We start from the raw sequence: 55,961 nt of genomic DNA on the forward strand, positions 1-55,961 counted from the left end.
TAGTACAGCTCCTCGACGGTCGCCTTCTCGACGGCGCGCCCGGCGTACATGACCATGACGCGCTCACAGAGTTCGGCGACGACGCCCAGGTCGTGGGTGATGAGCTGGATGGCGACGCCGAACTCCTCGGAGAGCTCCTCGAGCAGTTCGAGGATCTGCGCTTCGATGGTGACGTCGAGCGCGGTCGTCGGCTCGTCGGCGATGATGAGCTCCGGGTCACACGACAGCGCGATGGCGATGACCGCGCGCTGTTGCATCCCGCCCGAGAACTGGTGGGGGTAGTCGGAGTAGCGCTCGGCCGGGTCGGGGATGCCGACCTGTTCGAGCATCTCGATCGCCCGCTCGCGGACCGCCTCGTCGTCGAGGTCCATGTGCTCCCGGATCGCCTCGGCGATCTGCTCGCCGACGGTGTACACCGGGTTCAACGCGGTGTGGGGGTCCTGGAAGATCATCGCAATCTCCCCGCCCCGCAGTTCCCGCATCGCCTCGGACGGCGCGGCCAGCACGTCGACGTGGCCGGCCTCGACGTGGAGCGTCCCGTCGTGGAACTCGGTCGCCACGTCGCCGGGGCGCTCCCTGACGGCCGCGCCGGGGTCGGTGCCGACGCTGCCGGCGTCGTCGCGGACCTCCTCGACGTGGATGTAGCCGTCCCGGCTCTCGGTGGCGACGCCCTCGGGGAACTCCCGGGCGAGCTTCGCGGTCGCCACCTCCGAGTTGAACCGGATGCTGCCGCCCTCGATGCGGCCCGGGCTGTCGATGAGCCGCATGAGCGAGAGGCTGGTCACGGACTTGCCGGCCCCGGACTCGCCGACGACGCCGAACCGCTCGCCGCGGCCGATGGTGTAGGTGACCTCGTCGACCGCCTTCACCTGACCCTCCTCGGTGTAGAAACTCGTCTGGAGCCCGTCGACCTCGAGCAGCGGGGTGCCGGAGGCCGCCATCAGCGGACCCCCTGTTCCGCACTGCCACCGGTGTCCTGTGGGTCGAGCGCGTCCCGGACGCCGTCGCCGACGAGGTTGATCGAGAGCACGAAGAGGAAGATCGCGAGCCCCGGCGCGACGGTGATCCACCACTGCCCCTGGATGAGGCTCTGGCGGCCCGAGGAGAGCATGCTCCCCCACTCCGAGGTGCCCGGCGGCAGTCCCAGCCCGAGGAAGCCGAGCGCGGCCGCCGAGAGCACGATGGTCCCGACGCCGAGCGTCGCCTGCACGATGACCGGCGCGAGCGCGTTCGGCACGACGTGCCGGAAGATGATCGAGCGGTCGCGCGCGCCGAGCGCCCTGGCGGCGGTGACGTACTCGTTCTCCTTGATCGAGAGGATCTCACCGCGGATCAGCCTGGCGTAGCCGATCCAGACGACCAGCACCAGCGCGAGGATCAGCTTCCAGAACCCCTGGCCCAGCACCGCGATGAGCGCGATTGCGAGCACGAGGAACGGGAACGCGTACAGGACGTCGACGACGCGCATGATGATCTCGTCGATCCAGCCGCCGTAGTAGCCCGCGATCGAGCCGAGCGGGACGCCGACCGACAGCGCGATGCCGATGGTGATGAAGCCGATCGAGAGGCTGAACCGGCCGCCGTACAGCACCCGCGAGAAGATGTCCTTCCCGGACCAGTCGGTCCCGAACGGGTGGGTCGCCGACGGTGCCTGGTCCAGCGCGTTGAAGTTCGACGCGCTCGGGTCGAACGGCGCCAGCGAGAACGGCTGGACGGTGATGCCCTCGATGACGATCGGTCGGGCGAAGATCGTCGAGAGCGCCATCAGCGCGATGACCCCCAGCCCGAACAGCGCGGTCCGATTCCGCTTGAAGCGCTTCCACGCGCGGGCGCGTCGTGAGCGGGCGGTCGTGCTCTCTTCCGGTTCCCAGTCGAACAGCTCGCCGCGGTCGGCGAGTTCGGTCGCGTCGAACCCGGTCACCCGGATCCGGCCGCGGTCGGTCGTCGGTGATCTGGATGGTTCGTGAGACATGTCAGTAGCGAATCCGTGGGTCGAGCCACGAGTAGGCGATGTCCGCGAGCAGGTTCGCGAACACGATCGTCGTTGCGATGAGCAGTACGGTGGCCTGGAGGATGGGGAAGTCCCGCTGGTTGATCGCGCCGATGAGCAGCCGCCCGAGGCCGGGCCAGGAGAACACCGTCTCGACGACGACCGCGCCGTCGACGAGGAAGGCGATCTGCAGGGCCGCGACGGTCACGACCGAGATGAGCGAGTTCCGCAACACGTGTTTCAGGACCACCGTTCGCTCGGACAGCCCTTTCGCGCGGGCGGTGCGGACGTAGTCCTTGTTCAGCTCCTCCACCATCGACGAGCGCATCAGCCGCATGATGAGCGCCGCGGAGGCGGTGCCCAGCGTGATCGCCGGCAGGATCATGAACTTGAACATCGCGAGCGAGAGCACCGGCTTGTCGGGCGGGATCACCCGGAAGAGGCCGAGCTGTACGCTGAACACCAGAAGCAGCATCAGGCCGAGCCAGAAGTTCGGCGTTGCGATCCCGAGCAGCGCGCCGACCCGGCTCACCTCGTCGGCCGTCTCGCCCTTCTTGACGGCCGAGACGATGCCGGCGGGGATGCCGATCCCGATGGCGATCGTGAACCCTGCCAGACCGAGCACGAACGTGTCGGGCAGCCGCGCGATGATCGCCCCGCTCACGCTCCGGTCGGAGATGACCGACTCCCCGAAGTCCAGGAGGACGGCGTCCTTGAGCCAGAGCCAGTACTGGACGTAGATCGGTTCGTCGAGGTTGTACTGTGCCTCGAGCTGTGCGCGCAGCTCCGGGGTCGCCTCCTGAAACTGCAGGATGTAGTCGACCGGCGTCCCCGGCAGCAGCTTCGTGAGCGAGAACGTCAGTACCGACACCCCGAACAGGACGGGGATGGTGACCAGCAACCGCTTGACGAGATAGCGTTGAAGTGACATTGGAGAGACGGACGGGAGGCGGGCGTTACTTGTCGACGTAGGTGAACGCTCCCGTCGGCGAGTAGACGCCGTTGAACTCCCCGCTGTCGATCGGATACGTCTGCCAGCCCTTCACCACGTCGGACCGGAACGCGTCCATCGACTTCCCGTACCGGATGTACGTCATCGGCGCTTCCTCACACACCAGCTCCATCAGGTCCTGGTAGATGGTGGCGCGCTCGTCGAGGTCGTACGTCTGGAGCCCCTGCTCGATGAGCGAGTTCGCCTCCTCCGACTCGTAGTGGGCGAGGTTACAGCAGGCCGGCGTGAACTGGTCGGTGTGGAACAGGTTGTGGACGTACGCGTCCGCGTCCCAGCCCGCGGACCAGCCGAGCGCCATCAGGTGGTTCTGGTCGGCCGAGTCCTCCGCGAGCACGATGCCGGTGAACGTGTTCCACTCGTACTGCTCGAGCGACACCTCGAAGAAGTCCGTGCTGTTCAGGCTCTCCTGGATCAGCTGACACCAGCGAACCCGCTGGGGGTTCTGGTTGGTGATCATCGTCGTCTGGAACGGCGTCTCGACGCCGGCCTCGTTGAGCCCCTCCTCGAGGAGCGTGGCAGCCTGTTCGGTGTCGTAGCCCAGGTACTCCTCGCCCATCCGCTGGTTGAACTCGGTCGAGGTGAACTGGGCGGCCAGCGGCGAGATCGGCGAGTACGCCGGGCTCCCGATGCCGTTGTACACGGATTCGACGATCGCCTCGCGCGGCACCAGTCGGGAGACGCCCCGGCGGACCTTCGCGTTGTCCCACGGGGAGACGTTCGTCGGGAACGCCAGAAAGTCGAACCCGCCCTGGGTCCGCTCGGTGACGGTGAAGTCCTCGTTGTCCTGCAGGTCCGAGTAGCTCTCGGCGGGCACGTTGTTGATCAGGTCCACGTCGCCGGCCTGCAGCGCGGCCAGCTGTGCCGACTGCTCGGTGATGACGCGGAACGTGACCGTCTCGATCGGCGGCTGCTCGGGCATCGAGTCGCTCCCGGTGAACCAGTAGTCGTCGTTCCGCGAGATGCGGAACAGCTCGTCGGGCTGGTGCTCCTCGAACACGTACGGGCCCGTCCCGATCGGGTCCTCGGTCAGGTCGAGATCGCCGTTCGCGACCGCCTCCGGCGTGATCGGCACGCCCGCCATCGCGAACTTGAGGGGGGCGTACTGGGCGGACAGCTCGACGTCCAGCGTGTAGTCGTCCTGGATCGTGGAACTGCTGTACCAGTTGTACACGTCGGCCTCGCGGGAGGTGCCCTCGTAGCGCTCGAACGTCGCCTTCACGTCGGCGGCGGTGAGCTCGGAGCCGTCGTGGAACGTGATGCCCTCACGGAGCGTGATCTGCCACATGAGATCGCCCTCGAGCTGCTCGACGGATTCGGCGAGCACCGGCTGTGGTGCCCCGCTGAAGTCCACCGCGACGAGCGGCTCGTAGACGAGCCCGAACGCCTTGCTCGAGGTGGTGTCGTTGGCGGCCGTCGGGTCGAAGTTCTTGACGTCGGCCCCGAACGTCGCGATGAGCTCCCCGCCCATCTGCACCGCGTCGGGGTCGGCCGGCGTGGGCGTCTCGTCCTCGGGAGTCGGCGTGGACTCGCCCGGCGTGTCCGTGCCGTCCCCGCCGCCGGCACAGCCGGCGAGCCCCGCTACGCCGCCCACGCCCAGCGACTGGACGAGCCGACGCCTGTTGATGTCGAAACGCTCTCGGGTGTCATCCTGAGGCATACCAACAAGCCACACCTCATATCGTAAAAGCCTTTTGAATCCATCAATCCGTCGAAATTCGGAGGATAAGAGCCCATAGGGGCCGAAATTCGGGGATTATCTATTTGGTGAAATGGCCGTTTTAGTTATTAAGCGTTGCCGCCATCGAGCAGCGCTCGCGTCCGTTCGTTGAGTTCGGTGAGGGCAGTTTTCGCCGGGTCCGGGAGGTCCGACTGCGGCTCGGCGAGGCCGGGCTGGCCGTCGGGGTCGGGCGACCCGACGACGACGCTGCCGACCTGGCCGGTCGCCTCGCTGAGCCCGAAGTAGTCGTAGACGCCCGCCAGTTCGAACGTGTACTCGAACGTCCCGCTCCGCTGCATGGCGTCGCTCGACCACGACTCGGCCGCCTCCGGGATGCGAAGCGGCGCGTCGTTGTCCGGGTGGTACGCCAGCGTCTGCTGGCGACACTGCGAGGTGACGCCGAAGGAGACGGTCGTGCCGGGCTCGACCCGGATCAGCGCGGGGACGAACTGGTACTCCCCGGAGGCGTCACAGCCCATCCCGACGGAGTCCGTCCGCGGCACGGCGGGTTCGGTGGTCGCCGGCGGGGCGTCGGTACCGTCCCCGGCTGGCGAGGTCGTCCCGTCGGCGTCGACCGACGACGTTCCCGCACAGCCCGCGATCGCCGTCGCTCCCGCGAGGCCGGCGGCTCCGATCGCCCGGAGGGCTCCGCGTCGCGTCCGTTGGCCGGTCATACCCGGCGTTGGGAGGGGACGCCCATAAACGCAAGCACCGCGGCGTCCCGCCGCCGGCCGACTCAGTAGCCCTGCGCGTTCCCGTCCTTCCGGGGCTCGGTCGCCGCCGAGAGCGTCCCGTCCTCGTTGCGAACGATCTGTGCGCCGCCGAACAGCCCCGCCGGCAGCGTCGCCACGTCGTGGCCCTTCCGGGCGAGTTTCGCGGCGACGTGGGAGTCGAAGTGCGGCTCCAGCGCGAGCGTGTCGTCCTCGCGGTAGCGCCAGCGCGGCCGGTCGAGCGCCGCCTGGAGCGGCAGGTCGTAGTCGACGAGGTTGGAGACGACCTGGAGGTGGCCCTGGGGCTGCATGTAGCCGCCCATGACGCCGAACGCGGCCCAGTCGTCCGTCGCGTCGTCGTCGGGCGCGAAGTCCGCCAGCGCCGGGATCAGTGTGTGGAACGGACGCTTTCCGGGTTCCAGCGAGTTCGGGTGGTCGGGGTCGAGCGAGAAGGAGGCGCCGCGGTTCTGGAGCGCGATGCCCGTGTCGCCCGCGACCAGCCCGGAGCCGAAGCCGGCGAAGCGGGAGTTGATGTAGGAGACGACGTTCCCTTCGTCGTCGGCGACACACAGCAGCACGGTGTCGGCGTCCTCCGCGTTCGCGTCGGGGACGCCGAAGCTCACGTCCCGGTTGGCACGTTCGCCGACCTCGCTCGCGCGCCTTTTCGCCCACTCCTTCGAGGCGAGGGGCGGGTGGTCCTCGAACTCGGGGTCGGTGATGTAGCGGTGGCCGTCGCGGAACGCGAGCTTCAGCGCCTCCGAGAAGTAGTGGACCCGCTCGGGCGAGTCGACGTCGTGCTCGCCCGCGCCGAGTGCCTCGGCGACGTTGAGCGCCTCCAGCGCGATGAGCCCCTGGTTGTTCGGCGGGAGTTCGAACACCTCGACGCCGTTGTACGTCGTCGACACGGGGTCGAGAAACTCCGGCTCGAAGTCTGCGAGGTCCTCGGTCGTCATGAACCCGCCGCCGGCCTGCACTTCCTCGGCGATCGCCTCGGCGACGTCGCCCTCGTACACGACGTCCGCGCCCTCGGCCGCGATCCGCTCCATCGTCGCCCCGAGCTTCGGGAGCGTGACGGTCCGGCCGGTCGCGGGGGCCTCGCCGTCGAACAGGAACGCTTCGCGTGCGTGGGACGATTCGAATAGCTCCTCGCCGTGCTGCCACTGGGCGGCGACGACCTCCGAGACCGGGTAGCCCTCCGTGGCGTACCGGATCGCCGGCCGAAGCAGTTCCGCCAGCGACTTCTCGCCGAACGTCTCGACGGTCGTCTCCCAGCCGCGGGCGGTTCCGGGCACCGTCACCGCGTGCGCGCCCGTCGCGGGCATCTCGGCGTCCGCGGGGTCGACGTCCTCCCCCTCGGCGACCGCCTCGCGGACGTTCTCGATGGTGGCGTCGGCCGGCGCCGGGCCGCACGAGCGCATCGCGCCCACCTCGCCGTCGGCCGTGCGGTAGAGGGCGAACACGTCGCCCCCGAGGCCGGTCGAGGTGGGTTCGACGACGTTCAGCGCGGCCGCGGTTGCGACGGCGGCGTCGAAAGCGTTGCCGCCGTCTTCGAGCACGGAGATGCCCGCCTGCGACGCGAGCGGCTGGCTGGTGGCGACGACGCCCCGCTGGCCGTAGACCGTCGAGCGGCGCGAGGCGAAGCGGTCGAGGTCGGGTTCGCTCATGGTCGGAGATGGGGCGCGCGGTAAAAGTCACCACCGGCTCCGGCCGAATGGCCCCGTTCCCGGCGCGTGTCGACCGAGTCGTGCCGGAGTCTCAACATCGAGAATTTGTCCGGAAACATGAAACGGCCAACCGGGCCACCGTTCGGTAGTCGCAGTTCCGCCGGTCGAAACGCGGGCCGGCGGGCGCGCGGACTCACATGACGAGCAACACACGACCCGCACGACCGAGGAAGAGCCGATGAACGTCGACCCGCGCCGGAGCTACACCGCGAAGGTAGTCGTCGGCGTCGCGGCCGTGCTCCTGGTCGGTGGGCTGGTCGGCGCGGCCGTCTACGTGGACGTGACCGGGCAGGTTCGCACCGAACAGCGCGACGGGCTCGACGGGCAGGCGAGCATGCAGGGGAGCGTCCTCGACACGGTCCTGCACGACGCGAAGCGGTCGGCCGAGGCGACCGCCAGCGAGGTCGGCCGCGTCTCGACCGCGACGACCGACCAGGAGGCCCGCCAGTGGGAGCTTCAGGCGGTGCTCCGCGACCGTTCGCTCGGCTCCGATCGCGTCATCGCCGTCCACTACGCCAAGTACGGCGGCGAGATCGAGGCGAGTTCCGACAGCGACCTCGCCGGGGCGACGCTCGACGAGATCGGGCTGGCACCGCCCCCGAACGCGACCGAGATCGTCGACTACGTCGAGCGCGACGGCCACCGCTCGTGGGTGCTGTACACCCGCGTGAACACCGGCGGAACCGTGGTGACCGAGCTGAACGTTACGGCCATCTCGACCCAGTTAGAGACGATGGTGCCCGGCTCCCGCACGCGACTCGTCACCGGCAACGGCACCGTCACCCTGGACACTGAATCGCCCGACGCGGTCGGGACCCAGCACGTCGCGGGGAGCGGCGTCCAGTCGCCGGCCGTCGTCGCGGCGCTGAACGACACGAACGGAACGCGGACCGTCGCGGGCGGGGAGTCGGGCTCGGGCGACGACGCCGTCGTCGCCTACCGGGCGATGGGCGAATCCGACTGGGCGGTCGTCTCCAGCGCGCCGCCCTCCACGCTGTTCGGGCTCGCCGACGCGGTCGGCGTCCGCATCATCGGGCTGCTCGTCGTCGTCGGGCTGCTGCTGTTCGGGTTCGGGTTCGTCGTCGAGCGTCCGACCGTCCTCGCGCTCCGGGACCTGACCGACACCGCGCGCGATCTGGAGGCGGGCGAACTCGACCGGGAGATAGAGAGCGACCGCGAGGACGAGCTCGGGGAGCTCTACGCCGGCTTCGACGCGATGCGCGTCGGGCTCCGGGAGCGCATCGACGAGGCGGAGGCGGCGGAGGCCGAGGCGCTCGGCGCCAAGCAGGAGGCCGAACACCTCAGCTCACACCTGGAGGAGAAGACCGCCCACTACGGCTCGGTCATCGAGCGCGTCGGCGACGGAGACCTCACCGCGCGCGTGGACCCCGAGAGCGACGCGGCGGCGATCAGGCGGCTCGGCAGGGAGCTGAACGACGTGCTCGACGAGCTCGCCGGGACCGTCGCGGAGGTGCAGTCGTTCGCCGACGCCGTCCGGGACGCCAGCGGCGACCTCGCGCAAAGCGCCACGGAGGTCGGGCAGGTGAGCGGACAGGTCGCCACGTCGATGACTGACGTCAGCGCGGAGACGGAGGAGCAGCGCGAGCGGCTGAGCGAGGCGGCCGACGAGATGAACACCGTCTCGGCGACCGTCGAGGAGGTCGCCTCCACCGCCGGCGGGGTCGCCTCCACCGCCGAGGAGACCGCCGAGGAGGCCCGCGAGGGGAGAGTCGCCGCCGAGGAGGCCGTCGACGCCGTCGCGGACGTGGAAGACCGGACCGAGTCCGCGGTCGGCGAGGTGGAGACGCTCGTCGAGCGGATGGAGGAGATCAGCGAGGTCATCGAGCGCGTCTCGACCATCGCGGACAGGACGAACCTGATCGCGCTCAACGCGAACATCGAGGCGGCCCGCGCCGAGGCCGGCAGCGAGGGCTTCGCGGTCGTCGCCGATGAGGTGAAGTCGCTCGCCACGGAAGCCCAGACGCACGCCGAGGAGGTCGAGACGCAGCTCACCGCGATCCGCGAACAGACCGAGACGACCGCCCGCGACATGCGGGACGCCCGGGCACGACTCGGGGACGGCTCGGAGACGGTCGACACCGCCACGGACTCGCTCCGCTCGGTCGCCGACCTGGTTGAGGAGGCGAACGACGGGATGCAGGAGATCAACGGCGCGACCGACGACCAGGCCGCGAGCGCCGAGGAGGTCGCGGCGATGATGGACGACGTGCGCGAGACCGCCCGCGAGACGGCGAGCGAGGCCGACGGCGTGGCCGCCGCGGCCGAAGAGCAGACCACCTCCATCGAGGAGGTCGTCGGCGTCGCGGACGACCTGGCCGAGCGCGCGCTCGAACTCGACGAGGCACTCTCGCAGTTCGAGACCGACCGCGAGGACGCGACGGTCGCGTCAGGGGCGACGTTCGATGCTGGTTCGGACGGCGCCCGCCCGACTCCCGACGACGGCGAAGGGATGGAGTGGGTCGGCGACGGCCCGGCCGACGACGCGGACGGGACCCCGATCCGCGGCGACGCGGCCGCCACCGACGGCGGGAGCGAGTAGGGAGCCGGCCGGCCCCGACGCGGCCTGATACCCTCGAACGAGTCCGTATCCGTCACTGATCGCACGGAGACGAACCGCCGGCGGCGACGCAGGCCCGGAACGGCCACGGGTGGGACTGAAAGGGGCCGCGGCTGTCGTGGTCGTGCTGTTGCTGTCGGCGGTGGCCCGGAGGAGTTACCATACCAGCAGATCGCCGGCCGCGACTCGAGCGGCTCGAGCGGCGCAACCGACCTAGTCCAGGTCGTCGTACGGCCAGCGCCCGCCCATCTTCAGTTCCTGCACGTAGCCGTCGTCGATGGCCTCGGCCATCTCCGAGCGGGTCCGGTGTGGCGTCTCCGCGTCGTCGCTGGCGAGGCGGGCGACCGCCTCGGCGACGAGGACGGCCACGTCCGGGAGGTCACGCGGGTCGAGTTTGTCGAGCGTGTCGGCGTGGGTGTGGCCCCAGCCGCGGCCCGACGACTCCGAGACGGTCGAGGTCATCACCGCCGGGACGCCCTCCTGGACGAACGCCCACTGGTCGCCGTGCGGGGAGACCGTGTCGTCGGTCACCAGCGGCGCGTTCAGGTCGTCGGTCACGTCGGCGAACACCGACTCCACCGAGTCGAAGCCGTTCGAGCCGACCCTGAGCGACCGGCTGGAGCCCGCGCCGTCGAGGTTCACGACGCACTTCACCGAGTCGAGGTCGAGCGTCTCCGCGGCGTGGTAGGCGCCCCAGAGGCCGATCTCCTCCGAGCCGAACGTGATGCAGCGGACCCGCGTGTCGAGGTCGACGTCGGCCAGCAGGCGGCCGACCTCGGCGACGAGCGCCGAGCCCGCGCCGTTGTCGTTCGCGCCGTCGCTGATGTCGTGGGCGTCGACGTGGGCCGTGAGGAGGACCGCCTCCTCGGTGTCGGGACCAACGTCGGCGACGACGTTCCGCGAGGACGTCGGTTCGTTCCGGCAGTCGACGGACACCGTGACCTCACAGCCCTCCTCGGCGTAGCGGGCGAGTCGTGCCCCGACTTCGCGGGAGACGCCCAGCGCGGGGATCGGGCCGGGTCGCTGGTGGTAGCCGACCTCCCCCGTCGGCGGCACCGACCCCTCGACGTGGTTGCGGAACAGGAACGCGACCGCGCCGTGGTCGGCCGCGTTGACGTACTTCTCCATGCGGTGGATCCAGCGGTCGGCCTCCTCGGGCGTGTTCGAGGAGGCCAGCGCGACCGCGCCGTCGAGGTCGTCCGCGCGCGCCTCGAACTCCTCGTAGGTGCCGTCGCCCACGTCGACCACCGTGCCGGTCGCCTCGCCGGCCGGACAGCCCGGGAGCGCGAGCACGTCCTGCTGGCCCGCGTGGACGCGCTCGCTCGGCTCGTGAATCTCGAGCACGGAGTCGCCGCGCCACCACCCGGGGATCTCGAACTCCTCGACGTGTGGGTCGCACAGCCCCGCGTCCGCGAACGCGTCGCGGACGACCATCGCGCCGTTTCGTTCGCCCTCCTGTCCGGCCATCCGGTTGCCGACGTCCACGAGGTCGGTGAGCGTGTCCCACGCGAACCCGCTCGTCCGTGCGTCGCCGACGACGGCGTCGGGAAGGTGCATGTCGGAACGTTCCCGCACAGTCACAAGAGCGTCCGGGTCGCGGTTGTTCCCACGAGCCGGACGGGACCGCCGGATCACCGCGCCCTCGATGGGTCACGCCGGCGTACGGTCACCCTGCGAGCGGCGTGGACCGTGCGACACCGGCCCACACAGTCGTCAGCTTCATGGTCCATGCTACCGATTCACGCAATAGATGCCGGAGCCCAGTACGCTTACCGACACGGACAGGCGCGTCCTCGCCTACCTCCGGGAGTCGGGCGCGGACTACCCGGCGCTCGTCGCCGGCAACACGGGTGCACACATTCCCCTCGTCGAGCGCCGCATCGCGGTGCTGGAGGACCTGGGCCTGCTGGAGGCCGTCACGGACGAGTCGGTCTACCGCATCACGCCCGCGGGCGAGGCCGCCCTCGACGGCCCGGACGCCGAACGGCGCAACGGCCACTCGACCGCCGACGTGGAGTGAGCGGCGTCCCGGCCGGTCACTCCCCGGGCTCCCAGTCACCGCGGCCGGACTCGATCTCGTGGGCTTCACGGAGGAGCGCGGGCTGGTTGTGCGCGAGGTCGGTGGTCGTGACGACCCCGACCGCGTCGAGGCCCTCGGTCACGACGAGCTTCTTCACGCCGTCGTCCCGCATCAGTTCGACCGCCCGCCGCGTCGTCGCGGTCGGGGGGACCGTCACCAGCCCCTCGGTCGCGGCCGCCGCGGCCGGAACCGCGGCGAGCGAGCGCTCGGCCCGATACGCGCCGCGGAGCGCGTCCGTCTCGGTGAGGATTCCCGCCGGATCGCCGTCCCGCGTGAGCAGGACGCTGCCGACGCGCTCGCGGAGCATCCGTTCGACCGCCTCGCGGAGCGTCGCGTCCGCGGCGACGGTCACCGGCTCGGGGGACATCACCTCGCGCACGAGCATAGTTACGAGTCGGCGGCGTCGGCACTTGTAGCGTGGGGGTCACTCGACCCGGGTCGATCGGCGACGGGACCCGTGACCGCGCTCCACGCGGCAGGGGTTGCGGGTCGGCGGCGCCCGCCGGCAGCCGCCGCCCTCAGCCGTGGGGGCTCTCGGGCCCGGCTTCCCGCCGTTCGATCCGCTGCGGGCCGCTCGGGGGTGGGCGGAGGTCGCGCCCGACCACGAGAACCCCCACCACCTCGTCGGTCCGGTCGAGCAGCCGCCGCTCGCGGAACTCGTATGGCACGGTCGTCCCGTCGTCGGCGACGAGTTCGGTTTCGACGGTCGACTCGCCCGTCCGGATGGCGGTCCGGATGCTCTCCTCGAGCGCCTCCCAGTCGGCTTCCGAGACCACCTGATAGATGCGCATCCTCCGGAGTTCCGTTCGGTCGTGGCCGGACGCCGTCTCGGCGGCCTCGTTCACGCGGTTGACGCTACCGTCGGGGTCGAGAACGAACATCGCGTCCCCGAAGGCGTCGAGCGCCCGTTCCAGCATCGCCGCGTCCGAGCGGGCGAGCCCGGCGTGTTCGAACTCCTCCGTGAGGTCGTCGATGCGGCAGATGAACGCGCCACCCTCACAGATCGAGAGCGAGTGATCGACGACGATGCGCTTCCCGTCCTTCCTGACGCACTCGATCTCCCCCGACCAGTCGCCGGTCGTCGAGACCGCCGGGATGACCTTCTCGCGGACGACGGCGACGCCGTCAGGCGGGTACAGCAGCTCCCAGTGCTCGTCGATCAGCTCCTCGCTCGAGTAGCCGACCGTCCGCGCGTACGCCTCGTTGACGTACGTGAAGTGGCCGTCCTCGTCGAGGATGCCGATCCCCTCGCGGGCGGACTCCAGCGCCTCGAACCCCTGCACGACCTGCCGTTCGGCCCGGTATCGCGCGACCGCGTTGCCGATGCGGTTCGCCAGCACCGCGTACTGTTCCGCGCCCCCGCCCTTCTGGAGGTAGTCGGTGACGCCGGCCGAGATCGCCCTGCTGGCGATCTCCTCGCTCCCCTTGCCCGTGAAGAGGACGAACGGGAGGTTCGAGTGCTCCGCCCGGACCGCCTCCAGGAACGCCAGGCCGTCCGTCCCCGACATGTCGAAGTCGCTCACGACGCACTCGAAGCGATCGGCCTCGAGCAGGTCGAGCCCATCCGCCGCGCCCGTCGAGGTGACGACGTCCAGCCGGTCGTCCTCCCGTTCGAGGTACGTCGCGACGAGATCGCCGAACTGTACGTTGTCGTCGACGTGCAGCACCCGGATGTCGGCTCTGGTACTCATTGGTGGGGGGAAACTGCTGCTGTTACATGTTCACACACCCACAAAAAGCCTCGTGCGTTCGGCCGAAACCGCCCGACTGCGGAGGAAATCCCGGTCGATCGGCCACCTCGGGACCGTGCGCGGATCGCCGGTGAAAACGCGGGGCGCCGCTCGTGAGTGCGGACTACCCGTCCGTGCTCACCACTCGTACGCCTCGCGCGGGTCGACGCTGTCGGCCTCCCGGTCGAACACGTGTCTTCCCTCGACGACGACGTGCTGGCTGCTCGTCTCGAACCGGTGGAAGGGCCCGTCCCAGACGACGAGGTCCGCGTCGGTGCCCTCCGCGAGCGACCCGACGCGCTCCTCGATGCCGAGGATCTCGGCGGGGTTCGTCGTCACCACGTCGAGCGCGACGTCCTCGGGCAGGCCCGCGCGGACCGCGAGGCCGACGCAGACGTCGAGGTGCTGCTGGGGCAACACGGGCGCGTCGGTCTGGATGGCGACGGTGACGCCCGCCTCGTGGAGGATGGCGGGCGTCTCGAACGTGATGTTCCGGAGTTCGTACTTCGAGGCCGAGGAGAGCGACGGGCCGACGATGGCGGGAACGTCGCGCGCCACGAACTCCTCGGCGATGACGTGGCCCTCGGTCGCGTGCTCGATGGAGAGGTCCTCGATGCCGAACTCCTCGGCGATGCGGAACACGGTCATGATGTCGTCCGCGCGGTGGGCGTGGACGCGGAGCGGCAGGTCGCCCGTCAGCACGCGGGAGAGGTTCTCCATGCCGAGGTCGCGCTCGAACGGCTCGCCCTCCTCGGACGCCCCTTCCTTCCGGTCGAGGTAGTCCTCGGCGTTCATGAACGATTCCCGGAGCGTCGCCGCGACGCCCGGCCGGGTCGAGGGCTGGCGGCCCTCGCGCTCGCCGTGGAAGCGCTTGGGGTTCTCGCCCATCGCGGCCTTCATGCCGTCCTCGCGCACGAACATTCCGTCGGCGGTGCGGCCGTGGGTCTTCATCGAGCAGATGATGCCCCCGATGACGTTGCCGGAGCCCATCCGCGAGGAGACGGTCGTGACGCCGTTCTGGAACGCGTGTTTGAGTTCCTCGTCGCGCGGGTGGAAGCCGTCGAGCGCGTTGACGTGCGGGGTCGTCGCGCTCGTCCCCTCGTTGAAGTCGCCGTCCTCGGGTTCGCCCCACTCGGCCATCCCGGCGTGGCTGTGCGCGTCGACGAGCCCCGGCGTCACCTCCATCCCCTCGGCGTCGATGACCTCGGCGTCGTCGGGCGCCTCGACGTCGCCGACGGCGACGACCTCGCCGTCCTCGACGAGCACGTTCCCCTCGATCGTCCCCCGTTCGGTCTGCGTGTGGACGGTGCCGCCCCGCACCACGAGCACGTCACTCATGCGCGAGCGTTCGGGTGACGGTTCCAAACCCTTTCGGTTCGAAACGGTGGGTTCGTGGAGGGGACGGCTTCCCGATGAATCGCACCGTGAATCAGCCGGCCGGCGCGTGACGGCGAGCCCCAGGGGCGAGCAGACGCGCGCGAGGGACGAGCACCGGAGCGTTCGCGACCGGAGGGAGCGCACGCGAGGAGCACAGGAGGTTGGGAAGGGTGAGGTGTGGTTGGGTGGGACTGAAAGGGGCCGCGGCTGTCGGCGACGGCGGACCCGTCAAGCACCGTGGTTCGAGAGAGCGGAGCTCTCTCGTCATCACGAAAATCTTCGATTTTCGAACGACAGCGAGCTTGCGAGCGAGGAGCGCAGCGGCCGCACCGAGCCGAGAGGAGCGGGGGCTTTCGCGGTCGTCGTGCTGATCGCTTCGGAAGCGGCAGCAGGTGATTCACATCGCACCGATGGGCGCGGCGTTTAAGCGGCCGCTCGAACCAACAGTACGACACAAGCCGTGCCGTCGAACCGAACCCGGGAGGAAACGATCGAACTCGGCGTCGAGCTACTCGAACACCTCGAGGACGAGGAACTGCCGCTCGCCGAGGCGATGGACCGCATCGAGGCGGTGACGACGAACCCCGCGCTCACCCGGGACATCCTCGACACGGCCGAGGACCGCGGGGTCATCGACCGCGAGGGCGCGTCGGTCCGTACCCGGCGCGGCGGCTCGTTCGTCCGGTTCGAGTCGGAGGTCGTGACCCGCGAGGGCGACTTTTCGTGTCGACGGTGTGGAACCGCCATCACCACCGGACACTTCGTGCGGTTCGAGGCCGGCGAACTCGGGCCGTTCGGCTCCTCGTGTGTGCGGAAGGTGCTCGGTCGGGAGTAGGTCGGACGCCGTCGAGAGAAAACGGGGGAGCCGGCGTCGGGTCGAACTCAGCGGCCGCGACGGAGTTCCTGGATCAACTGCTCGATGAGCTCCGCCTGGTGGTCGAGCCGTTCGCCCTGCGACTCGACTTCCGCCCGGAGCGCCGCGAGCTCCTCGGCGGCGTCGTCCGTCGGCTCCGCAACCTCGAAGCCGCTCCCCTCGAACGCGTCCTCCTCGGGGGGTTCGGTCGCCGCGGCCGCCGCGCCGCCCGCGTTCGCACCCGCGGTCGTCCCGGTGCTCGCACCGCCGTTTCCGCTCAGTTCCTCGACCGTGCTGCCGGTGCCGGCGTCGTCGCCGGCGGGCGACTCCTCGAGGGGGTCATCCCGGGTCGCGTTCTGCGGGTCGTCGACCTCCGCGGGTTCGGCCGAGAGGGGGTCCGGCCCGTCGCCGAAGTCCACCTCCGCTTGCCCCTCCTCGTCCTCGCCCTCCGCGTCCGCCGAGAGCGCCCGGAACGCCTCCAGCCCGTCGACGTCGTAGTAGGCCGTGAGCGTGTCCGTGAGCAGCGCTCGGACCGCGCGTGCCTCCTCTGCCGGGGCCTTGAAGCGTTCCTGTCGGCCGTTCACCGAGAGGACGACCGAGGTGGCGACGCTCCCCTCCTCGAAGGTCAGGTCGGTCACGTCGTCGTACGGGAACTCCTCGAACTCGTCGTCCCAGACGGCCCCGCCGATGTGTTTGACGACGCGGGCGCTCGTGACGACGAGCGTCAGGTCCGAAAAGCGGAACGTCCGTTCGACCGTCTCGCCGGCGTCCGTGATGCCGGCCGCCGAGAGCACGCCGGCGATGACCGGGTGCAACACGCCGTCGAGTTTCTTGCGCGGGATGGCGAACGTCTGCTCGCCGTCGAGCCCGTAATCGAGCGTCAGCTTCGCCTTGCGCCGCGACTCGGACACCTCGATGCGCTCGGCGTCGTGGGGGTACTCCTCGACCGACTCGTCGGAGAGCAGCCCCTCGCCGCGGTAGATGAGCGTTCGCGTCGGGGTGATGAACAGTTCGTCGTCCCCCCCGAGGTGGACCTGGGCGACGGGGTCCTCCTCGCCCATCTCCCGCTGGACCAGTTCCGGAAGACTCATGGCTCGGATTGACAAGTGCCACGGCTTAAAACCGGCGGGTCGGCGGGCGCGGGGCGGACACGCCGCCGTCCCGCGGTCGGGGGAGATGGGAAGGTTCAAGAGTCTCACGGCGCGACGTTCTCGTGAGCCGGGGTGGCTTAGTTGGACATAGCGCCGCACTCATAGGGTTTCGAGATTCGGTGCGGATCGCCTTGGAAGCCTCCGCCCCCACGAGGCCCGCCGAGCCTCGTACCTGGGACATGCGGAGATCGCGGGTTCGGAGCCCGCCCCCGGCACTTTTTCGACGCGGAGCCCGAACGCGAGCAGCGATGCGAACTGGACCCGTGGACGGTCGGCCCCCGGCAACCCCCGACCGGGCAGTTTTCCCGGGCCGTTCGACTTATGGACCGACGCCGGGACGGCCACCCACGAGATGACCGCGGAACTCGACACGCTGGTGGGCTACTGCCGGCAACGGGCGGAGGGGAACCTGCGGACCGTCGCGGCCTACGACCCACGAGCGTCGGAGTTCGACGTCGCCTACCTCCGGGACGATCTCAGGGCGGCGTACACCCAGTCCCAGTACGAGCGCCTCATCGAACGGGTGTACAGCACGCACGAGGACGTCGCCGCCGTCGGCGAGACCGGCGCCATCGGGAACGGCCACGCGAGCGTCCACTACTTCGAGGAGGCGTTCGTCCTCCAGCTCATCGTCGAGGCCGAGTACGGCGTCCTCGTCACGTTCGACAGCGTCGTCGGCGCCGGACTCGCTTCGTTCGTCGACGAGTGTCTGCGAGCGCTCGGCGAGGAAGCAGAGTTCGTGGACTGACGTCGCCGTGCCGTCCTGCCGCGCTCGGCCGCCCCATCTCCTGTCCTACCGGTCCTCGTCGGCGTCGATCCGCTCCCCGTCGTCGGTCCGCCCGTCGGCCGCGTTCTCCTCGCGTTGCTCGCTGAGCTCCTCCCAGATCTCCGTACAGCCGGCACCGGCGGGCACCGATCCGAGGTGTGCGCCCGCCTCCTCGTCGTCCACGTCCTCCTCAGTCTCGCCGCTCATTCGTCCCCCCCTTCGGCCCCCGCCCGAACAGTTCGGGCGCGGCGTCGGCCGACGCGTGTTCCCGCGGTTCCTCTTCGATCATCGATGCCCCCTACTCGCCAGGGGGCCATAAGCGGGCCTCCACGGTCAATCGCTTCCGACGCTCCCCGGTACCGGAACGGGTTGCCACTATCGCGGTCGCGTGGATTCGCCGAATCGCCGCCCTGTACTGTGGTTCGCCCTGATCTACGCGTCACCGGCGGCGACGAGGGTTGCGTCCGCCGACGGGGCTTCACGCTCGCGCCGCGTTCGTCCCGACGTGACCGTCTCGTTGCGGACGCTGGACGACGGCGCGTGGGTCTCGGTGGCCGACGAGCGCCGCGTCGGCGCGAGCGAACTGTGGTACGTGGCCGGGATCTGTGCGTGTCCGGTCGCCGACTTCGTCGTCGAGGGCATCACCGACGTGGCCGTCGACGGCCGGACCGTCGCCGCCGAGACGTACGGCACCTGCATCCGGTGTGGCGAGGGCGTCTCGACCGACCCGGTTCCGGTCGGCCGCCTCGTGGCGGGGGCGTTCGAACCGCTGGCGGCCGGCGCGGTGCGGGTGCCGGGTGGCGCGGACGGGGGGCGGCAAGTATCTCCGGCTTCCGGAACCAGCGGGGAGGATTGACGGCGAGGCTCGCTTTAGGGAGGTGGCGAGCGGAGCGGGGAACAAGAATGCCCACGGACGTCGAACGCTGGAAGTCGGAGACGTACGGCAACGAGATCAGGGAGCACCTGTTCGAGTTCGCACGGGAGGGGTGGGAGTCGATCCCCGAGGACGAACACGACGCCTGGTTCGAGCGCTTCAAGTGGTGGGGACTGTACCACCAGCGGAACGGCCAGGAGAGCTACTTCATGATGCGGATCGGCACGCCCAACGGCGTGCTGGAGCCGGGACAACTGCGCGTGGTCGGCGAGATCGCGGACGAGTACGCCCGCGGCCCCGGCGAGAACCCCGAGTTCGGCGCGGCCTACTGCGACTGGACGACCCGCCAGTCGATCCAGCTCCACTGGATCCGGCTCGAGGACGTTCCCGCCATCTTCGAGAAACTGGAGGCGAACGGCCTGTCGACCCAGCAGGCGTGTGGCGACTCCTGGCGGAACATCGTGGGCTGTCCGGTCGCCGGCAAGGACCGCCACGAGTTCGTCGACGCGCTGCCGGTCGCGCTGAACCTCCACGACACGTTCAAGGGTGACGACGAGCACTCGAACCTCCCGCGCAAGTGGAAGGTGTCGGTGACCGGCTGCCGCGAGGGCTGCGGCCAGGGCGACATCAACGACCTCGCGCTGGAGCCGGCCGAGAAGGACGGCCGGAAGGGGTTCAACGTCCGCGTCGGCGGCGGCCTCGCGCGGAACGAGCCGCGGCTCGCCCGCGACATCGACGTGTTCGTCGAGCCCGACGACGCCAACGAGGTGGCGGGCGCAATCTCCGCGCTGTTCCGCGAGCACGGCAACCGCGAGGACCGCTACTCCGCGCGCATCAAGTTCCTCGTCGACGAGTGGGGCACCGAGAAGCTCCGTGAGGTCCTCCAGGAGGAGTTCGTCGACTTCGAACTCGAATCGGCCGGCGAGGACCTCCGCGAGGAGTACACGTACAACTCGGGACGCGCGACCGGCGGTCACCACGACCACGTCGGCGTCCACGAGCAGAACGACGGCAACTACTACGTCGGCCTGAACGTGCTCGTCGGCCGGATGGGCGTCGCGGACACGCTCGAACTCGCGGACCTGGCCGACGAGTACGGCTCCGGCGAGGTTCGGCTCACCCAGCGACAGAACGTCCTCCTCACCGACGTGCCCGAGGGGAGCCTCGACGACCTCCTCGCCGAGCCGCTGCTGGAGGACTACTCGCCGGACCCGCACCCGTTCATGCGCGGCTCCATCGCCTGCACCGGCACCGAGTTCTGCTCGCTTTCAATCGTGGAGACGAAGAACCGCCAGGTGCGCTACGCCCGCTGGCTGAAGGAGAACGTCGACCTCCCCGACGGCGTCGAGGACTTCCACATCCATCTCTCGGGCTGTACGGCCTCGTGCGCCCAGCCCCAGATCGCGGACGTCAGCCTCCGGGGGATGAAGACCCGCAAGGACGGCGAGCCGGTCGAGGCGCTCGACATCGGCCTCGGCGGCGGCCTCGGCGAGGACCCGCGCTTTGCCGACTGGGTCGGCCAGCGCGTCCCCGCCGACGAGGTGCCGGGCGCCATCGGGAACCTGCTCGGGAGCTTCGAGGAGCGCCGCGAGGGCGCGGAGTCGTTCCGCGACTTCGTCGAGCGCAGCGACGAGGAGACGCTGGAGGAGCTGATCGACCCCGAGGAGACCTCCTACGAGGATCCGTACATGCACAACACGAAGCTGACGTGGTACCCGTACGCCGACGCGGACGACATGGACGACAGTCCGGCACCGGCCCGCGCGGACGGAACGCCCATCACCGCGGACGACTAGGCTCCGTCCATGCCCGACCGACTCATCCGGGTGAACGCCTACACCACGTTCGACATGCTCGACGGGGCGGCGCGGGGACACGGGTTCGACGAGTCCGCTCTCGCGGTGCTCAACGTCACGGCCCCCCGCGAGGACCCCGACCACGTCACGCTCGAACTCGAACTCGACAACGGCGACCTGGAGGAGCTTCCGGCCCACGCGGACAGCGTGACGCTCTCTGCCACCCAGGCCCGCGAACTCGCGGCCGAACTCGAATCGTACGCCGACCGCGTCGACGAGTCAGCCGACTGACTTGCGGGTTCTCGGGGCTGAGAACCCGGGGCGAACCCTTTTGTTCACGTCCGAAAAGTTCGGGACATGTGGGTCAGGGAGCGGGACGTCGTGGACTACGGGCTCATCAGCGCCGTCACGCTGCTCGTCTACCTCCGGGTGCCGTTCCGTCCGGCGATCCGCGAGACGCTGCGGTGGTGGGTCGACTGGACCGCGGCGTTCCTCGCGGAGTCGCCCGAGGCCGCCGTCGCCGGGTTCATCGTGTTCGTCGCGCTGTTCGGCGGCGCGTTCGCGATGGGGGTCGTGCGGCACGCGTCCCGCGACGGAGCCTGAGCCGTTCGGCACGAGCCTCTTTTGACGGGGTCCTGACCTGAACCTCTTTTGTGGGGCATGTCCTCGCGCGTCGGCTTCGCCGACGCGCCGCGGCCAGACCCCCCGCAAAACCCGTTCGTGCTGTGAAATTCCTTTGGAACCCCACTGCTGACGGGAGATCCTCGATTTCCCGTACTGCCAAAACGCCGCGGGCAGTAGTCGACGCGGCTTCGCCGCGCCTCCCTCGCTCGCGGTACTGCTGGTGGTTCCGACTGCAGTTCGAACCGGTATCGGCCGGCGGAAAGCCGGTTCCGACCGGAGAGGGTGGCCGACCGAACCGGACCGTGAGGCCGGAACCGTCCCCAGTTTTACGCGCTCGCCGCCACGGACGGAGTATGACCGAGTCCATCAGGGCCGCGCTCCGCGAGGGTCGCCCGGCGGGAAGCTGGCTTTCCATCCCCTCGCCACAGGTCGCAGAGCAGGTGGCCGAGTCGGGCGTCGACTTCGTCGTCATCGACACCGAGCACGCGCCCGCCTCGCTGGAGACCGTCGAGGCGATGGTCCGCGCGGTCGACGCCGCCGACGCGGAGGCGGCGGCGCTGGTCCGCGTCGCCTGGAACGATCACGTCCGCGTGAAGCGCGTGCTCGACACCGGCGCGGCGGGCGTGCTCGCCCCGCAAATCTCGACTCCCGGGGAGGCCGAGGCGCTCGTCGAGGCGACGCGCTACCCGCCGGAGGGTCGCCGCGGCGTGGCCGGGGCGCGCGCGTCCAACTACGGGCGCTCGCTGTCGGCGTACGTCGACTCGGCGAACGACGAGGTGGCGACGGTCGGACAGGTCGAGTCGGCTGCGGCGGTCGAGAACGCGGCGGCCATCGCGTCCGTCGACGGAATCGACTCGCTGCTCGTGGGCCCCGCGGACCTCTCGGCGTCGCTGGGCGTCTTCGGCGAGTACGAGTCCGAGGCGTTCCTCGACGCCGTCGACACGGTGCTCGCCGGGAGTTCGGTGTCGGTCGGGACCCTCGCGACCGCGCCCGACCAGGTCGACTACTGGGCGGAGTTGGGGTTCGACTACCAGATCGTCGGCACCGACGCCGGCTATCTCGCCCGCGGCGCGGCGGCGTCGCTGGAGCGCTACCGCTAGCGGGCGTCGGGGTTCCGAGAGACGGGTAGAGTATGGACCGTGGGTCGGCCCGGTTCGACGGGGTGGCTGCCGGCTGCGGCCGGGGTCAGACCGGGCGGCCGCCTTCGCTGGTGCCGACGAGGTACGTGCCGTAGGTGAGGAGCGCGGCGGCGGGAACGAGCGCGACGTTCGGGACGGGAGCCGTGCCCGGCGTCGCGGCCGGAAGCAACAGGAGCGTGCCGACGACCATCAGGGCAGTGCCGATCGGGATCCGCTGGTTCATACCCCCAATCGGAGGTCCTGGCTAATGAGGATTTCCTTCCACCCCAATGCTGTCGTGCGATTTTGTACCATGGTATCACCCAGCACGCACGCAACCGTCCCTGTGCGGACCCGCCCCTCAGGGGCGACGGATTCGCCCCTCACCGGCGACGAGTTCGCCTCAGCGACTCCGTTCGCCGGCGCGGACCGCGCCCTCCAGCCAGTTCTCGGTCGGCGGGAGGGGGCAGGCGAAGGCGTCCGAGAACGCACAGAAGGGCGTGTACGCCAGGTTGAAATCCAGCACGACGTCGTCGGCGTCCGAGAGCGTTCCCTCCGGATGGAGGTCCATGTATCGCCCGCCGTCGTACGTCTCCTGGCCGGTCGTCTTGTCGCGGAACGGCACGAAGAGCGTCTCCTCGCCGTCCCGTCCGTAGCCGACCAGGGTCGCCTCGGCGGTCCCGCCGTCGTCGCGCGGGAGCGCGAACGAGAACGTCACCGCCCGCTCGAACCGTGCCGCCTCGCCGTTCCGCACCGTCAGTTCGACGGGGTCCGGGTCGTCGTGAACGGTGACGGTCGCCGACAGGCGGTAGGCCGGGTCCGGGTCGAAGTAGTCCAGGCCGTCGAACGACTCGCGCTCCTCGGCCGGGAGCGGCGACTGCCGGTGCTCGGCGAAGAACTCGTCCTTCTCGGCGCGGTTGGCACGCACCTGCGCGGCCCAGTCGTCGTCGGTCACGCTTCGCGTTTGGCGGTGCCGGGGTTTCAGTGCCGCGACTCGCCCCGACCACCGGATGGAAAAGGATCGGAGAACTGTGCGGGGTCGGTTACCGGCGGGCCAGGAGCCCGGCACCGACGACGGCGACGAGCGCCAGGACGGCCGTGAAGCCGGGCGTCGTCGTCTCGGTTCCGTCATCGCCGGCGCTTCCGTTGCCGTTCGCCTCGTCCGCGGTGGCCGCGGACCCGGTCGACGTGTTCGGCGCGCTCGAACCGGTCGACTCGGGCGTGGCGGTCGGCTCCTCGGTCGCGTTGCGCGAGAAGTCGCCCGACGAGAGGTACGCGCTGTCGCTGACGGTGGCGTTCGTCTCCGTCAGGTAGGCCGTCTCGTTGCCGACGGCGTACGACTCGTCACCGTCGTCCATGTACGCCTGGGCCACCGAGACCTGTCCGCGGGTGAACTCGGCTTCGAGTTCGACCGTGACGTTCTCATGGGTGCCGGCGCTCAGGTACTCGCTGCTTCCCACGTAGTTGCCCGACTGGTTGTACACGGCCACGAAGCCGCCGTCGGGGAGGGTCGTCTCGGCGATGGTGACGGTGGCGTCGATCGACTGGTCGTCGTATTCGACGCTCGCCGTCCGGTTTGCCGTCTCGGTCGTCTCCTGGGCGGCCACGGGGCCCGCCAGGGCGGCGACGCCGACGACGGCGGAGAGCAATACGAGGGCGGAGATGAGGGTTCGTCTCTTCATGATAGGTATTTCACGACGCCGACAGGCGCCGTGATGCATCGGGCATTCAAGATTGATGCAAAAGAGTCCATCGACCCCGAATGTGGGAAGTCCGCATACAACGTGGGGATGGTTGGTGTGGGACCTGAAGCCAACCGACACCCATTCGGTTTCAACGACTGTCGTTCATCGGGACGGACCGAAGAAGTATTCGTTCGTTGAACTTTCCGTGAGTCGGTCGGGCGAGCGGTGAACGGACGTCCGGTGCCGGGAGCGTGAGGGCGGTAGTGTCGGACCGGCGCGCCGGAACTGCTGGTCGGTCAGTGGTCAGTCAGGGCCGCCAGAAGCGGTCGCCGGGCGGTGGGCGAGGTGAGCTTCGACCGGTCACTCAGCCCGGCGGACGGTGAGGCAGGTCACCGGACTCGAACGGCCCGCTTGCACGACGAGGGGGGCTCTTCCCGTTGATTTCGGCGGTGGCGACCGTCGGGTTTGCCGCGTCCCCCTGACGGACGAAAGGCGGCAGATTTACGGCACTTGTCGAGAAAAGGGGAACCGTTCACGAGTGGGTGCCCCACGCGTGAACTACCTCTGACAGCCCTCCCCCAACGCGGACACTCCCCCCCTCGTCCGCTTTCGTGTCACCGCACCGAACCTGTTTTACCGACGAGCCGCGAGGCTCCACTGTGAGCCTCGTCGCGGAGTTCCGCCTCACGCATCCGGACTTCCCGCTCTCGCGAACGCTCGAGGACGTTCCGGGCTTCGCCCTGCGCGCCGAGCAGCTGCTGGCGGACGACCCCACCGCCCCGACGGTGTTCTTCTGGGCCGAGGGCGAGGCGTTCGACAGCTTCGAAGCGGCGATGGACGGCGACCCGACGGTCGCCCGCTGGGAGCGCGTCGAGACGCTGTGTGACCGGCGGTTCTATCGGCTCGACGTCGACCCGGACGCCTCGGTGGTGCTGTACCCGACCGACATCGAGTACGGCGTCTCGCGGATCGACTTCTCGGCGTCGACGGACGGGCTGGACGTCCGGACGCGTTTCCCGGACCGGGAGACGATGCGGTGTTACTTCGACTCGTGTCGCGGGAAGGGGATGGACGTCTCGCTACACAAACTGTACGAGGGAATCGACGTCGGCGAGGGGCCGAACGACGTCTCTGACAAGCAGTGTGAAGCGCTCCAGCGCGCGGCGGAACTGGGCTTTTTCACCGTGCCCCGAGAGACGGACCTGGGCGACGTGGCGGACTCGCTCGGCGTCTCCAGGCAGGCGGCTTCCGAGCGGATCCGACGCGGGACGCAGGCGCTGGTGACGGAGTCGTTCGATATGGAGGGGTGACGACCCCTCGTGTGGGTGTGTCACCGTCGACGGCACCGCGGTCCCCCTCGTGCAGGCCGTCTCGGAAGCCGCGGCGACGCTCGAATCGTGAATTTGTCCGGTCGTCGCAGTGCTGCCCTCGAAAGCCGCCGGGGGTCGCCGAGCGCCACGGGGACCTTCCAGGCCGTCTCGGTACCATGGATCCGATCCGTTCCAGCGCGCCCCCAGCGCCGGACTCCGTGTGAAGGGACTCCCCGGTGACATCGACGTAACCGGGTGACCCGGTCGTTCGGGAGGCCTTATGCCGCCGGCTCGCCAATCCTACACCATGACCCGAGCCGACCTCGACCCCATCGCCGGCCTGCACCACGTGACGGTGATGTCGGGCGACCCGGACGGGAACGTCCGGTTCTTCCGGAACGTCCTCGGCCTGCGACTCCTCAAGCGGACCGTCAACTTCGACGACGTGACCACCTACCACCTCTACTACGGCGACGAGACGGGCACGCCCGGCACCGTCTACACGGTGTTCCCGTTCGGCGACGGCCGGCGCGGACGGAACGGGACCGGCGAGGTGTCGGCCACGGCGTTCGCGGTCCCCGAGGGGAGCCTCGACTACTGGCGCGAGCGCCTGGAGTCCCGCGGCGTCGCGGTCCGGGAGCCCGAGGAGCGCTTCGGCGCGCGGGTGCTCCCGTTCACCGACCCGGACGGACAGGAACTCGAACTGATCGAGCGCGGGGCGCAAAGCGCCCCGGACGGACGCGGGAGGAGCCCGCGGGAGCCGTTCGACGACGTCGAGCCGTGGGCCGACTCGCCGGTGCCGGCGGACCACCAGATTCGCGGCTTCCACGGCGTCACCCTCAGGCTCTCGGAGGTCAATGCGACGGCCGACCTGCTCACGTTCGTGGGATACGAGGAGGGAGCGGCCGCGGGCGACCGAACCAGGTTCCGCGCCGCCGGCGACCGCGGCGCGGTCGTCGACCTCGTGGAGCGACCGGGGATGGCCCCCGCCGGTGGCGGCATCGGCTCGGTCCACCACGTCGCGTTTCGCGTGCCCGACGACGATGCGCAGGCCGCCTGGCAGGAGACGCTCCGCGACCGCGGCCAGCAGGTGACGCCGGTGAAGGACCGCCAGTACTTCCGCTCGATCTACTTCCGCGAGCCCGGCGGCGTGCTGTTCGAGTTCGCCACGGAGGGGCCCGGCTTCGCGGTCGACGAGCCGGTCGGAGCGCTCGGCGAGGAACTGAAACTCCCGGAGTGGCTGGAGACGCACCGCGAGCGCATCGAGTCGGCGCTGCCGGCGCTTTCGGCCGCCGACGAACCGGCAACCGGGGGCGACGCCGGGCACGACACAGACGGTGGCACCGAGCACGAGGCCGACGCGGACCCGACGGAGGAGGTGGCGACCCATGAGTGAGGGACCACACGCTGACCAGCCCGTCGTCACCGCGGGCGCCGACCTGGACGAGGCCCGCGCGGCGGTCGTGATGGTCCACGGCCGCGGCGCGACCGCACGGAGCATCCTCGGGATGGCCGGCGAGTTCGGGACCGACCGCGTCGCCTACCTCGCGCCCCAGGCGGCGAACCACACCTGGTACCCCCACTCGTTCATGGAGGAGACCGGGAAGAACCAGCCACACCTCGACTCCGCGCTGGCGTTCCTCGGGGAGACGGTCGAGCGTGCCGTCGAGGCCGTCGGCGCCGACCGTGTCGCGCTGCTCGGCTTCTCGCAGGGCGCGTGTCTCTCCTCGGAGTGGGTCGCCCGGAACGCCCGGCGATACGGCGGCATCATCGCGTTCTCGGGCGGGCTCATCGGGCCGGAGGGGACGCCCCGCGAGTACGACGGCGACCTGGACGGGACGCCCGCGTTCCTGGGCTGCTCGGACGTCGACCCCCACATCCCGCTCGAACGGGTGCGGGAGACGACCGAGGTGTTCGAGGACCTGGGCGCGGCCGTCGACGAGCGCATCTACGAGGGGATGGGCCACGGCGTCAACGAGGACGAACTCTCGGCCGCGAAGGGAATCGTGACGAGCCTGGAGCGGGAGTAGGGCTGCCCGTCACCGACCGGGAACGCGGAACTACTCCTGAACTTCCTCGAGAACCGACTCGCCTGCCCCCGCTTTCGACTCCCACTCCCACTCGTCCTCGACGCGGACGCGTCCGTCCGCCAGCAGGCTGACCGTCCCGACCGAGTGGCCGGTCGCGGTCTCGTCGTCCTCGTTCACCTGCACGTATCTGACGTCCCACTCGCGGTTCTCGACCGTGCCGACCAGGTAGCCGTGCACGATCGGACCGCCGGAGTAGGTCGCGCTGATCCGGTTTCCGTCCTGTTCGAACCGGAACCGCGTGTCGCCGCTCACTTCGCCCGCATCGTCGTTCGCCACGCCGACGAGCGTTCGCCCGTCGAGCGATAGTTCCTCGGTCATCGTCGGAGGGAGAACCGCCGGAACCGTAACTGTTCGTCCACGTCTCGTCCCGATTCACACGTCGGCCTCACCCGTCGGTACTATCCCGTCCGCGACACGCCGACCCGGCCGTCCGTCCCTTCCAGTTCGAACCCGGCGTCGACGAGCCAGTCACGGGCCGCGCCGTCGCCGTGTGTCAGCACCTCGCCCAGATCCCCTGGCTCGTCAACGTCGGTCGCCAGCCGCCGGGAGTCCACCTCGCGGACGCTCGCGCCGACGTCCCGCGCGGCCCGGAGGTGGTCGAGGTACGAGGCCCCGTGGTAGTCGACCCGAAACGCCGGGTGGCGGACGACGAGCGCGTTCGTCCCGCCCCCACGGCCCGGTGCGATCACGACGTCGCCGGGGGCCCGCAGGCGGGCGAGCGAGTCGGGCGTCGCCAGCGCGAGGTCGGCCATCACGACCGCGAGCGGCTCGTCGGCCGTTGTCTGCTCGTGCTCGGCCAGCGCGTCGTTCACGGCGTCGGTCAGCGGCCGGTCGTCGACGGTCGTCGGCACGTCCTGGCCGGCCGTCTCGGTCGCGAGCAGGTGCGGCGAGAAGTCGGCAGCGCGGAGCGCCGCGAGCACGTCCGTCAACATCGCGTCGGCGAACGCTCGCCGTTCCGCGCCGGTGAGAACGTCGGCGAGGCGCGTCTTCGGCCGTTCGGCCGCGAACGGCACGAGCGCGCGCATCTCAGCCGAGTCGGTCGTAGCTGTCCCGCTGGGAGCGCCAGTAGAGGACGCCACCGACGACGATCGCCAGCACGAGCAGGCCGGCGACGCCGTACAGGACGTACCGGTTCCGCTGCTGGGTGCTGGAGGCCCGGTTCGCCTCGCGCTCGGCGCGCTCGGCGAGCGTGACGGCGTTGTCGAAGTTCTCGCCCTCGTAGGCGTTCACGGCGCTGTCGAACGTCTCCCGTGCGTTCGCCGGGGTGCCGGCCGACTCGATCGCCGCGGCGGCCGAGTCGAGCGCCTCGCGCGCCTCGCGGCTCTCCTCGGTGTAGTGGGTCGCGTTCCGCGCGGTGATCTCATCGGAGGTGCCGCCCTCGCGGACCTGGCGGAGTTCGAGGAGCCGGAACTCCTGCTGGTCCCCGTAGGTGAACGCCTCGATCGGCGGCACGGTGCCGGTGACGCGGACGTCGACCTGATCCGTGCCGTCATCGATCGAGACCGAGGAGCCGTTGAACGTCCCCCCGTCGTAGGACTGCTGGTTCACCTGGTTGCCCGCCTGGTCGTAGTAGGTGACCGTCCACGTGACGTTCTCCAGCCCGGTCGAGCCGGCGAGCTGCCAGCTGTCGTAGTCGCTGTACAGCTCGGTGAGCGTCAGGGTCGCCGTCACCTCGCTCCCGACCTCGCCAGTCTCGGGCACGTCCTCGTCGCCGACTGACACGGCGGCGGCTGGTGCGACGGCCGCGACCAGCAACGCGAGGACGACGAGGACCTGAACGAGCTCAGAACAGCGATTCGAGCTCGTCTTCGTCATCACTGACCAGGTTGTCCAGGTTGTCGTCGCTCTCCTGGCGGATCTCGTCGATGTTGTCCTGGGCCTCGATGGCGACCTGCTGGAGCTCCTTGATGCGCGGGACGTTCGTCACGCCCGACAGCAGGATGACCGACGCGACGAAGCCGGAGCCCGTGACGGGGTAGTCGCCGCCGCGGACCTCCATCGAGCCGGTCTGCTCCTCGAGCCACTTCCGGCCGCGCTCGATCCCCTTCCGGTTGAGGTGCTGGGGCGGCCCCGCCATGACGAGCAGGGCGCGCTCGGCGCCCTCGATCTCGCAGGGCAGGGTGAGCCGCCCGAGCGCCGCCTTCCGGACGAGCGACGTGATTCGGTTCGTCGTGTGGGCGGTGTCGAGACCGTCCGTGCCGCCGTCGTCGCCGGTGAGCCGCGAGAGCAGGCCGCCCGAGGACTGCTCTTCGACCTCCTCGCTGGCGTACCCCACCGTCGAGACGCCGCCGCCCGACAGCGTGTTGATGATCTCGCTGGAGTCGACGACGGATTCGGCGACCTCCTGGCCGGCCTCGACCTCGCCGGCACCGAAGAGGATGCCGAACCGCTTGACGATCTCCTCGTTGATCTCGTCGTAGCCGCCCGAGACCGACTCGCCGGTCTTGCGCCACGCGTCGTTGTCGAACACCATGAGGTTGTCCACCTCACGGACGAACGTCTGGAACGAGCGCGCCGCGTTGAGGGTGTAGATGCCACCCTCGTCCGAGCCCGGCAGGATGCCCAGCCCGTACACCGGTTCGGTGTAGATGCGCTTGAGGTGCTTTGCGAGCACGGGCGAACCGCCCGACCCGGTGCCGCCGCCCAGCCCGGCGACCACGAGGAACGCGTCGACCTCGTGGACCGGGATGGAGTCGATGGCCCCCTGCACCTCGTCGATGTCCTCCTCGGCGATTTCCGCGCCGAGTTCGTTGTCGGCGCCGACCCCGTGCCCCTTGACGCGCGACTGACCGATGAGCACGCGCTGGTCCTCCGGGATGTTCTCCAGTCCCATGAGGTCGGCTTTCGCCGTGTTGACTGCGACCGCGGCGCGAACGATGTCGCTCCCCGTCCGGCGGTCGTAGTCGACGAACGTATCGACGATCTTTCCCCCCGCCTGACCGAACCCGATGAGTGCGAGTTTCATGCGTCTCCCCTCCTCATTAGGCGAGAGACAGTTGTACCGCGGGTAAAAGGTTTGTGATGCGGGTATCGTTCTTGAGAGCCCTGACCCGCCCGACGGGGGCCTGAAACCGCACGACTGCGGCCGTGTGAGCTTACGACTCCGCCGCGGTCCGAGCGTCCGACGCCTGTCTGACGCGCCATGAGTACGATCCTTTAGGAGGCCCTTTCCGCATTAGTTACTTCCGTCATAACGGGTATCCTGTCGGGAACTATCGGTCACAAACTGGCTTCCGCTCGCGTTCGTCGGCGAGTTCGTCGCGGGGACCACGCCCATCGAGGCCGGTGGAGGCGACTCGAGCGGCGGTGAACTGCTTACGCGGGCGTCCCCGCCGGACTGGTCGCGTCGCGCCGGCCCGACAGGCCGAGGTAGTCGGCGAACGTGGTGAGATCCGCCTCCGTCCGGCCGAACGCGTCGAGGTCGTTGTCGGGCGTCGTGTGGTTCATCCGCAGCGAGCGGTACTGGTCGGGACCCAGTTTGAACCCGAGCGTCCCGAGGACCGTGAGCCCGACGCGGGCCAGCCCCATCGGGAGCCCGACGACCCTGACGGATTTGCCCTCGGACTCGTACACCATGTCAGCGATCTCCCGGAGCGTGAGCACGTCCGGCCCGCCGACGTGGTACAGCTCGCCCAGGTGCCGTTCCTCCTCGAGCGCGTCGGCGAGGATCGGCACCAGGTCCCCGACCCAGATTGGCTGGAACGGCGTCCGGCCGCCGCCCGGGAGCGGGTAGACCGGCAGGGCGGGAGCGAACAGCCGCTTCATCTCCTTCGTGAACGAGACGAACTCGCCGCCGTCGCCGAAGACGACCGAGGGGCGGAAGATGACGTGGGGCACGTCGCCGTCCCGGACCGCCTCCTCCGCGCGGCCCTTCGCCCGCAGGAAGTCCGTACTCCCCCCCGAGTCGGCACCGAGCCCGGACATCTGCAGGAAGCAGTCGACGTCGGCCCCCTCGGCCTCCCCGAGGAGGTTCTCCGTTCCCCGCCGGTGGACCCTGTCGTGCATCTCGTTGCCGCCCGCCGGCCTGAACAGCGGGGAGAGCGAAACGAGGTTCACCACCGCGTCCATGCCGTCGGCGGCGCCGTCGATGGAGTCGGCGTCGCTCACGTCGCCCGCGAGCGTCTCCACGCCGTCGGGCAGATCAGCCCCGCCGGGCGAGCGCGACATCGCCGTGACGTCGTGGCCGCGCTCGGACAGCTCCCGACAGAGGTACGTGCCGATGAAGCCCGTGCCACCCGCGATGAGGACCTTCATGCGTCCCGACGTTGACGCGGACGTGACATAACGTTGCGGGCCACCGATCCGCCCGCATCCGAGGAACTGCCACCCGGGAACCACGTCGCCCGACCGCCGGTCCGGCGGCCCTCCGAAACGGTTTTCCTCGGGCCGGGCGCACGGTCAGTATGCCGATAGAGGAAACGGGGTACGACCCGTCGCTGGGTCGCAAATTCATCTTCGTCACCGGCGGTGTCATGTCCGGGCTCGGGAAGGGCATCACGGCCGCGTCCACCGGTCGCCTGCTCGCCAACGCCGGGTTCGACGTGACGGCGGTGAAGATCGACCCCTACCTGAACGTCGACGCGGGGACGATGAACCCCTACCAGCACGGCGAGGTGTACGTGCTCAAGGACGGGGGCGAGGTCGATCTCGACCTCGGGAACTACGAGCGCTTCCTTGGGGTCGACATGACCTCCGATCACAACGTCACCACCGGGAAGACGTACCAGCACGTCATCGAGAAGGAACGGGCCGGCGACTACCTCGGGAAGACCGTCCAGGTCATCCCGCACATCACCGACGACATCAAGCGGCGCATCCGCGAGGCCGCCGAGGGGAGCGACGTCTGTCTCGTCGAGATCGGCGGCACCGTCGGCGACATCGAGGGGATGCCCTACCTCGAGGCGCTCCGCCAGTTCGCCCACGAGGAACCCGAGGACAACGTCCTCTTTACCCACGTCACGCTCGTCCCGTACTCCAAGAACGGCGAGCAGAAGACGAAGCCGACCCAGCACTCCGTGAAGGAACTGCGCAGCATCGGCCTCCAGCCCGACATCGTCGTCGGGCGCTGTGACGACAAGCTCGATCCCGAGACGAAGGAGAAGATCGCGCTGTTCGGCGACGTGCCGACCGAGGCCGTCTTCTCGAACCCCGACGTCGCGGACGTCTACCACGTCCCGCTCGTCGTCGAGGAGGAGGGGCTCGACGAGTACGTCATGGAGCGGCTCGACCTCGCGGACGAGGCGCTCCCCGAGGCCGAGCGCGAGAACACCTGGCGCGAACTCGTCACGCGCGAGCGCACCGGCGAGGTCGACATCGCCCTGGTCGGCAAGTACGACCTCGAGGACGCGTACATGTCCGTCCACGAGGCGCTGAAACACGCCGGCCTGGAGCGCGGCGTCGACGTGAACGTCCAGTGGGTGAACTCCGACGAGATGCTCGACCACCACGACGAGCGCCTCCGGGAGGCCGACGGCGTCGTCGTCCCCGGCGGCTTCGGCTCCCGTGGGACGGCGGGGAAGATCGAGGCGATCCGCTACGCACGCGAGCACGACGTCCCGTTCCTCGGCCTCTGTCTCGGCTTCCAGATGGCCGTCGTCGAGCACGCGCGGAACGTGCTCGGGCTCGAGGACTCCCACTCGGCCGAACTCGACCCCGACACCGCGCACCCGGTCATCGACCTGCTGCCCGAGCAGGCCGACGAGGAGGACATGGGCGGGACGATGCGGCTGGGCGCCCACGAGACGGCCATCGACCCGGGCTCGCTCGCCCACGAGGTGTACGGTGCCGACACCTGCACCGAGCGACACCGCCACCGCTACGAGGTGAACCCGGAGTACATCGAGGACCTCGAGGCCGGGGAACTCGCCTTCTCCGGGCGGGCCGGCCGCCGGATGGAGATCCTCGAACGGGCGGACCACCCGTACTTCCTCGGGACGCAGTTCCACCCCGAGTTCCGCTCGCGCCCGGACCGCGCCAGCCCCCCGTTCGTCGGCCTCCTCGACGCGGTACTGGAGCGGACCGACCCGCGCGAGCGTCCCGGCGGGGATCCGAGGGACCAGGAGGAGGTGACCCACTGATGGTCGACGCCGAGTCGTTCATCGAGGAGGCGACCGCCGAGATCGCCGAGGCGGTCGGCGAGTCGAACGCGGTCATCGCGCTCTCGGGCGGGGTGGACTCGTCGGTCGCGGCCGCGCTCGCCTACCGTGCCATCGGCGACCGGCTCACTCCGGTGTACGTCGACACCGGGCTGATGCGGAAGGGCGAGACCGAGTCCATCCGCGAGACGTTCGCGTTCATGGACTCGCTCCGGGTCGTCGAGGCGGGGGACCGCTTCCTCGACGCGCTGGCGGGCGTCACCGACCCCGAGGAGAAGCGCCACGTCATCGGCGAGGGGTTCATCCGCGAGTTCGAGCGCGAGGCGACGGAGGCCGACGCCGACTACCTCGTGCAGGGAACGATCTACCCCGACCGCATCGAGAGCGAGGGGAACATCAAGTCCCACCACAACGTCGGGGGGCTGCCGGACGTGGTCGACTTCGAGGGCATCGTCGAACCGGTCCGCGACCTGTACAAGGACGAGGTCCGGGAGGTCGCCCGCGCGCTCGACCTGGAGGAAGTCGTCTCCGAGCGCATGCCGTTCCCCGGCCCCGGCCTGGCGGTCCGCATCGTCGGCGAGGTGACCCGCGAGAAGGCCGCGGTGGCCCGCGAGGCGTGCCACGTCGTCGAGGAGGAGACGGAAGAACACGACCCCTGGCAGGCGTTCGCGGCCGTGCTCGGCAAGGCGACCGGCGTGAAGGGCGACAACCGCGTCCACGGCTGGGTGGTGGCGGTCCGGTCGGTCGAATCACGGGATGGGATGACCGCCCGGGCGCAGGAACTCCCGTGGGAGACGCTCCAGCGCATCCAGTCGCGGATCACGGGCGAGAACGAGAACGTCGCTCGGGTGGTGTACGACGTGACCCACAAGCCGCCCGCGACGATCGAGTACGAGTAGTTCTCTTCGTAGGGGACGGGTTTTTCCGTCGGTGCTTCGAACTTTTGGGGGGTTCTCGGCCTGTGGCGACTGGTTCGGAAGCCTCTGTGATTCTCCGTTCTCCAGGTGTCGCATTCGGTCCTGTCCCGGGTGTCGTGACGGCTACCTCGAAAGCCCCCGCCTGGCTACGCTCCCGCGGCACGCTCCGTGCTCCTCGCGCTCGCTTCGCTCGCGCTGTGGTGCTTGAGGCGCCGGGGTTCGCGTACCCAGCCGGCCCCTTTCAGTCCCACCCACCCCGACCGCCCCGCACCACAGCCTCCCCAGCCGATTCGCTCGTCGCTCCGCTCCTCGCTCATCCCTCGCGCGCGCCGACCGCACCGGTTGGACAGAGTCACGTGGCGCGCGGCGGTCGAGCGCTAGCGAGACCGCTCGTGCGAGGGACGAGCATCGCAGCGACCGAAGGGAGCGAGAAGCGCAGGAGGCTGGGGAGGATGAGGTGCTGTGCGGTTGCGGTGGGTGGGACTGAAAGGGGCCGCGGCGCTCGACGACGGCGCGGACCGTCAAGCACCGTGGTTCGAGAGAGCGGAGCTCTCTCGTCATCACGAAAATCTTCGATTTTCGAACGACTCCGCTCGCGTGAGCCTCGCACGAGCGGTCTCGCTAACGCTCGACCGCCGCGCGCCACGTGGCTCGTCCAGTCGAGTGCGGTCGGCGCGTGCAGGCGGGTCGCCGTGCTCGCGAGCGAACGTGGAACCGGGGACGAACTCACGCCGACCACGGAACGAGAGGGCATTTTACAACCACACGCCGGCAACCCCAGGGTATGACAGCCGATCGCACGAGCGCCGGGTTCAAGCGGCGAACCCGTCTCGCCGAGGCGCGAACGACCCTTCTCGAGGCCGTCCAGCGCCACGGGCGAACCGAGCAGGTTCCCCTCACGGAGGCCGACGGCCGCGCGGTCGCCGGGACCGTGAGCGCGCCGCGGGCCGTCCCGGCCTACGACCGGGCCGCGATGGACGGCTGGGCGGTGCGAGCAGAGGACACCTTCGGCGCGTCGGGGCGCTCGCCGGCGGTGCTCCGGGCGAGCGACGGCGCGGCCGTCCCGAACGGGGCCGTGCGCGTCCAGACCGGCGAGGAACTGCCCGACGGCGCGGACGCCGTCGTCGCGGTCGAGGGGACCGAGGAACTCGGCACCGAAGTCGAGGTGTTCGACGCCGTCGCGGCCGGCGAGAACGTCGGCGAGACGGGCGAGGACGTCACGGCGGGCCAGCCTCTCCACGAGCCGCCCCGTCGCCTCCGGCCCTCGGACCTCGGCCTGCTGAAATCCGTCGGCCTCGACACGGTCGAGGTGTTCGAGCGGCCGCGCGTGTCCGTCGTCCCGACCGGAGAGGAGCTCGTGCAGGCCGATCCTCGGCCCGGCGAGACGATCGAGACGAACGGGCTGACCGTCTCCCGGCTGGCCGAGCGCTGGGGGGCCGACGCCACGTACCGGGAGGTCGTCACCGACGACGAGGACGCGCTGGCGGCGGCGGTCGAGCGCGACCTCGCTCACGACGTGGTCGTCACCACCGGCGGCTCCTCGGTGGGCGAGCGCGACCTCGTCCCGGACGTCGTCGCGGACCTCGGCGAGGTGCTGGTCCACGGGGTCGCGGTCAAGCCCGGGCATCCGGTCGCGCTCGGCGTCGTCGAGGACACGCCGGTCGTGATGCTCCCCGGCTACCCGGTGTCCTGTCTCGTCACCGCCGTCCAGTTGCTCCGCCCGGTGTTGAAGCGCGTCGGCGGTCTCCCCGCCGGCCCGTCCCCGACACGTCGGGCGACCCTGACCGGGAAGGTCGCCTCGGAGCCCGGGATCCGGACGTTCGCACGGGTGACTCTCTCGGACCGCTCGGACCGCTCGGACCGCTCCGACCCACCGGGCGGTGACGGTCCCGCGCTCGCGGCCGACCCGGTCAGGGCCTCGGGGGCCGGCGTCCTCTCGTCGGTCGCGCTGGCCGACGGTTGGGTCGTCGTGCCCGAGTCGCGGGAGGGTGTCGACGCCGGCGACGCGGTCGACGTCGAACTGTGGGAGGTGGACGAATGAGCGACGAGCGCGACGACGGCGGGAACGACCGCCACGACGGCGACGGTCACGATCACGGCGCGGTCGACGCCGGCGACCACGGCGACCACGGCGACCACGGCGACCACGGCGACCACGGCGACCACGGCCCGGACCGGAAGGAGTTCCGCGACCTGGCCACGCCGGAAGCGGCCCACGAGGCGATCGCCTCGCTGGACCTCGCGTCGGACCCTGAATCCGTCCCGCTCGCCGAGGCACGGGGGCGGGTGCTCGCCGAGCGCGTCGACGCCGACCTCGACGTCCCGGGGTTCGACCGGGCGTCGATGGACGGCTACGCGGTCCGAGCGCGGGACACGTTCGGGGCCGACGAGGCCGACCCCGCGCGACTCGAACTCGCGGGCGTGGTCCACGCCGGCGCGGAACCCGAGGTGACAGTCGAGTCCGGGACGTGTGCGGAGATCTCCACGGGCGCGGTGATGCCCGACGGGGCGGACGCGGTGGTGATGGTCGAGCGGACGAGCCAGTCCGGGGACACGATCGAGATCCGGACCGCGGTCACGCCGGGCGAGCACGTCATGTTCGCGGGCGCGGACGTCGCCGCCGGCGCGCGGGCGCTCGGCCCCGGCACGGAGTTGACGCCACGCGAGGTCGGCCTGCTCTCGGCGCTCGGACGCGACGAGGTCACGGTTCGCGGAAAACCGACGGTCGGGGTCGTCTCCACCGGCGACGAACTGGTCCGGCCGGGCGGGGAGCTCCACAGCGAGCGCGGGCAGATCTACGACGTGAACAGCTACACCGTCGCCGCGGGGATCGAGGAGGCCGGCGGCGAACCGCGCCTCTACCCCCACGCCGGCGACGACTACGAGGAGATGGAGCGCCTGCTCGTCGAGGCCAGCGAGGAATGTGATCTCGTGCTCTCCTCCGGGTCGACGTCGGCCTCGGCGGTCGACGTCGTCTACCGCGTCATCGAGGCGCGCGGCGACCTGCTGCTCCACGGCGTCGCGGTCAAGCCGGGCAAGCCGATGCTCGTCGGGCGCGTCGGGGAGTCGGCGTACGTCGGCCTCCCGGGCTACCCCGTCTCGGCGCTCACCATCTTCCGGACGTTCGTCGCGCCGGCCATCCGCGAGGCGGCAGGGAAGCCGGAGCCCCGGACCGCGACCGTCGCGGGGACGATGGCCGTTCGGGAGCGCTACGCGGAGGGCAGGATGCGGCTCATGCCCGTGGGACTGGTCGAGCGCGGGCCGGCAGGCCCGGACGGCGGCGGCGACGCCGCCGGAGCCGGGAACGTTCTCGTCTACCCAGTCGACAAGGGCTCGGGCGCGACGACGAGCCTCGTCGAGGCCGACGGCGTCGTGGTCGTCGACCCGGACACGGAGTATCTCGCCGAGGGCGAGGCGGTCGAGGTGCAACTGTTCTCGCCGGACGTGCGCCCGCCGACCGCCTTCGGCGTCGGCGAGGACGACCCGGCGCTCTCGCGCCTGCTCGACCGGCTGGACCGGCCGCGCTACCTCCCGGCCGGGAGCCGCGGCGGGCTCCGCAGACTCCGGGACGGCGTCCCGGACTTCGCCGTCGCGGCCGGGCCGATCGAGCGGGACCCCGACGCGGTCGACCTCGGCGGCTGGACCCGCGAGTGGGGACTGGTCGTCCCCGCGGGCAACCCGGACGACGTGACGGGGATCGGCGACCTCGCGGACCGCGAACTCCGGTTCGTCAACCGCGACGCGAACTCCGGGCTCCGGACGAGCCTCGGGAACGCGGTCGCCGACCTGGCGGCCGAGCGCGGCGTGGACCGACACGAACTCGTCGAGGCCATCGACGGCTTCGACCGCTCGGTCCGGGCCCACGAGTCGCCCGCCCGGCGCGTGTTCGGGGGCGATGCGGACGCGGGCCCGGGCCTGCGCGCGACCGCGGAGAAACTCGGTGCCGGATTCGTCTCGCTCGGCGAGCAGGACGTCCGCGTGCTCGCCAACCCGGGCCGCGTGGAGAAGCCCGGCGTCATCGAGCTCCGCGAGGTCCTCCGTGACTTCGACGACGTGCTGGAGGGACTGGCCGGCTATGGGGGCGAGTAATCCGCCGTGCGGTGGCGCGGCGGCCGCGCCCCGTGCGCGGCCGAACCGCGCGAGGGATGAGCACCGCACGCGAGCGAAGCGAGCGAGGAGCGCAATCGGCTGGGGAGGCCGTGGTGTGGTGCGGTTTCAGGTGAGCTAGCAGCAGCTAGGTTCGTCCGCTTCACAGCCCACCGAACGACGGGAAACACGGGCCGAGAACACGGCACCCGACGAAGAACGAGAACCCGCAGTCTACGGCGTCGGAGCGGCCTTCTGGAGCGCCGTCTCGGCGATGTTTCCGCCGTAGTCGGCCGAGCGGGACACCGAGTCGACGATGAGTCCGAGCAGCTGTGCCCGTGCCGGCTCCTGGTCGCGGAGCAGCGCGTCGATGCTCCGGGCGCGCTCGTCGATGTCGAGCACCGAGGCGCGCGCCTCGTTGGCGAGGTCGGTCGCCTCGCGGTTCTCGTCGGCAAACAGCGCGTCCATCGCCAGATCGACGACCTGGCGGGCGTCCGCCTCGATCTCCTCGATGGCCTCGATGACCTCCGCCGGGACCTCCGCGTCGCCGTCCTCCTCCAGTAGCTGGAGCGTCAGGTGGGCGATCTTCGTCGCGTGGTCGCCGACGCGCTCAAGCTGGCGGGCGCTCGCGTGGTAGTCGAAGCAGGTCTCCCGACCGACCCCGAGCTCCTCGGCCGCCTTCGGGGTGCGGAGCGTCGCGCGGAAGATGCGCGAGACGACCTTGTGGAGCCGGTCCACGTCGTCGTCGCGCTGGACGACGTCCTTGGCCATGTCCGCGTCGCCCTCCGCGAGCGCGGCGACCGCGTCCTCCAGCATCGAGAGCGCGATGAGCCGCATCCGGGTGACGGCGTTGTGGATCGAGAGCTCCGAGGAGTCGAGCAGGTCGCGGATGACGACGCGCTCGCGGGTCTCCTCCAGCACCTCGAGGCCGACCAGGCTCTGGGTGCAGTCGCGGATCGTCCGTCGCTGGTCGTTGCTGATGCGCGAGGTCTCCAGCGAGATGATGTCGAACCCGGAGACGTACATCGTCATGACCGCGCGCGTCAGTTCGTCGTCCTCCAGGTCGCCGATGTCGAGCGAGCCCTCGGCCCGCTCCTCCTCGCTTCTGGGCGTCAGAAACAGCGAGTCGTCCTCGGGGTAGAACTCGACGGTGCTGCCCGCGCTCACGCCGTTCTCGGTCGCCCAGTCCTTGGGAATCGACACGGTGTACGTGGACCCGCCCGTCACCTGCACCTTCCTGGTCTCGACCATATCCTCGATAGTCGGCGGGTACAGCATAAACGTATCGGAGTTCTATATATTGTCCACTCCGACTATGGGTAACCGTCAGGTCGGCGTCCGAACGCGGCGCCTCGCCGACTCGTCGTCGAACGGCTTCAGGTCGGTCCTCTCGTGCTTCGGCCGTGGATGGACGATGTGGGCCTCAGCGTGGACACTCCCCGATTCGATCGGCCGAGGCGTCTCCGTGTCACTTGTCCTCTCCCCTGCAATATATAGATGTCATAGTAGGGTATTTATGTAAAACTCGGCTTCGTTCGGACGATGCCCGATACAGACGGTCGTGGCGGCCTCTCCCGGCGACACGTGCTCGCGGCGGCGGGGGCTGCCGGGGCGGTCGGGATCGCTGGGTGTACCGCCGAAGCGAACCCGGACGACTCGTTCGGGCCGGGCGCGTCCGCCGGGGCCGGCGACGGCGGCCTCGTCGGGAACGTCTCGATCGCCGGCTCCTCGACGGTGTTCCCGATCGCCGCCGCGGTGGCCGAGGAGTTCCAGCGCGAACACCCGGGCGTGGACATCACCGTCCAGTCGACCGGCTCGGGCGGCGGCTTCGCGAACTTCTTCTGTCCGGGGAAGACCGACTTCAACAACGCCTCCCGGCCGATGGCCGAGGAGGAGAAACGGCAGTGTACCGAAAACGGCGTCGACTGGCACGAGGTCCGCGTCGCCACCGACGCCTTGACCGTCGTCGTCAACAACGAGGCCGACTTCGTCGACCACCTCACCGTCGAGGAGCTCCGGCGGATCTGGAAGCCGGACCCGGTCGAGTCGTGGGCGGAGGTCCGCGACGGTTTCCCGGACGAGACCATCGAGCGCTTCGGCGCCGCCGAGACGTCCGGCACGTTCGATTACTTCACCGAGACCATCGTCGGCGAGGCGGGCTCGCACACGCAGGACTACCAGGCGACCGAGGACGACAACCAGATCGTCACCGGCGTCGCGGGCAGCCAGTACGCGATCGGCTACTTCGGGTTCGCGTTCTACCAGGGCAACTCGGACACGGTGAAGGCGCTCGGCATCGACGACGGCGACGGGCCAGTCGAGCCGTCGCTCGAAACCGCACAGAGCGGCGAGTACGCCCCGCTCTCGCGGCCGCTGTTCACCTACCCCGCGCGCGACTCCATGACCGAGGAGCACGTCGCCGAGTTCGCGCGCTACTACGTCGAACAGAGCGCGAACCGCGAACTCATCGCCGAGAGCATCGGCTACGTCCCGAACACGGACGAACAGATGCGGGAACAGCTCGACCAGCTCGACCAGTTCATCCAGCAGGCCTGACCATGTACGACCGACCGTCCAGGAGTAGGCGTCGACGTCGTAGCGCCCGCAAGACAACACCGCGCGTGCCGGCCGACCGGGCCGGCCCGACCCCCAGTCCATGAGCACCGAACCGACGGACATCACGGGCGCCGCCGGAACGCGCTCGCTGCGCGAACTCGCCGTCCATCTCGCGTTCCTCTGCTGTGCCGTCGTCTCCGTGCTCACCACGGTCGGGATCGTCGGCGCGCTGCTGATCGACGCCGTCGGCTTCTTCTCGAACTACCCGCTCGGCAGCTTCCTCACGGGGACGAACTGGAGTCCCGGGATCACCCCCATCTCGTTCGGGGTGCTCCCGCTCGTGTTCGGCACGCTCGTCGTGACGATCACGTCGGCCGCGGTCGCGCTGCCGATCGGCGTCCTCACCGCGATCTACCTCAGCGAGTACGCGAGCGAGCGGGTCCGGAGCTACCTCAAACCCGCCCTCGAGATCCTCGCCGGCGTGCCGACGATCGTGTACGGGATCCTCGCACTCGTCTACCTGACGCCGTTCCTCCGATCGACGCTGTTCCCGAACATCTCGACGTTCAACGTGCTCTCGGCGTCGCTGATGGTCGGCATCATGATCGTCCCGATGGTCGCCTCGATCAGCGAGGACGCGATGAACGCGGTGCCGGACTCGCTCCGGCAGGCCGGCTACGGGCTCGGCGCGACGAAGTTCGAGGTCTCGACCGGCATCGTCGTCCCCGCCGCCGTCTCGGGCATCGTCTCCTCGTTCATCCTCGCGCTCTCGCGCGCGATCGGCGAGACGATGATCGTCGTGGTCGCCAGCGGGTCGAACGCCCGGCTCCCCGCGGTCAGATACGACCAGCTCCTCGGCCTCTCGATCCCGTACGTCCACCCCGCGGACGTGTTCCTCGAACCGGCACAGCCGATGACCTCCGCGATGGTCCAGCTCGCCAGCTCAGACATCATTGGCGGATCGCTCGCGTACGACGCGCTGTTCGCCATCGGCATCACGCTGTTCGTCATCACGCTCGCGATGAACGTCGTCAGTGAACTCGTCGTCCGGCGCTACCGGGAGGAGTACCAATGACTGCCGACTCGACGGCGACGGTCGACTCGACCGCGGCCGGCGACACGGACTTCGGCGAGGTGAGCCGCCTGAAGGGGGTCGCGTTCGAGTACCTCACGCTGGGCGCCTCGCTCGTCGGCATTGTCGCGCTCGCGGTGTTGCTCGGCTACGTCGCCGCCGACGCGATCGGCGTCGGCGCGGCAGACCCGGCGTGGTTCCCCGTCGTTCTCCTCGCGCTCGCCGCCCCGACGCTCGGGTTCCTGTGGTACGCGGCCCGGACGCCGGACGTCCTCGACGTGATCGAGGGACTCTCCGTCAGGGTCGTCGGCGGCCTCGAACTCGCGGTCGCGCTCGTCGTCCTGTTCGTCGTCACCGACGTCCAGTTCCTGTTCCTGCTCTACACGGTCGGGGTCCTCCCCGCCGCGGGGCTGTACCTCTACGGCCGCGCCACGGACGACTCCCGCGTCGACTTCCCGGTGCCCCTGGCCGTCCTCGCCGTCGGCCTGCTCGCCGGCTACCTGCTGAAGGGGCCGATCGACACGTACCCGCTCGACTCGCTCATCGGGCTCTGGATGCTGGGCGTCCCCGTCGCGGCCTCCCTCGGGGCGCGCTGGCGGGCGCGGGCCGGCACCGCCGTCGGCCTGGTCGTCGGCGTCGGCGTGCTCGCGGGCGCGGCCGCCGCGGGGTACGGGCTCGCCGCCGCGTCCGGGCTCGGTCCGGAGGTCGGCGTCGTGCTCGCGCTCACGCCCGGCGCGTTCCTGCTCTCGTACGCAGGGGAGGTCGCGCTGGACGAGCCGGTCGGTCGGCGGGGGCTGCTGTTCCCGGTCGCCGTGCTCGTCGGCCTGCTCGCGGGACGGCTCCTCGTCTCGGCGCTCGGACTCGCCGGGCCGGAGCCGTGGATCGACTGGGGCTTTCTCACCAGCGCGCCCTCGCGGTTCGCGGAACAGGCGGGGCTCTACCCCGCGATCATCGGCTCGGTGTTCATCATCTCGCTCGTCGCGATGTTCTCGTTCGTCTTCGGGGTCGGCTGTGCGGTGTACCTCGAGGAGTACGCGCCCGAGTCGGGCTACGGCGGGATGGTCACGAACGTCGTGCAGGTGAACATCTCGAACCTGGCGGGGGTCCCATCGGTGGTGTACGGGCTGCTCGGGCTCGGCATCTTCGTGAACCTCGTCGGGCTCGGGTTCGGCATCGTCCTCGTCGCGGCGATGACGCTGTCGCTGCTCATCCTGCCGATCGTCATCATCTCCGCACAGGAGGCGATCCGGTCGGTGCCCGACTCCCAGCGACAGGCCGCCTACGGCATGGGCGCGACGCGGTGGCAGACGGTGAAGTCGGTCGTCATCCCCGAGGCGCTCCCGGGCATCCTAACGGGCTCGATCCTGGCGCTCGGCCGCGCCATCGGGGAGACGGCGCCGCTCATCATCATTGGGCTGCCGACGACGATCTTCGCCGCGCCGACGGGGCTCTTCCAGAAGGGCGCGGCGATGCCGATGCAGATCTACGGCTGGGCGTTCCTCCCGGAGGAGGCGTTCCGGGAGGGCGTGCTCGCGGCCGGCGTGGTGACCCTGATGGTCGTGCTGCTCTCGATCAACTCGGTCGCCATCTACGTGCGGAACAACTATCAGCGGGGTTCCTAGACCATGAACGACGACATGACGACTTCCGAGACGGGATCGGACGAGCAACTGATCGAGACCGACCCGGGGATGGGCGGGCTCAGCGAGCAGGAGGGGTCCGCGCCGGACGCGGCGTCGACGGTCATCGAGAGCCGAAACCTGAGCGTCTGGTACGACGACGATCAGGCGCTCCGGGACGTCTCGATGGAGATTCCCGAAAAGCAGGTGACGGCGATGATCGGCCCGTCCGGCTGTGGGAAGTCGACGTACCTGCGCTGTATCAACCGGATGAACGATCTCATCGACGCCGCGCGCGTCGAGGGCGACCTGCTGTTCGACGGGAAGAACGTCTACGACGACGACGTCGACCCGGTCGCGCTGCGGCGCCGCATCGGGATGGTGTTCCAGCAGCCGAACCCGTTCCCCAAGAGCATCTACGACAACGTCGCCTACGGCCTGCGGGTCCAGGACAGGACCGAGAACCTCGACGAGCAGGTCGAGCAGGCGCTCAGGCGGTCGGCGCTCTGGGACGAGGTGAAAGACCAGCTCGACGGCTCCGGGCTCGACCTCTCGGGCGGCCAGCAACAGCGGCTCTGTATCGCCCGCGCCATCGCGGCCGACCCCGAGGTCATCCTCATGGACGAGCCCGCGAGCGCGCTCGACCCGGTGGCGACCTCGAAGATCGAGGACCTCATCGACGACCTGAGCGAGCAGTACACGGTCGTCATCGTCACCCACAACATGCAGCAGGCGGCCCGCATCTCGGACAAGACCGCCGTGTTCCTCACCGGTGGGGAACTCGTGGAGTTCGACGACACGAACGAGATCTTCGAGAACCCCGAGTCCGAGCGCGTCGAGGACTACATCACCGGCAAGTTCGGCTGAACGTCGGCCGCTTCCGCTGCTCGGAGCCCAGTCCCCCGACCACGTCAACGCCCCCTTCTCGGACTGGATCAGCCACCGTCAGCCGTGCCGTTCTCGGTCGCGGTCGCCGGTTCGTCGGTCGGCTCCGTCGCCGTCATCGTCGCCCCGTCGTCCGCCTCCACGCTCCGTGCGGCCACGTCGATGCCCTCGTCGTCGACCGCCAGGACCACCGGTCCGACGGGCGGACAGTCCGGTAGTTCGTAGTGGGCCCATACCCCGCCCGACTCGATCCGGACGACGTGCTCGCCTGCCGGCGGGACCACAGCGCGGAACGCGCGTATCGCCCCCGGTTCGACGTTCGTCCGGCGGGTGAACGCGGTCCGGCCGTCCGCTCGGACGATCACCTCGGCCGCCCAGTCGGTCACGGTCCGGTTCTCGACCCGGAGGCTCCGGAACAGCGTGTCACAGACGAACCGCGGGGGGTCGACGAGCAGCGGGAGCGGGCCGTCGGCCCGCGGGTGCCACGTCGCGGACGCGTCCCGCCCCCCGACGGTCGCGGCGACCTCGACTTCGTCGGCCGGCACCGTCACTGGGAGCCGCACGCGGGACCGCGGCGGGACGTCGAGCGTGACGCCGCCGAACCCGTCGCCGTTCGAGAACGCGACCCGCGCCGGGGTCACCTCGCCGGGGTTGTCGAGGACGAGCGGGAACCACGTATCAGCCGGCCCATCTCGGATGACGCCGGTGTCGCCGGTGAGCAGGCGGGTCGAGGCGTCGATGTCGAACGCCTCGCGGACCGAGACGTCGTCCCCGAATCCGATCCGGAGGGCGCTGCCACGTCTGCCGGGCTCCCACTCGAACGCCCGGGCGTGGCCGGCTGACGTGGTGACGGCGGCCTCGTAGCTTCGGTCGGCGGGCAGGACGTCGAACCGGTGGGCCGTCATCGCCGGGGCGAGCCGTGGATCCGCCCGCAGGACCGTCTCCCCGTCGCTCACGACCTCCAGTTGCGTCTCCAGCGCATGGTGGGTGTCGTTCGCCAGCAGGACGGTCCGTGAGCCGCCCGTCGGCGGTGCCGACGCCGTCGGCTCCGCGGTCGGACTCGGGGTCGGGGCGGGCGTCCCCCGGAGGTCGGGGGCGACGGTCCGCGCTCCCCCGGAGCCGTCGCTACAGCCGGCCACCCCCGCCAGCGCGGCCGCGAGGAACGAGCGCCTGTCCATGCCGGTGGCTCGCCCGCCCGGCACAAAGAACCAGCACGTGAGTCCGGCGCGACCCCGACGGACGTGCCCCGACGCGGTCGGTACGGGCTCCCGAGCGCTACTGTGAGTGTGGTACCCGAACCGGACGGTCTGAGGGTAACGCTTACCCGCCACCCAACGGGAGTGGCACGTATGCCCCGAAAGCAGTACCAGGAACGGCTCGCGGAGCTCCGCGAGGACGTGCTCTACATGAGCGAACTGGTCGCCGAGCGCCTCCGGATGGGCATGGACGCGCTCGAACAGAAGGACGAGGCGCTCGCCCAGGAGGTCATCGAGAAGGACGCCGAGGTGAACCAGCTCTACCTCGAACTCGAACAGGACTGCGTGGACCTGCTGGCGCTCCAGCAGCCCGTCGCGGGCGACCTGCGCTTCATCGCGGCGTCGTTCAAGATCATCACGGACCTGGAGCGCATCGGCGACCTGGCGACGAACCTCGGGGGGTACACCCTCGAGGCCCACCGGGACGTGTTCCCGGACGTCGACGTCCAGCGCATCGGCGAGGCGACCCTCGACATGCTCGAGGACGCGATGGACGCCTTCGCCGACGAGGACGCGGCCGCCTGCTACGAGGTGTCCGACGCGGACGACACCGTCGACGAGATGTGCGAGGTGGCCAGTTCCGCGGTCGTGCGTGACCTCATCGAGCGCGAGGGCGTCGACTCCGAGGAGGACGTCGAGGACGTCATGGCGGACGTCTCGCGGCTCCTGTTGACGATCCGGGACCTCGAACGTGTCGGCGACCACGCGGTCAACATCGCGGCGCGGACGCTCTACATGCTAGAGAACGACGACGAACTCATCTACTGACGAACCGCTTCGCACGAACCCCTTTTGCGGGGGTCCTGACCTGAACCTCTTTTGCGGGGGGCATGTCCTCGCGCGTCGGCTTCGCCGACGCGCTGCGGCCAGATCCCCCGCAAAACCCGTTCATGCCAAAACGCCGCGAGCGAGGGAGCGAAGCGACCGCTGCTCGCGGCACGGACGCTGGTGCAAACCGCATCCGGCTGTTCGGCTACGTTGGCCCCTGAATCTCATCCTGTTTGACGCGTTCAGTTGGTCTGTCACGTCCTCCGAACGACCAGAGCGAGCAGTGTAGTTCGAGGTCGAACCTCCTCGAAACCCGCCACTGGCGGGTTCTGAGTATCGGAGGTGTTTTGTAGCGACGGGCGGGAGTACTGGTAGGCGGCACGGTCAGACGGCACCTTTCAGCCCACATGGCTTCCATGTGTGGTCACATCGCCGACTGACCTACCCCGTCTCTCTACTACTCACGAGCGGCTGCTACGGCGGTCCAGGAAACACCTGACTGGGCCGATAGTACGCTACTGCACTCAACGGTCGTTTTCATCGAACTGTACCGAGTCGAGACGTACGACGACATCGATCCGATCGGCGAGGTTGCGACTCTCGGTGCAGGCGGTAACCACCAGCGTCCGTACCGCGAGCGAGGGAGGCGCGGCGAAGCCGCGCCGACCGTGGCTCGCGGCCTTTTGGCAGTACGGGAAATCGAAGATTTCCCGTCAGCAGTGGGATTCCACAGGAATCCCACAGCATGAACGGGTTTTGCGGGGGTTCGACGAACGCGGGCCGGCTCTGCCGGCCCGCGAGAGGAGGACCCCCGCAAAAGAGGTTCAGGTCAGGACCCCCGCAAAAGAGGTTCTATTGGAACCCGATCCGCCCGCCCTGGTCCCTGCGGAGCGAGTCCGTCCCGCCGCCCTTGAACTGCTCCTCGATGCCCTCGTAGTAGCTGAGGATGTCCTCGGAGATGGTCGGCCGGACGTTCTCCATCGCCTGCCGGAAGTGTCGCATGCCGACCTCCTCGGCGTCGTCGTCCTCGCGGAGCGCCTCGATGGCGGACTCGCGGGCGATCGATTCGAGGTCGGAGCCGACGTAGCCGTCGGTGATCTCGGCGAGTTCGCGGAGGCTCACGTCGGCGGCCAGCGGCGTGTCGTCGGTGTGGATCTTGAGGATCTGCTCGCGCCCCTCCTCGTCGGGCTGGCCGATCATCACGAGGCGGTCGAACCGGCCCGAGCGGATGAGCGCCGGGTCGATCATGTCCGGGCGGTTCGTCGCGCCGATGACCATCACGTCACCCATCTCCTCCAGCCCGTCGAGTTCGGTCAGGAGCTGGTTCACGACGCGCTCGGAGACGTTGTTGCCCATCTCCTGCCCCCGACTCGGTGCGAGGCTGTCCAGTTCGTCGAAGAAGATGATCGTCGGCGACACCTGGCGGGCCTTCCGGAACGTCTGCCGGATCGCCTTCTCGGACTCGCCGACCCACTTCGAGAGGAGCTGTGGCCCCCTGACGGAGATGAAGTTCGCGTTCGTCTCGTTGGCGACGGCCTTCGCCATCAGCGTCTTGCCCGTGCCGGGCGGGCCGTACAGCAGGACGCCCTTGGGCGCCTCGACGCCCATGCGCTGGAACTTCTCGGGGTCCGAGAGCGGCCACTCCACGGCCTCTTTCACCTTCTGCTTGGGGTCCTCCAGCCCGCCGACGTCGTCCCAGGTGATCTTCGGGAGTTCGACGAGCACCTCGCGCATCGCGGACGGCTCGACGTCCGCGAGCGCGCCGTGGAAGTCGTCCCGCTTGACGATCATCCGGTCGATGAGGCTCGGCGGGATGTCCTCCTCGTCGAGGTCGATCTCGGGGAGGTACCGGCGGAGCGCCTTCATCGCCGCCTCCTTCGTCAGGCTCTCGATGTCGGCGCCGACGAAGCCGTGCGTCTCGTCCGCCAGCCGGTCGAGGTCCACGTCGTCCGAGAGCGGCATCCCGCGGGTGTGGATCTGGAGCACCTCCTTCCGGCCCGACTCGTCGGGCACGCCGATCTCGATCTCCCGGTCGAACCGACCCGGGCGTCGGAGCGCCGGGTCGACCGAGTCGACGCGGTTCGTCGCCGCGATGACGATGACCTGGCCGCGCGTCTCCAGCCCGTCCATCATCGTCAACAGCTGTGCGACGACGCGCCGCTCGACCTCGCCGGTGACGTCCTCCCGCTTGGGCGCGATGGAGTCGAGTTCGTCGATGAAGATGATGGCAGGCGACTCCTCCTTCGCGTCCTCGAAGATCTCCCGGAGCTGCTGTTCGGACTCGCCGTAGTACTTCGAGATGATCTCGGGGCCGGCGATGGAGAAGAACGAGGCGCTCGTCTCGTTGGCGACCGCCTTCGCCAGCAGCGTCTTCCCGGTGCCGGGCGGGCCGTGGAGCAGCACGCCCTGTGGCGGCTCGATGCCGAGCTTCTGGAAGATCTGCGGGTGCTTCATCGGGAGTTCGACCATCTCCCGGACCCGCTGGATCTCGCCCTGGAGGCCGCCGATGTCCTCGTAGGTGATCCCGCCGCCGGTCTTCTCGAACCCGGAGATGGGCTCCTCGCGGAGTTCGACCTCGGTGTCCTCTGTGATGAGGACGACGTCCTCGGGTTCGGTGTCGACCGCGATGAGGGGGATCGCCTGGCCCGGCGAGCGCATGAACGGGTGGTTCGTGCTCGACATCACCGGCACGATGTCGCGCTCGACGACGGGACGCTTGAGGATCTGGCGTTTCACCATCCCCGCCGCGTCGGAGCCGAACTGGACCGACGCCTCCTCGGGCGGCGCGAGCGTGAGGCTCTCGGCCTTCTGGGCCTCCGCCTTGCGAATCGTCACCCGTTCGCCGATGCCGACGTCGGCGTTCTGGCGTGTGAAGCCGTCGATGCGGACCGTGTCCGTGTTCCAGTCCTGCCGGTCGGCACGCCACACCTTCGCCGCGGTGGTCTCGGCACCCTCGATCTCGATGATGTCGCCGGGGGAGAGCTTCAGGTGGAGCAGCGTGTCGGGGTCGAGACGCGCGATGCCGCGCCCCGAGTCGTTCGGGTAAGCCTTCGCAACTTCGAGTTGGACTTCGTTCATGAGTTGGGGGACGGGGTGTTCGTGTGGGCAGTTACCGGCGCGTTCGCGGTTAAGTGCTTTGCTACCGCCGCTCGCCGTCCGTTCTCGCCGATCCGTGCCACTATGTAACACGGTAGGTGGCGGGGCTTGAAAACACCACCGGGTGGCCGATGACGGGCGGCAGACGCCGGACGGACGGCCCTGGACGGACGACCCCGGACGGAGGTGGGCCACCCGGTCTCCGAACACGGCGGCGGCGGCGCGACGGGGAACGGCCGCAGGCGGTACCGCCTTTACCCCCGCACCCCGAGGTGGAGGTATGCGAACGCTCGCTCTCGACGGCCGGATGGGTGCCGCCGGCGACATGCTGCTCGGCGCGCTCGTCGCGGCCGGCGCCGACCCGTCCGTCCTCGACCCGGTCGAGGACCACCTGCCGATCACGTACGAGTTCGAGACGGTCGACGAGTGCGGCATCTCCGCGACGCGTGCCCGCGTCGTTCACGACGACGCGGGCGGCGATGCGGACCACGGTGACGGGCACGAGCACGACCACGGCCGTGACGACGACGGGGGCCACTCGCACACGCATTCTCACGGCGCGGATCACGACCACGAGGAGCACCAGCACGACCACGGCGCCGACTGCCCGCGCGGCCACGACCACGCCCACGAGCACGGCGCGGAGGGGCACGGCCCGCAGCGAACGTACGCGGAGGTCGTGGCGTTCGTCGAGGGGATGGGCCTCCCGGAGGCCGTCGAGGCCGACGCGCTGGCGACGTTCGAGATCCTCGGCGAGGCCGAATCGTCGGTCCACGACCAGCCGCTGGGGGACACCCACTTCCACGAGGTCGGCGCGGACGACGCCATCGCGGACGTCGTCGGCTGCTGTCTCCTGCTCGCGGACCTGGGGCCCGAGCGCATCGTGACGACGCCGCTGTCCACGGGCGACGGCGAGGTCGAGTTCAGCCATGGCGTCTACCCGGTCCCGGTTCCGGCGGTCGTCGAGATCGCCGAGCGGGCGGACTGGTCGCTCCGCGGCGGTCCCGTCGACGCCGAACTGCTGACGCCGACCGGCGCGGCGATCCTCGCGCAGTTCGCCGACGGCGTCGACCGCCTCCCCTCGCTCCGCGTCGCGGGTTCGGGCTACGGCGCGGGCGGCTACGACTTCCCCGACCGGCCGAACGTCCTCCGGGCCATCGTGGGCGAGGCCCGGTCGGGCGACGGCACCGCGGCCGACGAGGCTGCCGAGGGCGACGCGTCGGGGCTCGTTCACGACGACGTCGCGGTGCTGGAGACGAACCTCGACGACGCGACGCCGGAGGTGCTCGGGGGGCTCCACGAGGCGCTCGCCGAGGCCGGCGCGCGCGACGTGTCGGTCCTGCCGGCGACGATGAAGAAGTCGCGGCCGGGCCACCTCGTGAAGGTCGTCTGCAAGCCCGACGACGCGGAGGCGGTCGCGCGCCGCCTCGCCGAGGAGACCGGGACGCTCGGGGTGCGGGAGGGCGGCGCGAGCCACCGCTGGATCGCCGAGCGCTCGTTCGAGACGGTCGCACTCGACGTCGACGGATCGACCCACGAGGTGTCGATCAAGGTGGCCGCCGACGCCTCCGGCACCGTGTACGACGTGAGCGCCGAGTACGACGACGCCGCGGCGGTCGCGCGCGAGACCGGCCTGTCGACCCGCGAGGTGATTCGCCGTGCCGAAGCGGCCCGCGGGGAGGACTGAGCCGGCCGACTCGAGGAACGGGCGAGGGGAATGAGCGACCGATACGAATGTCCGAACTGCGGCCGACGGTTCGCCCGCGAGGAGGCGACGCGGTCCGAGACGATGGGCGGCCTCGACCCCGCGACGTGGCAGACCCTGAACTGTCCAGCCTGCGGCGCACGGGTGAAGACGGTGTTCGTCGGCGACGAGTAGTCCCCTCGGCCCGGAGTACCGCGGAGCTCGTGGTTCAGACGGCGAGGCTCGGGGCCACTCCGTCCGCCGTTCGGCGAGCGCTACTCCTCCCGCTGTTCGGCCAGTGCCTCCGCCATCGTCAGGTCGCCGAGCGCGACCCGCCTGGCGAGCGCCTCGCCGATGGTCACCGCGCCATCCGAGCGCTCGCGCGACTCGTTTTTCACCCGCTGGATCTCTCCGGGCGTGGGATCGAGGTCGCGCGTCTCGATCCGCTCGCCCTCGCGTCGGGCGATGTTCACCGCCGCGAGCACGTCGGCCAGCCCCTTGCCCGTCGCGCCCGCGCCGAGCGACGGGGTCGTCCCGGTCTCGTCGACGAGTTCGACGGTCACGCCCTCCAGGTCGTTGACGACGCGGGCGCCCTGGAGGCGGGCGCCGTCGCCGACCCTGACCAGCGCGTCCGGTTCGTCGGCGACCGCCTCCCTGATGGCCTCGACCGCGTCGGCGACCGGGAGGTGATGGACCGCCACGACGGTGTCGCCCGAGAGGACGGCGACGCCCGGACGTTCGCCAGGGTCGACGCCGATCACGAGCCGCTCGTCGCCGCCGCGGAGGGTGCCCAGCGCGGTCGCTACACCCTCGTCGGCGTCCGACGCGGTGGTGGTGACGTGTGCGACTTCGTCGTCCTCGACCGGGACCGGGTCGTCGACCGCGGAGATGACGACCGCGGCGCGGTCGGGGAGGTCGCCGCCGGGTTCCCGCGTGGTGAACGTCGCTCCGCGGTCCCGCAGTTCGCCGACGACGGCGTGATAGAGCGCGAAGTCCTCGGTGGCGACGACGATCACGAGCGGGAGTACGTCGCCTGAGGTGCTTTACCGTGTCGGCGACGCGGTCGGTCCGGGGCCGGGTTCACCCGGACGACCGCCCGGCGAGGTCGCGCGGTCCGGGAGGTTCTTATCGGATGCCGCCCGACCCACGGCCGTGCCCGACCCGCTCACCACCGGCTCAGACGCCCTCGACGACCTGCTCGGCGGGGGGATCGAACGGGGCGTCGTCACACAGCTCTACGGCCCGCCGGCGGCCGGGAAGACGAACGTCGCGCTGACCGCGGCGGCCGAGGCGGCCATCGCGGGCGAGACGGTGCTGTACGTCGACACCGAGGACCTCTCGATGGAGCGCTTCCGACAGATCGTCGAGGCGCGCACCGACGAGGCGGTCGAGGAGGTCGCCGCCCGCCTCATCGTCACCGAGGCGCTCTCGTTCGAGGACCAGGCCGAGGCGGTCCGGGACGTCGACGGGTTCGCCGAGGACGCGGATCTGGTCGTCCTCGACTCGGCGACCGGCTTCTATCGGCTGGAACGGGGCGAGGACCAGCAGGGGGGCGACTCGCTGCGGGCGGTGGCGAAACAGGTCACCCACCTGCTCTCGCTGGCCCGCAAGCACGACCTCGGCGTGCTCATCACGAACCAGGTGTTCACCGACCCGGACGCCGACCGGGTCCGGCCGCTCGGGGGCAACACGCTCGAACACTGGACGGGCGTCGTCGTTCGGCTCGACCGGTACCGCGGCGGCAACCGTCGCGCGACCCTCGAGAAGCACCGGTCCCAGCCCGCCGGCGAGACCGCGCGGTTCCGCATCACGGGTGCCGGCATCGAGGATGGGGAGGCGCGCTGAGCCCCCCGTTCCCGCGGAGTTCCCGTTTCCGGACGCGAGGAGTCCGGAGACGGGAGTCGAGCGATTCAAGTAGTCGCCGGCGGTTTGTCCGGGCATGAAAGACCAGAGCGGTCGCGAGAAGCGCAAGCGGACCGGCGGTCGACGCCGCACGTTCCGGAACAAGAAGCGCCACCAGCTCGGCCGCGAGCCGGCCGAGACGACCGTGGGCGAGCCCCGCTTCCAGGTCGTCGCCTCCCGCGGCACCGGCGAGAAGGTCCGCGCGCTCTCGACCAACGTCGCGCAGGTGACCGACGACGGCGAGACGACCGAGGCCGACATCGAGGACGTCGTCGAGAACCCCGCGAACGTCAACTACGTCCGCCGGAACATCATCACGAAGGGCGCGGTCATCGAGACGAGCGCCGGTACCGCCCGCGTCACCTCCCGTCCGGGCCAGTCCGGGCAGGTCAACGCGGTCGTCGTCGACGAGTAACGCCCTCGCGTTCTTCGGTTTCCTCGGCGCCGAGCGACCGCGCCGGCCGGTCAGCCGTTCCTTCTCGCCCGCCACTCCGACGGTCAGCCGCTGCCCGGAAGCGGGCAGAGGCTCGCGGTGACGGCTGCGACCTCGTCGGTGTCGTTTCGCGCGCCGTGGACGTCGCCCCGCTCGTGGAGGACGACCCCCGGCGCGTCGATCGCCTCCGCCACGTCGTCCCGCAATACCGTTACCGTCCCCCGGACGACGTGGAAGACGTTCGTGCTGTCGGCGTGCTCGTGGGGGTCGAGTTCGGCACCGGGGCCGAGCGCGAACAGCTTCACGAGCACGTCGTCGGTCACGACCAGTTCCGCGGAGTCGACGGTGCCGTCGTCGGGGTCGAGGTCGGCGAGGGCCTCGGCAAGTCGGTCCATGCGGAGCCGTTCGCTCCGTGAAGTAAAAGCGTGTGTGGGTGCCCGTGGCGGTCTCGTTCCACCGTCTCGGTGGGTGCCCGGACGCGGTGCCCCCCGACACCGCAACGGGCGGTGGTGTCCCGCCCGGCGTGTGGCTCCGATTCGCGCCCCCGGCGGGGCGCGTCGACGTTCAGTTACCGTCCGTTCCCGGCGGCCGATCCGCCGTCGTCACCGTCCGCGTTCCGGACCGCGGTTACGGGCGGCCGTTGCCGTTCCCGCGGTCGTCGTCTTCATCGTCGTCGTCGTCATCCTCGTCGTCTTCATCGTCGTCGTCGTCATCCTCGTCGTCGGTGTCGTCGTCCTCGTCGTGGACGTCCTCGGGCGGACCCGCGTCGTCCGGCCGGCCGCGGTCGTCTTCCTCGTCCTCGTCGTCAGCGTCCTCGTCGTCAGCGTCCTCGTCGGACGGGCCGATGTCGTCCGGTCGGCCGCGATCCTCGGGAGCGCCGACGTCCTCGGGCGACTTCTCGCCGGAGGCGACGTCGTGGAGCGCCTCGCCGAGCGTCGTGTTCTTGTTCAGGTCACCGTCGAGGTAGGCGTTGATGACGGCGTGGATGTTCTCGACGCGCTCGTCGGCCTGCTCGGGCATCTCGCTCGGCGGGCCGCGCGTCTCGTTCTCCTCCTCGTCGTCCCCCTCGTCGGCGTAGGAGAACTCGCCCTCCTCGAGGGTCAGCGAGTCGTTCTCCACGCTGTAGACGAACTCGCCGGTGACGTTCTCGCCCGTCACCGTGACGGTGAACTCCGAGGCGTTCGTCTCGAAGGTGATCCGCCCGTCCGCGTCGGTCGTTCCGACGGGCTCCTCGTCGACGGCGACGTCGAGCCCCTCGACGCCCGAGCCGTTGGCGGTGACCTCGAACGTCACCGTGCCGTTGTCGTAGCTCGCGTCCGCGTCGTATTCGTCGAGGTCGGCGTCGGTCGCCGCGCTCGCGTTCGTTCCCCCCGTGCCGGCCGCGGCGGCCCCCGCACCGGCGCTCACCAGGAGCGCGGCGGCGGCGACCGTGAGCAGTTTTCGGACGTTCATCGCGGTTCCCCCGACCGGAGCCACCCCCATAAAACGGGGAAACGTCGAACCAGCGTTTCGGGTTCTGAAGCGCTCTGAAGCCGAATTAACTCCGATTAAGGAGGATTCGGATCGCTCGATTCGCTCCGTTCGTTCGGGACGCTCGGGACACTCGATGACGCCGGGAGCCGCGTCGTTCCGGACCCGCGGACTACGCCGCGAGTTCCTCGGCGACCGCGTCGGCCGCGAGGAGTTCGGGGTCGACGGCGAGGTCGACCTGGCCCTTCGCGAACTCCGGGAGCGAGTCGTCCGCGTAGACAACCGCGCGGGCGTCGGGGTTCAGTTCCTTGGCGACGGGGATGCTCGTCGCCTCGTCGACGTCGGTGAGGACGAACAGCGCGGCGTCCTCGATGCCGGCCGCCTCCAGGCGGTCGGCGGTGACGACGCCGTCGATTCGGGTGACGGCGACGTCCTGGGAGTCGAGGGCGTCCCCGAGGCCGTGCTCGTCGGGACCGGCGACGATGGCGGATGTCGTGGGCATGGGTCCTTGGAGCGTGTGAGCGGTGAAAAGGGGTCGTATTCGTGATTCGCGTTTGGGTCGGATTGGGTGTCGGTACGTGGGTTGTTTCGGTCGTCACTTCGACCGCCTCGAAAGCCCCCGTGGCGCTCGACTTCTGCGGTTGTTTGGTCATCGCTTCGACTACCTCGAAAGCCCCCGCGGCGCTCGACTCGGTGCGGCCGCTGCGCTCCTCGCGCTCGCTTCGCTCGCGCTGTCGTTCGAAAATCGAAGATTTTCGTGATGACGAGAGAGCGGAGCTCTCTCGAACCACGGTGCTTGTCGGTCCGCGCCGTCCCCGAGAGGAGCGGCCCCTTTCAGTCCCACCCAGCGGTTGGTCGGCCAAGCATCGCAGGCCCGACTACCGCTCGTGCCGCCGTGGGTAGTCCGAAGGGACGTTCGCCTGGTCAGTCGGTGAGC

The 55,961-nt window shown here is 70.0% G+C and carries 52 protein-coding genes and 1 tRNA gene (1 of these 53 cut by a window edge); 26 read left to right on the forward strand and 27 right to left on the reverse strand.

Annotation, left to right across the window (positions count from 1 at the left end; all coding sequences use genetic code 11):
- From RJT50_RS04575 to ggt, 6 genes are all read right to left on the reverse strand, one after another.
- Positions 1-941, reverse strand: partial view of an ABC transporter ATP-binding protein gene (locus tag RJT50_RS04575; RefSeq protein WP_313694496.1) — the 5' portion only. The gene continues 343 nt to the left of window position 1, outside the view; the window shows 941 of its 1,284 coding nt (coding positions 1-941); it begins with the start codon at positions 939-941; the stop codon falls past the left edge of the window.
- The gene (locus tag RJT50_RS04580; protein ID WP_313694497.1) at positions 941-1,972 is read right to left on the reverse strand and encodes an ABC transporter permease; all 1,032 of its coding nucleotides are present in this window, start codon (positions 1,970-1,972) and stop codon (positions 941-943) included. Before RJT50_RS04580 ends, RJT50_RS04575 begins: the two co-directional genes overlap by 1 nt.
- Position 1,973: 1 nt before the next feature.
- Positions 1,974-2,921 carry an ABC transporter permease gene (locus RJT50_RS04585; RefSeq protein WP_313694500.1) on the reverse strand — a complete coding sequence of 316 codons (948 nt, stop codon included), beginning with the start codon at positions 2,919-2,921 and terminating at the stop codon, positions 1,974-1,976.
- Positions 2,922-2,946: 25 nt separating this feature from the next.
- Positions 2,947-4,659 carry an ABC transporter substrate-binding protein gene (locus tag RJT50_RS04590; RefSeq protein WP_313694501.1) on the reverse strand — a complete coding sequence of 571 codons (1,713 nt, stop codon included), beginning with the start codon at positions 4,657-4,659 and terminating at the stop codon, positions 2,947-2,949.
- Between the two features lie 128 nt (positions 4,660-4,787).
- Positions 4,788-5,393, reverse strand: coding sequence for a cupredoxin domain-containing protein (locus RJT50_RS04595; protein ID WP_313694502.1), 606 nt, complete (start codon positions 5,391-5,393; stop codon positions 4,788-4,790).
- Positions 5,394-5,455: 62 nt separating this feature from the next.
- Positions 5,456-7,093: a gamma-glutamyltransferase gene (ggt, locus tag RJT50_RS04600; RefSeq protein ID WP_313694504.1), complete on the reverse strand. Its 1,638-nt coding sequence runs from the start codon at positions 7,091-7,093 to the stop codon at positions 5,456-5,458.
- 238 nt (positions 7,094-7,331) lie between these two features.
- Between ggt and RJT50_RS04605 the strand changes: the two genes are divergently transcribed.
- Positions 7,332-9,713 carry a methyl-accepting chemotaxis protein gene (locus RJT50_RS04605; RefSeq protein ID WP_313694506.1) on the forward strand — a complete coding sequence of 794 codons (2,382 nt, stop codon included), beginning with the start codon at positions 7,332-7,334 and terminating at the stop codon, positions 9,711-9,713.
- A 231-nt stretch (positions 9,714-9,944) separates the two neighbouring features.
- On the opposite strand, the gene RJT50_RS04610 is transcribed toward RJT50_RS04605, so the two are convergent.
- Positions 9,945-11,288 (reverse strand): M28 family peptidase, encoded by a 1,344-nt coding sequence (locus tag RJT50_RS04610; RefSeq protein ID WP_313694509.1) that lies wholly within the window; start codon positions 11,286-11,288, stop codon positions 9,945-9,947.
- A gap of 193 nt (positions 11,289-11,481) precedes the next feature.
- Here RJT50_RS04610 and RJT50_RS04615 point away from each other — a divergent pair, with 193 nt between their 5' ends.
- A complete protein-coding gene (locus RJT50_RS04615; RefSeq protein WP_313694511.1) occupies positions 11,482-11,751 on the forward strand; it encodes a DUF2250 domain-containing protein in 270 nt (89 codons plus the stop codon).
- Between the two features lie 16 nt (positions 11,752-11,767).
- Here RJT50_RS04615 and RJT50_RS04620 read toward each other — a convergent pair whose 3' ends face one another.
- From RJT50_RS04620 to RJT50_RS04630, 3 genes are all read right to left on the reverse strand, one after another.
- Complete coding sequence (locus RJT50_RS04620; protein ID WP_313694513.1) at positions 11,768-12,196, reverse strand: CBS domain-containing protein; 429 nt, start codon at positions 12,194-12,196, stop codon at positions 11,768-11,770.
- Between the two features lie 133 nt (positions 12,197-12,329).
- Complete coding sequence (locus RJT50_RS04625) at positions 12,330-13,502, reverse strand: PAS domain-containing response regulator (protein WP_313694515.1); 1,173 nt, start codon at positions 13,500-13,502, stop codon at positions 12,330-12,332.
- Positions 13,503-13,679: 177 nt separating this feature from the next.
- Positions 13,680-14,879 carry an amidohydrolase gene (locus tag RJT50_RS04630; protein WP_425499705.1) on the reverse strand — a complete coding sequence of 400 codons (1,200 nt, stop codon included), beginning with the start codon at positions 14,877-14,879 and terminating at the stop codon, positions 13,680-13,682.
- Positions 14,880-15,378: 499 nt separating this feature from the next.
- Here RJT50_RS04630 and RJT50_RS04635 point away from each other — a divergent pair, with 499 nt between their 5' ends.
- Positions 15,379-15,753, forward strand: a complete 375-nt coding sequence (locus RJT50_RS04635) for a DUF5830 family protein (protein WP_313694517.1) — start codon at positions 15,379-15,381, stop codon at positions 15,751-15,753.
- A 47-nt stretch (positions 15,754-15,800) separates the two neighbouring features.
- Here RJT50_RS04635 and RJT50_RS04640 read toward each other — a convergent pair whose 3' ends face one another.
- Positions 15,801-16,862: a DUF7115 domain-containing protein gene (locus tag RJT50_RS04640; RefSeq protein WP_313694519.1), complete on the reverse strand. Its 1,062-nt coding sequence runs from the start codon at positions 16,860-16,862 to the stop codon at positions 15,801-15,803.
- A gap of 126 nt (positions 16,863-16,988) precedes the next feature.
- On the opposite strand from RJT50_RS04640, the gene RJT50_RS04645 reads away from it, so the two are divergent.
- Positions 16,989-17,137: transfer RNA gene (locus tag RJT50_RS04645), tRNA-Met, on the forward strand.
- A gap of 137 nt (positions 17,138-17,274) precedes the next feature.
- Positions 17,275-17,670, forward strand: a complete 396-nt coding sequence (locus RJT50_RS04650; RefSeq protein ID WP_313694521.1) for a DUF7522 family protein — start codon at positions 17,275-17,277, stop codon at positions 17,668-17,670.
- Between the two features lie 45 nt (positions 17,671-17,715).
- On the opposite strand, the gene RJT50_RS04655 is transcribed toward RJT50_RS04650, so the two are convergent.
- Positions 17,716-17,895: a hypothetical protein gene (locus tag RJT50_RS04655; protein ID WP_313694524.1), complete on the reverse strand. Its 180-nt coding sequence runs from the start codon at positions 17,893-17,895 to the stop codon at positions 17,716-17,718.
- 298 nt (positions 17,896-18,193) lie between these two features.
- Between RJT50_RS04655 and RJT50_RS04660 the strand changes: the two genes are divergently transcribed.
- From RJT50_RS04660 to RJT50_RS04680, 5 genes are all read left to right on the forward strand, one after another.
- A complete protein-coding gene (locus tag RJT50_RS04660) occupies positions 18,194-18,544 on the forward strand; it encodes a DUF8134 family protein (RefSeq protein ID WP_313694526.1) in 351 nt (116 codons plus the stop codon).
- 47 nt (positions 18,545-18,591) lie between these two features.
- The gene (locus RJT50_RS04665; RefSeq protein WP_313694528.1) at positions 18,592-20,358 is read left to right on the forward strand and encodes a nitrite/sulfite reductase; all 1,767 of its coding nucleotides are present in this window, start codon (positions 18,592-18,594) and stop codon (positions 20,356-20,358) included.
- Positions 20,359-20,367: 9 nt separating this feature from the next.
- Entirely contained in the window at positions 20,368-20,649 is a 282-nt protein-coding gene (locus tag RJT50_RS04670; protein WP_313694531.1) for a DUF6360 family protein, read from the forward strand.
- Positions 20,650-20,715: 66 nt separating this feature from the next.
- Positions 20,716-20,961, forward strand: coding sequence for a hypothetical protein (locus RJT50_RS04675; protein ID WP_313694533.1), 246 nt, complete (start codon positions 20,716-20,718; stop codon positions 20,959-20,961).
- A gap of 374 nt (positions 20,962-21,335) precedes the next feature.
- The gene (locus tag RJT50_RS04680) at positions 21,336-22,082 is read left to right on the forward strand and encodes an HpcH/HpaI aldolase family protein (RefSeq protein WP_313694535.1); all 747 of its coding nucleotides are present in this window, start codon (positions 21,336-21,338) and stop codon (positions 22,080-22,082) included.
- An 85-nt stretch (positions 22,083-22,167) separates the two neighbouring features.
- Here the strand turns inward: RJT50_RS04680 and RJT50_RS04685 are convergent, their stop codons facing one another.
- The 3 genes from RJT50_RS04685 to RJT50_RS04695 form a co-directional block, all read right to left on the reverse strand.
- Complete coding sequence (locus RJT50_RS04685) at positions 22,168-22,344, reverse strand: DUF8178 family membrane protein (RefSeq protein WP_425499706.1); 177 nt, start codon at positions 22,342-22,344, stop codon at positions 22,168-22,170.
- 159 nt (positions 22,345-22,503) lie between these two features.
- Positions 22,504-23,055, reverse strand: a complete 552-nt coding sequence (locus RJT50_RS04690; protein WP_313694538.1) for a DUF1684 domain-containing protein — start codon at positions 23,053-23,055, stop codon at positions 22,504-22,506.
- Between the two features lie 88 nt (positions 23,056-23,143).
- Positions 23,144-23,782 (reverse strand): DUF7282 domain-containing protein, encoded by a 639-nt coding sequence (locus RJT50_RS04695; protein ID WP_313694539.1) that lies wholly within the window; start codon positions 23,780-23,782, stop codon positions 23,144-23,146.
- 662 nt (positions 23,783-24,444) lie between these two features.
- On the opposite strand from RJT50_RS04695, the gene RJT50_RS04700 reads away from it, so the two are divergent.
- The 3 genes from RJT50_RS04700 (at position 24,445) to RJT50_RS04710 (ending at position 27,125) form a co-directional block, all read left to right on the forward strand.
- Entirely contained in the window at positions 24,445-25,095 is a 651-nt protein-coding gene (locus RJT50_RS04700; RefSeq protein WP_313694541.1) for a helix-turn-helix domain-containing protein, read from the forward strand.
- A 307-nt stretch (positions 25,096-25,402) separates the two neighbouring features.
- Entirely contained in the window at positions 25,403-26,491 is a 1,089-nt protein-coding gene (locus RJT50_RS04705; protein WP_313694542.1) for a ring-cleaving dioxygenase, read from the forward strand.
- Positions 26,484-27,125 carry an alpha/beta hydrolase gene (locus RJT50_RS04710; RefSeq protein WP_313694544.1) on the forward strand — a complete coding sequence of 214 codons (642 nt, stop codon included), beginning with the start codon at positions 26,484-26,486 and terminating at the stop codon, positions 27,123-27,125. Before RJT50_RS04705 ends, RJT50_RS04710 begins: the two co-directional genes overlap by 8 nt.
- 30 nt (positions 27,126-27,155) lie before the next feature.
- Here RJT50_RS04710 and RJT50_RS04715 read toward each other — a convergent pair whose 3' ends face one another.
- The 5 genes from RJT50_RS04715 to RJT50_RS04735 form a co-directional block, all read right to left on the reverse strand.
- Positions 27,156-27,503, reverse strand: coding sequence for an avidin-fold protein (locus RJT50_RS04715; protein WP_313694547.1), 348 nt, complete (start codon positions 27,501-27,503; stop codon positions 27,156-27,158).
- Positions 27,504-27,583: 80 nt separating this feature from the next.
- Positions 27,584-28,210, reverse strand: a complete 627-nt coding sequence (cofC, locus tag RJT50_RS04720; protein ID WP_313694550.1) for a 2-phospho-L-lactate guanylyltransferase — start codon at positions 28,208-28,210, stop codon at positions 27,584-27,586.
- 1 nt (position 28,211) lies between these two features.
- Positions 28,212-29,000: a hypothetical protein gene (locus RJT50_RS04725; RefSeq protein WP_313694552.1), complete on the reverse strand. Its 789-nt coding sequence runs from the start codon at positions 28,998-29,000 to the stop codon at positions 28,212-28,214.
- Positions 28,969-30,150, reverse strand: a complete 1,182-nt coding sequence (locus tag RJT50_RS04730; protein ID WP_313694554.1) for a tubulin/FtsZ family protein — start codon at positions 30,148-30,150, stop codon at positions 28,969-28,971. Before RJT50_RS04730 ends, RJT50_RS04725 begins: the two co-directional genes overlap by 32 nt.
- A 350-nt stretch (positions 30,151-30,500) precedes the next feature.
- Positions 30,501-31,439 (reverse strand): complex I NDUFA9 subunit family protein, encoded by a 939-nt coding sequence (locus tag RJT50_RS04735; protein ID WP_313694556.1) that lies wholly within the window; start codon positions 31,437-31,439, stop codon positions 30,501-30,503.
- Positions 31,440-31,588: 149 nt separating this feature from the next.
- On the opposite strand from RJT50_RS04735, the gene pyrG reads away from it, so the two are divergent.
- The 4 genes from pyrG (at position 31,589) to RJT50_RS04755 (ending at position 38,286) form a co-directional block, all read left to right on the forward strand.
- A complete protein-coding gene (gene pyrG / locus RJT50_RS04740) occupies positions 31,589-33,262 on the forward strand; it encodes a CTP synthase (RefSeq protein WP_313694558.1) in 1,674 nt (557 codons plus the stop codon).
- Positions 33,262-34,179 (forward strand): glutamine-hydrolyzing GMP synthase, encoded by a 918-nt coding sequence (gene guaA, locus RJT50_RS04745; RefSeq protein ID WP_313694560.1) that lies wholly within the window; start codon positions 33,262-33,264, stop codon positions 34,177-34,179. Before pyrG ends, guaA begins: the two co-directional genes overlap by 1 nt.
- 802 nt (positions 34,180-34,981) lie before the next feature.
- Positions 34,982-36,238 (forward strand): molybdopterin molybdotransferase MoeA, encoded by a 1,257-nt coding sequence (locus RJT50_RS04750; protein WP_313694561.1) that lies wholly within the window; start codon positions 34,982-34,984, stop codon positions 36,236-36,238.
- Positions 36,235-38,286, forward strand: a complete 2,052-nt coding sequence (locus RJT50_RS04755) for a molybdopterin biosynthesis protein (protein WP_313694563.1) — start codon at positions 36,235-36,237, stop codon at positions 38,284-38,286. The genes RJT50_RS04750 and RJT50_RS04755 overlap by 4 nt, the downstream gene beginning before the upstream one ends.
- A gap of 231 nt (positions 38,287-38,517) precedes the next feature.
- Here the strand turns inward: RJT50_RS04755 and RJT50_RS04760 are convergent, their stop codons facing one another.
- Positions 38,518-39,534: a PhoU domain-containing protein gene (locus tag RJT50_RS04760; protein WP_313694565.1), complete on the reverse strand. Its 1,017-nt coding sequence runs from the start codon at positions 39,532-39,534 to the stop codon at positions 38,518-38,520.
- 291 nt (positions 39,535-39,825) lie between these two features.
- On the opposite strand from RJT50_RS04760, the gene RJT50_RS04765 reads away from it, so the two are divergent.
- From RJT50_RS04765 to pstB, 4 genes are all read left to right on the forward strand, one after another.
- Entirely contained in the window at positions 39,826-40,839 is a 1,014-nt protein-coding gene (locus tag RJT50_RS04765) for a PstS family phosphate ABC transporter substrate-binding protein (RefSeq protein ID WP_313694568.1), read from the forward strand.
- Positions 40,840-40,939: 100 nt separating this feature from the next.
- On the forward strand, positions 40,940-41,914 hold the full coding sequence (pstC, locus tag RJT50_RS04770; RefSeq protein WP_313694570.1) for a phosphate ABC transporter permease subunit PstC: 975 nt from the start codon (positions 40,940-40,942) through the stop codon (positions 41,912-41,914).
- Positions 41,911-43,533, forward strand: a complete 1,623-nt coding sequence (gene pstA / locus RJT50_RS04775) for a phosphate ABC transporter permease PstA (protein WP_313694572.1) — start codon at positions 41,911-41,913, stop codon at positions 43,531-43,533. Before pstC ends, pstA begins: the two co-directional genes overlap by 4 nt.
- A gap of 69 nt (positions 43,534-43,602) precedes the next feature.
- Positions 43,603-44,397: a phosphate ABC transporter ATP-binding protein PstB gene (gene pstB, locus RJT50_RS04780; protein WP_313695926.1), complete on the forward strand. Its 795-nt coding sequence runs from the start codon at positions 43,603-43,605 to the stop codon at positions 44,395-44,397.
- A gap of 68 nt (positions 44,398-44,465) precedes the next feature.
- Here the strand turns inward: pstB and RJT50_RS04785 are convergent, their stop codons facing one another.
- Complete coding sequence (locus RJT50_RS04785) at positions 44,466-45,593, reverse strand: Ig-like domain-containing protein (protein ID WP_313694575.1); 1,128 nt, start codon at positions 45,591-45,593, stop codon at positions 44,466-44,468.
- Between the two features lie 171 nt (positions 45,594-45,764).
- Between RJT50_RS04785 and phoU the strand changes: the two genes are divergently transcribed.
- Complete coding sequence (gene phoU, locus RJT50_RS04790; RefSeq protein ID WP_313694577.1) at positions 45,765-46,439, forward strand: phosphate signaling complex protein PhoU; 675 nt, start codon at positions 45,765-45,767, stop codon at positions 46,437-46,439.
- Positions 46,440-47,291: 852 nt separating this feature from the next.
- Here the strand turns inward: phoU and RJT50_RS04795 are convergent.
- The gene (locus RJT50_RS04795; RefSeq protein ID WP_313694579.1) at positions 47,292-49,517 is read right to left on the reverse strand and encodes a CDC48 family AAA ATPase; all 2,226 of its coding nucleotides are present in this window, start codon (positions 49,515-49,517) and stop codon (positions 47,292-47,294) included.
- A 298-nt stretch (positions 49,518-49,815) separates the two neighbouring features.
- Between RJT50_RS04795 and larC the strand changes: the two genes are divergently transcribed.
- The gene (gene larC / locus RJT50_RS04800) at positions 49,816-51,222 is read left to right on the forward strand and encodes a nickel pincer cofactor biosynthesis protein LarC (RefSeq protein ID WP_313694581.1); all 1,407 of its coding nucleotides are present in this window, start codon (positions 49,816-49,818) and stop codon (positions 51,220-51,222) included.
- Positions 51,223-51,252: 30 nt separating this feature from the next.
- The gene (locus tag RJT50_RS04805) at positions 51,253-51,414 is read left to right on the forward strand and encodes a hypothetical protein (protein WP_313694583.1); all 162 of its coding nucleotides are present in this window, start codon (positions 51,253-51,255) and stop codon (positions 51,412-51,414) included.
- Between the two features lie 80 nt (positions 51,415-51,494).
- On the opposite strand, the gene RJT50_RS04810 is transcribed toward RJT50_RS04805, so the two are convergent.
- Positions 51,495-52,235, reverse strand: coding sequence for a RuvC family protein (locus RJT50_RS04810; protein WP_313694586.1), 741 nt, complete (start codon positions 52,233-52,235; stop codon positions 51,495-51,497).
- A gap of 136 nt (positions 52,236-52,371) precedes the next feature.
- On the opposite strand from RJT50_RS04810, the gene radB reads away from it, so the two are divergent.
- Positions 52,372-53,064, forward strand: a complete 693-nt coding sequence (gene radB / locus RJT50_RS04815) for a DNA repair and recombination protein RadB (protein WP_313694589.1) — start codon at positions 52,372-52,374, stop codon at positions 53,062-53,064.
- Between the two features lie 94 nt (positions 53,065-53,158).
- Positions 53,159-53,536: a 30S ribosomal protein S8e gene (locus RJT50_RS04820; RefSeq protein WP_313694591.1), complete on the forward strand. Its 378-nt coding sequence runs from the start codon at positions 53,159-53,161 to the stop codon at positions 53,534-53,536.
- Between the two features lie 83 nt (positions 53,537-53,619).
- On the opposite strand, the gene RJT50_RS04825 is transcribed toward RJT50_RS04820, so the two are convergent.
- From RJT50_RS04825 to RJT50_RS04835, 3 genes are all read right to left on the reverse strand, one after another.
- Entirely contained in the window at positions 53,620-53,949 is a 330-nt protein-coding gene (locus tag RJT50_RS04825; protein WP_313694592.1) for a cupin domain-containing protein, read from the reverse strand.
- Positions 53,950-54,181: 232 nt separating this feature from the next.
- Positions 54,182-55,006, reverse strand: coding sequence for a hypothetical protein (locus RJT50_RS04830; protein WP_313694594.1), 825 nt, complete (start codon positions 55,004-55,006; stop codon positions 54,182-54,184).
- A 190-nt stretch (positions 55,007-55,196) separates the two neighbouring features.
- On the reverse strand, positions 55,197-55,526 hold the full coding sequence (locus RJT50_RS04835) for a DUF7126 family protein (RefSeq protein WP_313694597.1): 330 nt from the start codon (positions 55,524-55,526) through the stop codon (positions 55,197-55,199).
- Positions 55,527-55,961 lie beyond the last annotated feature (435 nt).

Source organism: Halobaculum sp. XH14 (genome assembly GCF_032116555.1).
GTDB classification, from domain to species: domain Archaea; phylum Halobacteriota; class Halobacteria; order Halobacteriales; family Haloferacaceae; genus Halorarum; species Halorarum halobium.

Bases quoted from the DNA above. Each gene is read 5' to 3' on its own strand.
- RJT50_RS04715 (WP_313694547.1), bottom strand. From the start codon at position 27,503: ATGACCGAGGAACTATCGCTCGACGGGCGAACGCTCGTCGGCGTGGCG.
- RJT50_RS04625 (WP_313694515.1), bottom strand. From the start codon at position 13,502: ATGAGTACCAGAGCCGACATCCGGGTGCTGCACGTCGACGACAACGTA.
- cofC (WP_313694550.1), bottom strand. From the start codon at position 28,210: ATGCGCGCGCTCGTGCCGTTCGCGGCCGAACGGCCGAAGACGCGCCTC.
- RJT50_RS04725 (WP_313694552.1), bottom strand. From the start codon at position 29,000: ATGACGAAGACGAGCTCGAATCGCTGTTCTGAGCTCGTTCAGGTCCTC.
- pstA (WP_313694572.1), top strand. From the start codon at position 41,911: ATGACTGCCGACTCGACGGCGACGGTCGACTCGACCGCGGCCGGCGAC.
- RJT50_RS04655 (WP_313694524.1), bottom strand. From the start codon at position 17,895: ATGAGCGGCGAGACTGAGGAGGACGTGGACGACGAGGAGGCGGGCGCA.
- RJT50_RS04705 (WP_313694542.1), top strand. From the start codon at position 25,403: ATGACCCGAGCCGACCTCGACCCCATCGCCGGCCTGCACCACGTGACG.
- RJT50_RS04795 (WP_313694579.1), bottom strand. From the start codon at position 49,517: ATGAACGAAGTCCAACTCGAAGTTGCGAAGGCTTACCCGAACGACTCG.
- RJT50_RS04590 (WP_313694501.1), bottom strand. From the start codon at position 4,659: ATGCCTCAGGATGACACCCGAGAGCGTTTCGACATCAACAGGCGTCGG.
- RJT50_RS04650 (WP_313694521.1), top strand. From the start codon at position 17,275: ATGACCGCGGAACTCGACACGCTGGTGGGCTACTGCCGGCAACGGGCG.
- RJT50_RS04835 (WP_313694597.1), bottom strand. From the start codon at position 55,526: ATGCCCACGACATCCGCCATCGTCGCCGGTCCCGACGAGCACGGCCTC.
- RJT50_RS04765 (WP_313694568.1), top strand. From the start codon at position 39,826: ATGCCCGATACAGACGGTCGTGGCGGCCTCTCCCGGCGACACGTGCTC.
- RJT50_RS04685 (WP_425499706.1), bottom strand. From the start codon at position 22,344: ATGAACCAGCGGATCCCGATCGGCACTGCCCTGATGGTCGTCGGCACG.
- RJT50_RS04605 (WP_313694506.1), top strand. From the start codon at position 7,332: ATGAACGTCGACCCGCGCCGGAGCTACACCGCGAAGGTAGTCGTCGGC.
- RJT50_RS04675 (WP_313694533.1), top strand. From the start codon at position 20,716: ATGTGGGTCAGGGAGCGGGACGTCGTGGACTACGGGCTCATCAGCGCC.
- RJT50_RS04785 (WP_313694575.1), bottom strand. From the start codon at position 45,593: ATGGACAGGCGCTCGTTCCTCGCGGCCGCGCTGGCGGGGGTGGCCGGC.
- RJT50_RS04640 (WP_313694519.1), bottom strand. From the start codon at position 16,862: ATGAGTCTTCCGGAACTGGTCCAGCGGGAGATGGGCGAGGAGGACCCC.
- ggt (WP_313694504.1), bottom strand. From the start codon at position 7,093: ATGAGCGAACCCGACCTCGACCGCTTCGCCTCGCGCCGCTCGACGGTC.
- RJT50_RS04580 (WP_313694497.1), bottom strand. From the start codon at position 1,972: ATGTCTCACGAACCATCCAGATCACCGACGACCGACCGCGGCCGGATC.
- RJT50_RS04750 (WP_313694561.1), top strand. From the start codon at position 34,982: ATGACAGCCGATCGCACGAGCGCCGGGTTCAAGCGGCGAACCCGTCTC.
- RJT50_RS04615 (WP_313694511.1), top strand. From the start codon at position 11,482: ATGCCGGAGCCCAGTACGCTTACCGACACGGACAGGCGCGTCCTCGCC.
- RJT50_RS04830 (WP_313694594.1), bottom strand. From the start codon at position 55,006: ATGAACGTCCGAAAACTGCTCACGGTCGCCGCCGCCGCGCTCCTGGTG.
- RJT50_RS04620 (WP_313694513.1), bottom strand. From the start codon at position 12,196: ATGCTCGTGCGCGAGGTGATGTCCCCCGAGCCGGTGACCGTCGCCGCG.
- RJT50_RS04805 (WP_313694583.1), top strand. From the start codon at position 51,253: ATGAGCGACCGATACGAATGTCCGAACTGCGGCCGACGGTTCGCCCGC.
- pyrG (WP_313694558.1), top strand. From the start codon at position 31,589: ATGCCGATAGAGGAAACGGGGTACGACCCGTCGCTGGGTCGCAAATTC.
- RJT50_RS04630 (WP_425499705.1), bottom strand. From the start codon at position 14,879: ATGAGTGACGTGCTCGTGGTGCGGGGCGGCACCGTCCACACGCAGACC.
- RJT50_RS04665 (WP_313694528.1), top strand. From the start codon at position 18,592: ATGCCCACGGACGTCGAACGCTGGAAGTCGGAGACGTACGGCAACGAG.
- RJT50_RS04695 (WP_313694539.1), bottom strand. From the start codon at position 23,782: ATGAAGAGACGAACCCTCATCTCCGCCCTCGTATTGCTCTCCGCCGTC.
- guaA (WP_313694560.1), top strand. From the start codon at position 33,262: ATGGTCGACGCCGAGTCGTTCATCGAGGAGGCGACCGCCGAGATCGCC.
- RJT50_RS04735 (WP_313694556.1), bottom strand. From the start codon at position 31,439: ATGAAGGTCCTCATCGCGGGTGGCACGGGCTTCATCGGCACGTACCTC.
- phoU (WP_313694577.1), top strand. From the start codon at position 45,765: ATGCCCCGAAAGCAGTACCAGGAACGGCTCGCGGAGCTCCGCGAGGAC.
- pstB (WP_313695926.1), top strand. From the start codon at position 43,603: ATGGGCGGGCTCAGCGAGCAGGAGGGGTCCGCGCCGGACGCGGCGTCG.
- RJT50_RS04585 (WP_313694500.1), bottom strand. From the start codon at position 2,921: ATGTCACTTCAACGCTATCTCGTCAAGCGGTTGCTGGTCACCATCCCC.
- RJT50_RS04760 (WP_313694565.1), bottom strand. From the start codon at position 39,534: ATGGTCGAGACCAGGAAGGTGCAGGTGACGGGCGGGTCCACGTACACC.
- RJT50_RS04755 (WP_313694563.1), top strand. From the start codon at position 36,235: ATGAGCGACGAGCGCGACGACGGCGGGAACGACCGCCACGACGGCGAC.
- RJT50_RS04820 (WP_313694591.1), top strand. From the start codon at position 53,159: ATGAAAGACCAGAGCGGTCGCGAGAAGCGCAAGCGGACCGGCGGTCGA.
- RJT50_RS04670 (WP_313694531.1), top strand. From the start codon at position 20,368: ATGCCCGACCGACTCATCCGGGTGAACGCCTACACCACGTTCGACATG.
- RJT50_RS04710 (WP_313694544.1), top strand. From the start codon at position 26,484: ATGAGTGAGGGACCACACGCTGACCAGCCCGTCGTCACCGCGGGCGCC.
- pstC (WP_313694570.1), top strand. From the start codon at position 40,940: ATGAGCACCGAACCGACGGACATCACGGGCGCCGCCGGAACGCGCTCG.
- larC (WP_313694581.1), top strand. From the start codon at position 49,816: ATGCGAACGCTCGCTCTCGACGGCCGGATGGGTGCCGCCGGCGACATG.
- RJT50_RS04825 (WP_313694592.1), bottom strand. From the start codon at position 53,949: ATGGACCGACTTGCCGAGGCCCTCGCCGACCTCGACCCCGACGACGGC.
- RJT50_RS04680 (WP_313694535.1), top strand. From the start codon at position 21,336: ATGACCGAGTCCATCAGGGCCGCGCTCCGCGAGGGTCGCCCGGCGGGA.
- RJT50_RS04595 (WP_313694502.1), bottom strand. From the start codon at position 5,393: ATGACCGGCCAACGGACGCGACGCGGAGCCCTCCGGGCGATCGGAGCC.
- RJT50_RS04730 (WP_313694554.1), bottom strand. From the start codon at position 30,150: ATGAAACTCGCACTCATCGGGTTCGGTCAGGCGGGGGGAAAGATCGTC.
- RJT50_RS04610 (WP_313694509.1), bottom strand. From the start codon at position 11,288: ATGCACCTTCCCGACGCCGTCGTCGGCGACGCACGGACGAGCGGGTTC.